General features: G+C 67.1%; 55 protein-coding genes and 1 pseudogene (1 of these 56 cut by a window edge). 30 read left to right on the top strand and 26 right to left on the bottom strand.

The features are described from left to right. From ACFWPH_RS06150 to ACFWPH_RS06130, 5 genes are all read right to left on the bottom strand, one after another. On the bottom strand, nt 1–806 hold the start of the coding sequence (locus ACFWPH_RS06150) for an alpha/beta fold hydrolase (protein ID WP_378748469.1). It extends 952 nt beyond the left edge of the window; 806 of the gene's 1,758 nt are visible here — the first part of the coding sequence; the start codon lies at nt 804–806; the stop codon falls past the left edge of the window. A 71-nt stretch (nt 807–877) separates the two neighbouring features. Then, nucleotides 878–1,432 carry a TetR/AcrR family transcriptional regulator gene (locus tag ACFWPH_RS06145; protein ID WP_378748468.1) on the bottom strand — a complete coding sequence of 185 codons (555 nt, stop codon included), beginning with the start codon at nt 1,430–1,432 and terminating at the stop codon, nt 878–880. A 63-nt stretch (nt 1,433–1,495) separates the two neighbouring features. After that, complete coding sequence (locus ACFWPH_RS06140; RefSeq protein ID WP_378748467.1) at nt 1,496–2,764, bottom strand: diguanylate cyclase domain-containing protein; 1,269 nt, start codon at nt 2,762–2,764, stop codon at nt 1,496–1,498. Between the two features lie 28 nt (nt 2,765–2,792). Beyond that, on the bottom strand, nt 2,793–3,602 hold the full coding sequence (locus ACFWPH_RS06135; protein WP_378748466.1) for an SAM-dependent methyltransferase: 810 nt from the start codon (nt 3,600–3,602) through the stop codon (nt 2,793–2,795). A gap of 236 nt (nt 3,603–3,838) precedes the next feature. Continuing rightward, complete coding sequence (locus tag ACFWPH_RS06130; protein WP_378748465.1) at nt 3,839–3,961, bottom strand: hypothetical protein; 123 nt, start codon at nt 3,959–3,961, stop codon at nt 3,839–3,841. Between the two features lie 47 nt (nt 3,962–4,008). On the opposite strand from ACFWPH_RS06130, the gene ACFWPH_RS06125 reads away from it, so the two are divergent. Next, nucleotides 4,009–4,467, top strand: a complete 459-nt coding sequence (locus ACFWPH_RS06125) for a MarR family winged helix-turn-helix transcriptional regulator (protein ID WP_378748464.1) — start codon at nt 4,009–4,011, stop codon at nt 4,465–4,467. A gap of 33 nt (nt 4,468–4,500) precedes the next feature. Here the strand turns inward: ACFWPH_RS06125 and ACFWPH_RS06120 are convergent, their stop codons facing one another. Then, nucleotides 4,501–5,568 (bottom strand): dihydrodipicolinate reductase, encoded by a 1,068-nt coding sequence (locus ACFWPH_RS06120; protein WP_378748462.1) that lies wholly within the window; start codon nt 5,566–5,568, stop codon nt 4,501–4,503. 499 nt (nt 5,569–6,067) lie between these two features. Between ACFWPH_RS06120 and ACFWPH_RS06115 the strand changes: the two genes are divergently transcribed. Continuing rightward, complete coding sequence (locus ACFWPH_RS06115; protein WP_378748461.1) at nt 6,068–6,514, top strand: NUDIX hydrolase; 447 nt, start codon at nt 6,068–6,070, stop codon at nt 6,512–6,514. Between the two features lie 301 nt (nt 6,515–6,815). Here the strand turns inward: ACFWPH_RS06115 and ACFWPH_RS06110 are convergent. Beyond that, a pseudogene (locus ACFWPH_RS06110) lies at nt 6,816–7,733 on the bottom strand (DMT family transporter); the annotation flags it as partial. On the opposite strand from ACFWPH_RS06110, the gene ACFWPH_RS06105 reads away from it, so the two are divergent. Beyond that, nucleotides 7,732–9,144 (top strand): PLP-dependent aminotransferase family protein, encoded by a 1,413-nt coding sequence (locus tag ACFWPH_RS06105; protein WP_378748460.1) that lies wholly within the window; start codon nt 7,732–7,734, stop codon nt 9,142–9,144. The pseudogene ACFWPH_RS06110 and the gene ACFWPH_RS06105 overlap by 2 nt on opposite strands. 51 nt (nt 9,145–9,195) lie before the next feature. Here the strand turns inward: ACFWPH_RS06105 and ACFWPH_RS06100 are convergent, their stop codons facing one another. The 3 genes from ACFWPH_RS06100 to ACFWPH_RS06090 form a co-directional block, all read right to left on the bottom strand. Continuing rightward, nucleotides 9,196–9,729: a hypothetical protein gene (locus ACFWPH_RS06100; RefSeq protein WP_378748458.1), complete on the bottom strand. Its 534-nt coding sequence runs from the start codon at nt 9,727–9,729 to the stop codon at nt 9,196–9,198. A gap of 169 nt (nt 9,730–9,898) precedes the next feature. After that, entirely contained in the window at nt 9,899–10,939 is a 1,041-nt protein-coding gene (locus tag ACFWPH_RS06095) for a flavin-containing monooxygenase (RefSeq protein WP_378748457.1), read from the bottom strand. Nucleotides 10,940–11,020: 81 nt separating this feature from the next. Beyond that, nucleotides 11,021–11,248, bottom strand: a complete 228-nt coding sequence (locus ACFWPH_RS06090) for a hypothetical protein (RefSeq protein ID WP_378748455.1) — start codon at nt 11,246–11,248, stop codon at nt 11,021–11,023. A 136-nt stretch (nt 11,249–11,384) separates the two neighbouring features. On the opposite strand from ACFWPH_RS06090, the gene ACFWPH_RS06085 reads away from it, so the two are divergent. After that, nucleotides 11,385–11,993 carry a TetR/AcrR family transcriptional regulator C-terminal domain-containing protein gene (locus ACFWPH_RS06085; protein ID WP_378748454.1) on the top strand — a complete coding sequence of 203 codons (609 nt, stop codon included), beginning with the start codon at nt 11,385–11,387 and terminating at the stop codon, nt 11,991–11,993. Nucleotides 11,994–12,018: 25 nt separating this feature from the next. Here ACFWPH_RS06085 and ACFWPH_RS06080 read toward each other — a convergent pair whose 3' ends face one another. Further along, a complete protein-coding gene (locus ACFWPH_RS06080) occupies nt 12,019–12,246 on the bottom strand; it encodes a plasmid stabilization protein (protein ID WP_378748453.1) in 228 nt (75 codons plus the stop codon). A 259-nt stretch (nt 12,247–12,505) separates the two neighbouring features. Between ACFWPH_RS06080 and ACFWPH_RS06075 the strand changes: the two genes are divergently transcribed. The 5 genes from ACFWPH_RS06075 (at nt 12,506) to ACFWPH_RS06055 (ending at nt 18,221) form a co-directional block, all read left to right on the top strand. After that, a complete protein-coding gene (locus ACFWPH_RS06075) occupies nt 12,506–13,678 on the top strand; it encodes an aminoglycoside phosphotransferase family protein (RefSeq protein ID WP_378748451.1) in 1,173 nt (390 codons plus the stop codon). Nucleotides 13,679–13,943: 265 nt separating this feature from the next. After that, nucleotides 13,944–15,221 (top strand): cytochrome P450, encoded by a 1,278-nt coding sequence (locus ACFWPH_RS06070; RefSeq protein ID WP_378748450.1) that lies wholly within the window; start codon nt 13,944–13,946, stop codon nt 15,219–15,221. Nucleotides 15,222–15,365: 144 nt separating this feature from the next. After that, entirely contained in the window at nt 15,366–16,589 is a 1,224-nt protein-coding gene (locus ACFWPH_RS06065) for an acyl-CoA dehydrogenase family protein (RefSeq protein ID WP_378749400.1), read from the top strand. Nucleotides 16,590–16,761: 172 nt separating this feature from the next. Next, nucleotides 16,762–17,547 (top strand): hotdog domain-containing protein, encoded by a 786-nt coding sequence (locus ACFWPH_RS06060; RefSeq protein ID WP_378748449.1) that lies wholly within the window; start codon nt 16,762–16,764, stop codon nt 17,545–17,547. Then, complete coding sequence (locus ACFWPH_RS06055) at nt 17,544–18,221, top strand: TetR/AcrR family transcriptional regulator (RefSeq protein ID WP_378748448.1); 678 nt, start codon at nt 17,544–17,546, stop codon at nt 18,219–18,221. Before ACFWPH_RS06060 ends, ACFWPH_RS06055 begins: the two co-directional genes overlap by 4 nt. Nucleotides 18,222–18,228: 7 nt before the next feature. Here ACFWPH_RS06055 and ACFWPH_RS06050 read toward each other — a convergent pair whose 3' ends face one another. The 3 genes from ACFWPH_RS06050 to ACFWPH_RS06040 form a co-directional block, all read right to left on the bottom strand. Further along, nucleotides 18,229–18,744 (bottom strand): hypothetical protein, encoded by a 516-nt coding sequence (locus tag ACFWPH_RS06050; RefSeq protein WP_378748447.1) that lies wholly within the window; start codon nt 18,742–18,744, stop codon nt 18,229–18,231. Nucleotides 18,745–18,851: 107 nt separating this feature from the next. Further along, nucleotides 18,852–19,712, bottom strand: a complete 861-nt coding sequence (locus ACFWPH_RS06045; protein WP_378748446.1) for an SDR family oxidoreductase — start codon at nt 19,710–19,712, stop codon at nt 18,852–18,854. Between the two features lie 124 nt (nt 19,713–19,836). Continuing rightward, complete coding sequence (locus tag ACFWPH_RS06040) at nt 19,837–20,253, bottom strand: hypothetical protein (RefSeq protein WP_378748444.1); 417 nt, start codon at nt 20,251–20,253, stop codon at nt 19,837–19,839. 466 nt (nt 20,254–20,719) lie between these two features. Here ACFWPH_RS06040 and ACFWPH_RS06035 point away from each other — a divergent pair, with 466 nt between their 5' ends. Together ACFWPH_RS06035 and ACFWPH_RS06030 are read left to right on the top strand one after the other, a co-directional pair. Further along, nucleotides 20,720–21,328 (top strand): hypothetical protein, encoded by a 609-nt coding sequence (locus ACFWPH_RS06035; protein WP_378748443.1) that lies wholly within the window; start codon nt 20,720–20,722, stop codon nt 21,326–21,328. Further along, entirely contained in the window at nt 21,325–22,053 is a 729-nt protein-coding gene (locus ACFWPH_RS06030; RefSeq protein WP_378748442.1) for a hypothetical protein, read from the top strand. The genes ACFWPH_RS06035 and ACFWPH_RS06030 overlap by 4 nt, the downstream gene beginning before the upstream one ends. Here the strand turns inward: ACFWPH_RS06030 and ACFWPH_RS06025 are convergent. Both ACFWPH_RS06025 and ACFWPH_RS06020 read right to left on the bottom strand, forming a co-directional pair. After that, entirely contained in the window at nt 22,050–22,460 is a 411-nt protein-coding gene (locus ACFWPH_RS06025; RefSeq protein WP_378749398.1) for an ArsR/SmtB family transcription factor, read from the bottom strand. The genes ACFWPH_RS06030 and ACFWPH_RS06025 overlap by 4 nt on opposite strands. An 80-nt stretch (nt 22,461–22,540) precedes the next feature. Continuing rightward, nucleotides 22,541–24,250 carry an MFS transporter gene (locus tag ACFWPH_RS06020; protein ID WP_378748440.1) on the bottom strand — a complete coding sequence of 570 codons (1,710 nt, stop codon included), beginning with the start codon at nt 24,248–24,250 and terminating at the stop codon, nt 22,541–22,543. Nucleotides 24,251–24,366: 116 nt separating this feature from the next. Between ACFWPH_RS06020 and ACFWPH_RS06015 the strand changes: the two genes are divergently transcribed. After that, nucleotides 24,367–24,873, top strand: coding sequence for a MarR family winged helix-turn-helix transcriptional regulator (locus ACFWPH_RS06015; RefSeq protein ID WP_378748439.1), 507 nt, complete (start codon nt 24,367–24,369; stop codon nt 24,871–24,873). A 94-nt stretch (nt 24,874–24,967) separates the two neighbouring features. Here ACFWPH_RS06015 and ACFWPH_RS06010 read toward each other — a convergent pair whose 3' ends face one another. Continuing rightward, a complete protein-coding gene (locus ACFWPH_RS06010; RefSeq protein ID WP_378748438.1) occupies nt 24,968–25,816 on the bottom strand; it encodes a sulfurtransferase in 849 nt (282 codons plus the stop codon). 82 nt (nt 25,817–25,898) lie between these two features. On the opposite strand from ACFWPH_RS06010, the gene ACFWPH_RS06005 reads away from it, so the two are divergent. Continuing rightward, nucleotides 25,899–26,618 carry an HAD family hydrolase gene (locus ACFWPH_RS06005; RefSeq protein ID WP_378748437.1) on the top strand — a complete coding sequence of 240 codons (720 nt, stop codon included), beginning with the start codon at nt 25,899–25,901 and terminating at the stop codon, nt 26,616–26,618. 52 nt (nt 26,619–26,670) lie between these two features. Here the strand turns inward: ACFWPH_RS06005 and ACFWPH_RS06000 are convergent, their stop codons facing one another. Together ACFWPH_RS06000 and ACFWPH_RS05995 are read right to left on the bottom strand one after the other, a co-directional pair. Beyond that, nucleotides 26,671–27,480 carry a TauD/TfdA dioxygenase family protein gene (locus ACFWPH_RS06000; RefSeq protein WP_378748436.1) on the bottom strand — a complete coding sequence of 270 codons (810 nt, stop codon included), beginning with the start codon at nt 27,478–27,480 and terminating at the stop codon, nt 26,671–26,673. Then, nucleotides 27,477–28,538, bottom strand: a complete 1,062-nt coding sequence (locus ACFWPH_RS05995; RefSeq protein ID WP_378748435.1) for an L-tyrosine/L-tryptophan isonitrile synthase family protein — start codon at nt 28,536–28,538, stop codon at nt 27,477–27,479. Before ACFWPH_RS05995 ends, ACFWPH_RS06000 begins: the two co-directional genes overlap by 4 nt. Before the next feature lie 970 nt (nt 28,539–29,508). Between ACFWPH_RS05995 and ACFWPH_RS05990 the strand changes: the two genes are divergently transcribed. The 7 genes from ACFWPH_RS05990 (at nt 29,509) to ACFWPH_RS05960 (ending at nt 40,205) form a co-directional block, all read left to right on the top strand. Beyond that, complete coding sequence (locus ACFWPH_RS05990) at nt 29,509–31,302, top strand: NAD(P)/FAD-dependent oxidoreductase (protein WP_378748434.1); 1,794 nt, start codon at nt 29,509–29,511, stop codon at nt 31,300–31,302. Nucleotides 31,303–31,420: 118 nt separating this feature from the next. Beyond that, nucleotides 31,421–32,809, top strand: coding sequence for a cation:proton antiporter (locus ACFWPH_RS05985; RefSeq protein WP_378748433.1), 1,389 nt, complete (start codon nt 31,421–31,423; stop codon nt 32,807–32,809). Between the two features lie 99 nt (nt 32,810–32,908). Further along, nucleotides 32,909–33,850 carry a GlxA family transcriptional regulator gene (locus ACFWPH_RS05980; protein ID WP_378748432.1) on the top strand — a complete coding sequence of 314 codons (942 nt, stop codon included), beginning with the start codon at nt 32,909–32,911 and terminating at the stop codon, nt 33,848–33,850. A 183-nt stretch (nt 33,851–34,033) separates the two neighbouring features. Next, a complete protein-coding gene (locus ACFWPH_RS05975; protein ID WP_378748431.1) occupies nt 34,034–35,692 on the top strand; it encodes an alkaline phosphatase D family protein in 1,659 nt (552 codons plus the stop codon). Nucleotides 35,693–36,109: 417 nt separating this feature from the next. Continuing rightward, entirely contained in the window at nt 36,110–37,897 is a 1,788-nt protein-coding gene (locus ACFWPH_RS05970) for a GMC family oxidoreductase N-terminal domain-containing protein (protein WP_378748430.1), read from the top strand. Between the two features lie 552 nt (nt 37,898–38,449). Further along, nucleotides 38,450–39,721, top strand: coding sequence for an MFS transporter (locus ACFWPH_RS05965; protein WP_378749397.1), 1,272 nt, complete (start codon nt 38,450–38,452; stop codon nt 39,719–39,721). A 22-nt stretch (nt 39,722–39,743) separates the two neighbouring features. Continuing rightward, complete coding sequence (locus ACFWPH_RS05960) at nt 39,744–40,205, top strand: PaaI family thioesterase (protein ID WP_378748429.1); 462 nt, start codon at nt 39,744–39,746, stop codon at nt 40,203–40,205. Between the two features lie 60 nt (nt 40,206–40,265). Here ACFWPH_RS05960 and ACFWPH_RS05955 read toward each other — a convergent pair whose 3' ends face one another. Next, the gene (locus tag ACFWPH_RS05955) at nt 40,266–40,634 is read right to left on the bottom strand and encodes a hypothetical protein (RefSeq protein WP_378748428.1); all 369 of its coding nucleotides are present in this window, start codon (nt 40,632–40,634) and stop codon (nt 40,266–40,268) included. A 233-nt stretch (nt 40,635–40,867) separates the two neighbouring features. Here ACFWPH_RS05955 and ACFWPH_RS05950 point away from each other — a divergent pair, with 233 nt between their 5' ends. After that, complete coding sequence (locus tag ACFWPH_RS05950) at nt 40,868–41,908, top strand: CobW family GTP-binding protein (RefSeq protein ID WP_378748427.1); 1,041 nt, start codon at nt 40,868–40,870, stop codon at nt 41,906–41,908. 7 nt (nt 41,909–41,915) lie between these two features. On the opposite strand, the gene ACFWPH_RS05945 is transcribed toward ACFWPH_RS05950, so the two are convergent. From ACFWPH_RS05945 to glp, 3 genes are read right to left on the bottom strand one after another with little or no spacing between them, the layout of a single operon-like run. Beyond that, nucleotides 41,916–42,371 (bottom strand): molybdenum cofactor biosynthesis protein MoaE, encoded by a 456-nt coding sequence (locus ACFWPH_RS05945; RefSeq protein WP_378748426.1) that lies wholly within the window; start codon nt 42,369–42,371, stop codon nt 41,916–41,918. Next, nucleotides 42,364–43,521 carry a bifunctional molybdenum cofactor biosynthesis protein MoaC/MoaB gene (moaCB, locus tag ACFWPH_RS05940; protein ID WP_378748425.1) on the bottom strand — a complete coding sequence of 386 codons (1,158 nt, stop codon included), beginning with the start codon at nt 43,519–43,521 and terminating at the stop codon, nt 42,364–42,366. The genes ACFWPH_RS05945 and moaCB overlap by 8 nt, the downstream gene beginning before the upstream one ends. Then, complete coding sequence (gene glp / locus ACFWPH_RS05935) at nt 43,518–44,741, bottom strand: gephyrin-like molybdotransferase Glp (RefSeq protein WP_378748424.1); 1,224 nt, start codon at nt 44,739–44,741, stop codon at nt 43,518–43,520. The genes moaCB and glp overlap by 4 nt, the downstream gene beginning before the upstream one ends. 144 nt (nt 44,742–44,885) lie before the next feature. Between glp and moaA the strand changes: the two genes are divergently transcribed. Continuing rightward, the gene (gene moaA, locus ACFWPH_RS05930) at nt 44,886–45,944 is read left to right on the top strand and encodes a GTP 3',8-cyclase MoaA (RefSeq protein ID WP_378748422.1); all 1,059 of its coding nucleotides are present in this window, start codon (nt 44,886–44,888) and stop codon (nt 45,942–45,944) included. Then, nucleotides 45,937–46,179, top strand: coding sequence for a MoaD/ThiS family protein (locus ACFWPH_RS05925; protein ID WP_280414616.1), 243 nt, complete (start codon nt 45,937–45,939; stop codon nt 46,177–46,179). The genes moaA and ACFWPH_RS05925 overlap by 8 nt, the downstream gene beginning before the upstream one ends. Here the strand turns inward: ACFWPH_RS05925 and ACFWPH_RS05920 are convergent. Beyond that, nucleotides 46,176–46,643: a VOC family protein gene (locus ACFWPH_RS05920; RefSeq protein WP_378749395.1), complete on the bottom strand. Its 468-nt coding sequence runs from the start codon at nt 46,641–46,643 to the stop codon at nt 46,176–46,178. The two genes, ACFWPH_RS05925 and ACFWPH_RS05920, sit on opposite strands and share 4 nt — an antisense overlap. 188 nt (nt 46,644–46,831) lie before the next feature. On the opposite strand from ACFWPH_RS05920, the gene ACFWPH_RS05915 reads away from it, so the two are divergent. The 3 genes from ACFWPH_RS05915 to ACFWPH_RS05905 all read left to right on the top strand — a co-directional run bounded on the left by ACFWPH_RS05915 (nt 46,832) and on the right by ACFWPH_RS05905 (nt 49,440). After that, nucleotides 46,832–47,545: a YciI family protein gene (locus ACFWPH_RS05915; protein WP_378748421.1), complete on the top strand. Its 714-nt coding sequence runs from the start codon at nt 46,832–46,834 to the stop codon at nt 47,543–47,545. After that, nucleotides 47,542–48,813: an RNA polymerase sigma factor gene (locus tag ACFWPH_RS05910; RefSeq protein ID WP_378748420.1), complete on the top strand. Its 1,272-nt coding sequence runs from the start codon at nt 47,542–47,544 to the stop codon at nt 48,811–48,813. Before ACFWPH_RS05915 ends, ACFWPH_RS05910 begins: the two co-directional genes overlap by 4 nt. A gap of 252 nt (nt 48,814–49,065) precedes the next feature. Beyond that, nucleotides 49,066–49,440, top strand: coding sequence for an iron chaperone (locus tag ACFWPH_RS05905; RefSeq protein ID WP_378748418.1), 375 nt, complete (start codon nt 49,066–49,068; stop codon nt 49,438–49,440). A gap of 12 nt (nt 49,441–49,452) precedes the next feature. Here the strand turns inward: ACFWPH_RS05905 and nadE are convergent, their stop codons facing one another. Next, nucleotides 49,453–50,277, bottom strand: a complete 825-nt coding sequence (nadE, locus tag ACFWPH_RS05900) for an ammonia-dependent NAD(+) synthetase (RefSeq protein ID WP_378748417.1) — start codon at nt 50,275–50,277, stop codon at nt 49,453–49,455. An 11-nt stretch (nt 50,278–50,288) separates the two neighbouring features. Beyond that, nucleotides 50,289–51,008: a TetR/AcrR family transcriptional regulator gene (locus ACFWPH_RS05895; protein WP_378748416.1), complete on the bottom strand. Its 720-nt coding sequence runs from the start codon at nt 51,006–51,008 to the stop codon at nt 50,289–50,291. Nucleotides 51,009–51,101: 93 nt separating this feature from the next. Here ACFWPH_RS05895 and ACFWPH_RS05890 point away from each other — a divergent pair, with 93 nt between their 5' ends. The 4 genes from ACFWPH_RS05890 to nrdE all read left to right on the top strand — a co-directional run bounded on the left by ACFWPH_RS05890 (nt 51,102) and on the right by nrdE (nt 55,155). Beyond that, nucleotides 51,102–51,671 (top strand): NAD(P)H-dependent oxidoreductase, encoded by a 570-nt coding sequence (locus ACFWPH_RS05890; RefSeq protein WP_378748415.1) that lies wholly within the window; start codon nt 51,102–51,104, stop codon nt 51,669–51,671. Between the two features lie 601 nt (nt 51,672–52,272). After that, nucleotides 52,273–52,503, top strand: coding sequence for a redoxin NrdH (locus ACFWPH_RS05885; RefSeq protein ID WP_033242116.1), 231 nt, complete (start codon nt 52,273–52,275; stop codon nt 52,501–52,503). A gap of 43 nt (nt 52,504–52,546) precedes the next feature. Then, complete coding sequence (gene nrdI, locus ACFWPH_RS05880) at nt 52,547–52,999, top strand: class Ib ribonucleoside-diphosphate reductase assembly flavoprotein NrdI (RefSeq protein ID WP_378748414.1); 453 nt, start codon at nt 52,547–52,549, stop codon at nt 52,997–52,999. Then, a complete protein-coding gene (nrdE, locus tag ACFWPH_RS05875; RefSeq protein ID WP_378748412.1) occupies nt 52,996–55,155 on the top strand; it encodes a class 1b ribonucleoside-diphosphate reductase subunit alpha in 2,160 nt (719 codons plus the stop codon). Before nrdI ends, nrdE begins: the two co-directional genes overlap by 4 nt. The last annotated feature ends 120 nt before the right edge of the window (nt 55,156–55,275 follow it).

Raw genomic sequence — 55,275 nt, 5'->3', positions numbered from 1 at the left:
GCCACCAGGCCGGTCGGAATCGTGAAACGGGGTGCACGGACGTGCAGGTACTCGGCAAGGATGCGCATCAACTCCGGTAGCGGTGGGCTCGCGGGGTCGAGGACGGTGTAGGAACGGCCGGCAGTGTCCGGGTCGCGGGGGAGAGCGAGGAGGAAATCGGCGAAATAGTCGAGATCGAGGATCGGCAGCAGGGTCCGGGTGTTGCCGGGCAACGCGGGAAGCCTGCCGTACCAGAGGTCGCGGGTGAGTTCGGCGAGGCCGATGTACTGCCCCGGGCCGACGACCGTGCTCGGGTTCGCGACGGTCAGTGCGACTCCCAGGGTCGCGGCGCGTTCGCGCAAAATCGCGTCGGCTTCGAATTTCGAGGCGCCGTAAGCCCCGATCGCGTAATCGTGTTCGGCTGAATCCGGCACGGTGACCCGGTATCCGGTGATGTGGATCAGCCGGTGCAGTTCGGGCAGGTGCGTGCACCAGTCCAGGATGTGCAGTGCGCCATCGATATTCACCGCCCGCGCTAGCCCCGGGTCGATCCCGAAGGTGAATCGGGCCGCGCAGTTGTACACGTCGCGTATCCCGGCGGTGTCCAGCCCGGCGACCTCGCCCAGGCCGGGTTCGGTGATATCGCAGTCGAGTACGGTCAGCCGCTGACGCTCGACTCTGTGCTCGTCGAGCCAGGCGGTGAGCCGGTCCGCGCTGCCGGGGCGTAACGCGGCCGCGACCGTATGCCCGCGATGCAGCAGCCGGGCGACGAGGGCGCGTCCGATGAAACCGGCCGCGCCGAAGACGACGGAATCGGGAGTGCTCATAACTAAATCCTAACTAGACTGGTCTACATATTATGTGGGCAGGTAAACGCGCGGTGTGAGTTGTCGTGGATCTAGAGCAGGGTGCGGGCGACGCGCGCGGCCCGTTCCAGTGGCTCGCGGTCGCGATGTGTCTGTGCGAGCAGTAGCGCGCCCTCGATCAGGGCCAGGAGGGAAACGGCCAGATCGTCGGCATTGTCGTAACCGGCCGTCCGGAGGCTGATCCGCAAGGCCTCCGTCCAGCGTCCGTAGACCTCGGCGCAGGCGCGCTGGACAGTATCGTTCGCGCCGGAGACCTCCAAGGCGACGGTTGCGACGGGACAGCCGCATTCCCAGCCGGATGCCTCGAGCCGATCGCCGAGCAGGGTGATCAGAGCGGTGACCGCGCCGGCCGGGTCGGTGAGATCGGCCTCTGCGAGCGCGGTATCGATGACCCCGGAGGTCTGGGTGATGGCGGCGGCGACGAGTTCGTCCTTACCGCCCGGGAAATGGAAGTACAGGGAACCGCGCGGAGTATCGCTGTCCGCCAGTATCTGGTTGAGACCGGTGCCGAAATAGCCGCGGCGTTCGATCGACGACCGTGTCGCCTCGATCATCCGCTGCCTGGTTTCGGCTCCTTTTGCGCCCACGCCTGAAAAGTAGACCGGTCTTCATAAAAAGTCAATGCTCGCACGTCGCAGCGACCGTGCCGGTCAGGGGCGGGTTCGCGGGATCTTGTTGCGGTACATGGCGGTATCCGCGGCCTGCATCGCCTCGTCGATCGCTGTCGGCGCGTCCTCGAGATACACCGTGCCGATACTCGCGCCGATACTGATCGTCCGCTCACGGATCTCCATCGGTACGGTGAGAGCGGTCTGCACGTCTGCGCTGAGCATGGCCAGTTCGGCCGTACCGGTGCACTGCTCGAGCACGGCGATGAATTCGTCACCGCCCAGACGTGCCGCCAGCCCACCGGCCGCCGTCACGGTTTGCCGCAGGCGGGCGCCGACTATCCGCAGCACCTCGTCGCCGACGGTATGCCCCCACCGGTCGTTGACCTCCTTGAACCCGTTCAGATCCAGATAGGCCATCCCGATCGGTGGTGTTGCCACGGCCAGCCGGTCGAAGAAATGGCCGCGGTTGGGCAGGCCGGTGAGTTCGTCGTGATTGGCGTCGTACCAGAGGCGGGCGGCGAGCTCCCGGCGTTCGGTGACATCGACCGCCACACCGATCAGGAAACGGACCTGACCACTGTGATCGCGCACAGCCGACATCGACAGATCGATACCCGTGGACGTCCCGTCCGGGCGCGGGTGGTCCAGTTCCAGCCGGAACCGGTCGATACTGCCCGCCAGCAGCTGGGTCATCCGCTGGTAGGCGTCGCCGATATTGGCATGACCCACCACATCGGCCACCGGACGGCCCGGCATCTCTCCCACATCGATACCGAGCATGTCGGCGAATGCCGCATTCGCTTCGAGAACCCGCCCGTGGGTGTCGACCGTCCCGATTCCCACCGAGGCGCCCGCGAACACCGCCTCGAAACGCGCTTCGGACAGTTCGCGTCGCCGCTCGGCTTCCTGGGCGGCCGCCAGCGCCGCGGCGAGCGTGACCTCCTGCTCCGATAACGCCACCGAACGCAGTGCCGCCGTGAACCCGGTCGCGAACTCGGCGGCCACGAGCAGCGCGCGGTCGTGCACCGCGTCCCCAGCAACCGGATCCGTGGCCTGGACGTACCGGGCCATATCCGCGCAGATCAGCGGGATCGTCCGGCCGGCTACCGCGGGATCGCGGTAGTTCGCCGCGACCAATGCCTCGGCCGCGTACTTCCCGGCCTCCGGCCCGGCGGTGCCGCGCAGGGCAGCGAGCAACTGTTCGACCTGTTCGGTCAGCAGTTCCTCGATACGATCCCGCGTCAGGGTCGGCGCCACCGCGCCGTCGAGCACGTCGGCCCAGCAGACCGCGAGTTCCCGCGCGGTCACCCGTATCTCCTGCGCAGTACCCCCCGGGTCAGGACTTGCACCCCACACCGGCCAAGCCCAGCGACCGGCCCGGGGCCTCATGCCGATCGCGCTCCGATTCCGGCCGCCACATCGGCAGTTCGACCACACCGGGTTCCACGAGCTCCCAGCCGTCGAACATTTCGGTGATCGCGGCACGCGAGCGGAATTGGATCCCCACCTGATTACCGTGCTGTGAGGATTTGTGCAGGGCAGCCGCATCGTCGGGACGCAGCGCGGAGGTCAGATGTGAGATGGCGACATGACTTCCGGTGGGCACCGCATGCCGGAGCGCGGCCACCTTCGCCGCGGGCAGATCGTCGTCGGCCAGCAGGTGCAGTACCGCGATGAGCAGGATCCCGACCGGTTGTTCCGGCTCGATCACTCCGGTGTCGCGGACCCGCGCCAGCAGTTCGGCGGGTTCCCGCAGATCGGCTTCGATGGCGCCGTAATTCGGTTCGCCCACCAGGATCGCCCGCGAATGGGCCACGGCCACCGGATCGATATCCACGTAGAGCACCCGCGCCCCGGGATCGCACTCCCGGACGATCTCGTGCACGTTACCGGCGGTCGGGATACCCGAACCGATATCGAGGAACTGGGTGATACCCGCATCGATCAGAAAGCGCACGGCCCGCCGCAGGAACGCGCGGTTGCTCAGCGCCAGCCGGGGCAGATCCGGCACCAGCCGGCTACCGCGTTGAGCGGCGAGCCGATCGACTTCGAAGTTGTGCGAACCGCCCAGCAGCGCGTCGTACATACGCGCCGGGCTCGGCTGCATCATGTCCACACCCTCGGGTGCCCAGGCCGGCCTGTCCATCTCGTCCCCTCTGCGCTCGAAACCCGCCCCGGCCGTATCGTCCTCGGTCCGCGTCCGGGAAACCCCTGCGCTGCGCTACGGACCGCCCACGGTGCGGCGGACCGGTGCCCACTCGGCCGAGTTCTTGTTACGGCCGTAAGGCACTGTGCGCATAATAGCCGGTACGGCGCAGGTCCCGTCGGCGGGAACGCGCCCGGCGGCCCGGCTCCGAGCCGGATCGAGAAGGAAACGTTCTGTCAGGCAACTGGTTCGGGAGTCGGGGCCTTCGGTGTTTCCGCTGTGATAGCCCCGGAATCGGTGTTCGCGCGGGTGAGGAACACGAAGGCGAGCACCGCCGCCCCGATGGAACTGATCAGCATAGTTATGAAAAAATATATATGTCAAGAGATGCGATATCGTGGGTGCCATGAACTCCGATCGTCGCGCCCAGGACGGCCGCGACCTGCCCGCGGTCCTGCGTGATCTGGCCTGGACGGTGCACCGGCTGGTGCCGGAAGTCGCGGGTGTGCCGCCGCTGCCCACCACCGAACTCGCGGTGCTCGAGCAGATCCTGGCCGCACCCGGTATCACCGTCACCGAACTGTCGAAACGACTCGGTATGCGGCAGAGCAATGTGAGCGCCGCGGTGCGTAGCCTGGTCGGCCGCGGGCTGGTCACGCGGTCGGTGGACCCGGGCGACCGCCGGGTGATCCGGCTGGCGCCGACCGAGAACGCCTTCGATGCCCGGCAGACGATCCATACCGCGTGGTCGGGCACTGTCCAGCAGGCCATGACGCGGCTCGACGACGATCAGGTCGACGCGCTGTACTCCGCCGCCGACGCGCTCGAAGTCCTCGACCGGGTGCTGCGCGCGGAACGGGATTGAAGACCGGCGGCGGCACCCGGGCCCGTGGGTGGGCTACGTAACCCCGGAAACGACCCCGCGGGGTTGGATCAGCGGCAGGTCGTTGTAGGTGACGATGCCCGGCGGTGCCGCCACGACGGCCGGGATCGCGTTGATCACCGGCATCGCGGTCATGATGTGCCCGAGTGTCATGAAATCCGCGATCGTCTCGGCCTGGAAATCCGGTGGCGGCAGGAAACTCACAATGTTCTTCACCGTCGGCCGCCCGTCCACCTGCAGCACCCAGCCGTCCTGGTCGATCTTCCAATCCGGTTCCAGGGTCTGGCCTTTGCGCCAGCGCACGGTGAGCTCCACCAGCGTCCGGCCGGCGACGATACCTTTCCAGCTCGCGAACACGCCGGCCACGCAGCCGGCCGGGATGGTCCACGAGCCGAGATCGAGATCGGCAGTGGTCCGGGCATATTCGGCGTCGCAGCGTACGTCGTCGAGTTCGACCCCCAGGGCGTCGGCGATGAGCCGTACCGCCTCACCGAACACCCCGGTGCCCTCGGCGGTCATCGCCTGGAGATCGGGATGGTCGATCGGCTGACCGAATCCCACCGGGCGTTCGGTCGCCGGGGAATCGTAGAAGGTGGTGTCCGCCGCCTCGGAAACGGTCACTTTGTCGACCCGGTCGCAGATACCGGCCGAGACGATGGCCAGCAGATTGACGAAACCAGGGCTGATCCCGGAGCCGAACATGGTCGCGCCGCCGCGCCGGCAGGCCTCGGCGATACGGTCGCGGCCCTGCCCTTGGCGGTGCCCGGTGATGAACGACGCGGACGACACGACGTCCACCCCGGCCTCCAGGATCCGGACCAGTTCGTCGACGTCGATCCACATCGGGTTGTAGACCACGCAATCCGGCTTCGACGCCAGTAGGGCGCCGATATCGTCGGTGGCCGCGATTCCGACGGGATCGATCCCGCACAGTTCGCCGATATCGCGGCCTACCTTGTCCGGTGACCACGCATAACAGCCGACGAGTTCCAGGGTCGGGTTCGCGACGACGGCGCGCACCGAGCTCTTCCCGACATTGCCGGTCGTCCACTGGACGACCCGATACCGACGATCCTTGGGCATCCGCTCAGCTTAGGGTCGATTTGCGATGCATGGAACGAATACTCTGAAATTTGAGAATCGGGTTTCCGTCTGGATGTCTCGCCGCCCTTGGATGCCGGTGCAGCCACGGCCGGGTGCGAGTCCAGTTCGGTGGTATCCATCACAGCGGCCGAGATTCGTGGACCGAAAGCGGTGTGTGTCACATTTTGTGCCGAATGGATCGCCGAATCGCGCGCGGTCGTCGGTATGCGGCGGGGGCTTCGGGGCGCAACCGTTGGGTGCGGGTCGCCGCGTCTCGAAGGGCTTGTCCGGCAAGTGTTTTCGGTCCGGTGAACGACCGGGGCCGGACGTAGGTGAATTCTTTGTTGAACGTCCTGCTTACGCGCTTCGGGGGAAGCCCGGACCCGTCAAGGTCCCGTCAACCTGTGTTATCCGGAGGTCACAACACGGTAATATCGAATTGCTCGCCGAGGCGTGTATCAGGCGAGCCCCGCCGGATCGAAGGTTGGTGAGACCACCCATGTCGGTATCGATGTTCGACGAAACCCTGCCACGCGGTGAACGAGACGGGGTCGGGCTGCGGGTCGGCGCAATCATCGATCGCGGTGGTGAGGTGCTGTTGCTGGAACTGCCCAGCACCGGGCCGATTCGTCCCACCCGCAAACTGCCCGGGGCCACTGTGGAGCCCGGTGAATCGGTGACCGGCGCCCTGATCCGCGGTGTACAGGAGGAGACCGGGCTCGCGGTCACCGATATCCGCCACCATGTCGGCGACTTCGACTATCTTTCGCCCGCCGGTAAGCCGGTGCGGCGCTTGCATTTCGCAGTCGAGGTCGAATCGCCGGGCCCCGTGGTGCTGGGCGCGCACGCGAGCTATGTCTGGGCGCCCCTGAACAGTGGCGACCTGTCGGTCACCTCCTCGGTCCAGAAGATCCTCGACACCTATCGGGAACTCGTCTATCCCTGACAGCGTGTCCGATAACTCGTGTGGGTTATCGGACGCCCCCGTTCCCGGGCGTCCTCGGTTCATACCCCGGCCGGGGAATGAACCTCGGTTTCCGCGTCTTCCGGGCCGGTTGCACCGGCACCCACAGGTGCCGGTCGGCGTCTTTCCGCCGGCGGACATCGGTGACCCGGCCCCCTGCTCGGAGGTTCGAGGATCCTGAAACGTCTGTTCTCGTCTCGGTTGCCCAGGCGGCGGCGGCGTTGCGCGGGGCGTTCGCCCGGTGCTCGCTGCGTGGCGTACTCGAGCCTGGGGCCGGAGGTCTGCGCAGGCGCGTTCGTACCGCGCTTGCGGCGCAACCGATAATCGCAACAGCGCCGAGGGCGGTGGCCCAGGTCAATTTCTCGTTCAGTACCAACGCCGCCCAGCACAGCGTGAATATGGGCTGGGCGAGTTGAACCTGACTGACCTGCGTCATCGGTCCGATCGCCAGGCCGCGGTACCAGGGCAGGAAGCCCAGGTACATGCTCACCACGCCGAGGTAGGCGAAGGCGCCCCACTGCGCCGCTGAGCCCGCCGGAGGCTGCTGGGCCACGGAGATCCCCGTCAGTACCACCATCACCGGAGCGGACAGCACCAGTGCCCACGAAATGGTCTGCCAGGCACCCAGTTCCCGGGCCAGCAGCCCGCCTTCGGCATAACCGCAGGCCGCCGCGACGACCGCGCCCAGCAGCAGCAGATCCGACCATTGCGGACCGCCGAAACCGCCGCCGCGGAACCCGGCGAATACCAGCGCCGCCACTGCACCGGCGGCCGCGGTGAGCCAGAAGGCTCGTGGTGGCCGCTCATGGCCGCGGAGAACGGCCAGTACCGCGGTCGCCGCGGGCAATAGTGCGATCACGACGGCGCTGTGGCCTGCCGACGCTTCGGTGAGCGCGAAGGACGTCAGTAGCGGGAATCCGGCGACGACACCACCGGCGACGACACCCAGCCGGATCCACTGCCGGCCCCGGGGCCACCGTTGTCCGGTGAGCGCCAGCGCGCCTCCCGCGAGCAGTCCCGCCACGACCGCGCGTCCGGCGGCAACGAAAAGTGCGGTGAAGCCGTCGTCGGCAACGGCGATCTTGGTGAGCGGCACGGTGAACGAGAAGGCCAGGATGCCCAGCAGGCCCCAGGTCGGGCCCGCATATCGGGACGGTAGCGGTTCTGCCGCCCGGGTAGTAGCGCTACTATGTTCTCTCATGTCTGACGATAGCAGTTCGCGTATCGCGGCGGAGCTTCGCGAGTGGATAGCCGAGGCCCCGCCCGGTGCGCAGTTGCCGTCCACCCGGGCGTTGGTGGCCCGGTATGCCGCAAGTCCGGTCACGGTGCAGAAGGCGCTGCGCATCCTCACCACACAGGGATTCGTCGAAAGCCGCCCCGGAGTGGGGACTTTCGTACGTACGGTGCGCGATACCCGCCCGCACGACTACGGGTGGCAGACCGCGGCACTGGGCACACCGCGTAATCGCTCCGCGCGCTGGTTCACCGCGCTGCAGACGGTCGCCAATGACCGGATAGCCCTGCATTCCGGCTATCCGGACCGGGAACTGCTGCCCGAACGGCTGGTTCGCGGCGCCTTCGCGCGCGCCGCCCGGGGCGACGCCACGGTCAACCGGCCACCCAGTAGCGGACTCCCGGATCTGCAGGCATGGTTCGCGACCGAACTGGCGGCGGTGACCCCCGCAGGTATGATGGCGCCGGCCCCGAGTGATGTCGTGATCTTCCCAGGGAGTCAGAGCGGGCTCGGCACGGTCTTCCAGGCGCTGGTCGGACCCGGCCGGCCGTTGCTGGTGGAATCGCCCACCTATTGGGGTGCGATTCTGGCGGCCAACCGGGCGGGGGTGCAGGTGGTCCCCGTCCCGAGCAGTTCCGACGGTCCGCGCCCCGAGGATCTGGCCCGGGCATTCGAGCGGACCGGCGCTCGCGCCTTCTACGCCCAGCCGCATTTCGCCAATCCGACCGGCGCGCAATGGCAACCGGAACGGGCGGCCGGGGTGCTCGATGTGGTGCGTGCACACGGAGCGTTCCTGATCGAGGACGACTGGGCGCACGATTTCGGTATCGATACCGTCCCGACCCCACTGGCCACCCGCGACGAGGCCGGCCACGTGGTGTATCTGCGGTCGCTGACGAAAAGTGTTTCGCCGTCGGTCCGGATCGCCGCTGTCGTCGCCCGGGGTCCGGCGCGGGAACGGATCCTGGCGGACGCCCAGGCGGAGTCGATGTATGTGAGTGGTCTGCTACAGGCCGTGGCCCTCGATGTGGTGACCCAGCCGGGCTGGCGAACCCATACACGTGGGCTGGGCCGCCGGCTGGCCACCCGGCGTGATCTGTTGATCGCCGCGCTGCGCGAGCACCTGCCGCAAGCCCGCCTGGATGTGGTGCCACGCGGCGGGCTGCACCTGTGGGTGCGTTTACCCGATCCCACCGATGTGGCCCGGCTCGTTCGCGATTGTGAGGACGACGGGGTGGTCATCGCGCCCGGGGACGAGTGGTTTCCCGCCGAACCGACGGGTGCCTATCTGCGGCTCAACTACTCCGGCCCGAACCCGGGCGCGTTCCCCGAGGGCGTGCGGGTCGTCGCCCGGGCGCTGGCCGGGCAGGGACGATAGGCCGCGCAGATACCGGTCGCGAGGAGTCCGCGACCGGTACCCGTGCGGGGATCAGTCGGGGAGAACCGAGATGGTGCCCCGGCAGACCGCGGTCTGGGTGTTGAGCCACCACCAGCCGCCGCCGGTCCGGGCGGTCACCGTGAAGGCGACGGTGCCGACGCCGGTCCAGGTGCGGTTCACCGGAATACCCGGTTTACCCTTCAGCATTTCCTCATCGCTGACGCTGGTACCCGACGCGCCGGTGGTCTCGTTGTGCCAGTCGACCTGCACCTGGGTGCCGTACGGCGTGGTGGTGGGAATCGGGAACAGGCTCGCGGGCGGGTTCGGCAGGTCGTTGTCGCCGCTGAGCAGCAGCGCCGGTTCCAGTTCCCCGCCCGGTGGGCGGCTGGCCCCCGAACTCGCCCGGATATGCCAGGTGAACGGTGGTGCCCACGCCAGCGGATTCGCGCTGCCGCAGGTCATAACGGTCGACGACGGTGGCTGGGCCGCGGCGGTGCCGGCGCCGGCCGTGAGGAGGGCGGCGGCCGCGGCGACGGCGGTTGCCGGGGCGAGTGCTGCGGTGACGAGCTGACGTGCGCGAGGCATCTGGGCTCCCTGATCCAGTAGGGGACTGTCGGTGTTCCGCGTGGAAAGAGAATATCTACCTGGGTGTCGCCGCCGTGCCCGTTTCCGTTTCGCCCGGAGCGGCGTAGCCCGGACCGGGCCGGGGCGTTGAGGCCCGGTGTGTGAACGGCCGCTCCGCCGTCGACCCGGCTCAGCTGTATCGGGCGAGATGCCGGGCCAGGTAGCGGCTGTCGCGTCCTACGCCGTGCAGGGTGCCGGAGAGGATAGTGCGCTGATACTCCAAGCCCAGGAAGGCCAGACCCGGGTGAGCAGTCGAGATACCGTTCCGATGTGACGGGAAACCCGCGGCATCGACGGGGCACAGTGCGCTCAGATGTGCCAGTGCCGGTCGGTACCCGGTGGCCAGGACGACGGTATCCACCTCCTCGCTGCGGCCGTCGGGCCAGTGCAATACCCGTTCATCGGCCCGGACGAACATCGGCCGGGATTCGGGGTTGCCCTGCTCGAGTGTTTCGCGGTAGCCCTCGGTGTCCACGATGGGGATCGTGCCGCTGTGGAAGAACCGCCCGATCGGCAGCCGGGACGCCAGGGATATCGCCCGCCAGAATCGTGAATCGGCCGGGATCGGTTCGTTCGTCGCATAGCGCAGGGGCGTGCGGTGCGCCAGGACCACTCGCGTTTCGGCGGCGAGTTCGACGGCTATCTGGACGGCGGAGTTACCGGATCCGACCACCACGATCCGCTGCCCGGTGAACGGTTGCGGGCGACGGTACTCGGCGGCGTGTAACACCTCGCCGGTGTAGCCGGACAATGCGGGGATCTCCGGACGGTAGGGATTGGCGTAACCACCGGTGGCCGAGACCACCACCGGAGCGGTGAATTCGGCACCGGTGGTGGTGCGCACCCGGAACGTTGCGCCGGCCCTGTCCACAGCGGTGACCCCGTGCCCGGTGTGTATCCCGCCCGGTATCGCGGCCGCGCACTGCCGCAGATATGCGGCGACCTCATCGCGCGTCGGGTACCGGTGCGGATCACCCGGAAAAGGGTTGCCGGGGAGCGCGTTCATATGTGCGGGGGTGAACAATCGCAGACTGTCGTAGTAGCTCGGCCAGGATCCGGCGGTATCCGACCCGGCTTCCAGCACCACCGGGCGGAACCCGTACTCCGAAAAGGCCAGTGCGGCGGCTATCCCGGCTTGGCCTGCGCCGATAACAATAGCTGGGGTATCCATGATGACCGTGATCCTGACATTTCGGGCACGCGAGGGCCAGGTATTTTCGGCGGCGCGGGGTTCCTGCTCGCCCGCGGTTGTTCAGCTCCGGACGTGATCCTCGACGAAGACCTTGCGGCAGGAGGGGGCGCAGAACGCGTAGTCGACCCACTCGTGGGTGTAGGTGATCTGGGCGGTCGCCCATTCGACCTGCCTCTCAACGTCCAGCGGCAGGCCGGCGGTGTATGTGCGGAGTTCCGCGGCGCTCGGGTGGAAGACCGCCCTCTCCCGGATCCCGGCCGCCCGGATCTCGGGCAATCGGGTGACCACCGACCGGAGGTGCAGATTGCAGACCGGACAGCCGGCGAATCGGCGAAATTGCAGGTGGGTGAGGTGGTCGGGGTCGGGCAGGGGATCGCTGCGCCGCTGATGCCCGTCAGGGTGCGGGCGGATACGCTGTCAACCCGTGCCCAGGCCGCGTTCCCTCACCGATGAGCAACTGGTCGCCGCCGCGCTGTCGGTGATCGACCGGGACGGTCTGCCCGGCTTGACCATGCGCGCGGTCGCCCGGGAACTGGCCATCGCCACCATGGGGCTGTACCGGTATGTCGCCGACCGGCAGGCGTTGGAAGTCCTCGTCGTCGACCACATCTTCCGCACGGTCGACCGCACGTTGCCCGCGGTGAACTGGGCGGACCGGATGCGGATCCTGATGGAACGCCTACGGGTCGCGGTGGCCGCGCATCCGGCCGTGGTGCCGCTGGTGCTGCGTCACCGCCAGGCCGCCCCCGGCTCACTGCTACTGATCGAAACCATGCTGGCTCTGCTCACCGAAGGCGGCCATACCGGAACCGACCGGGTCGTCGCGCAGCGCACGCTGATCGGTTATCTGCTCGGATTCCTGCAGAACGAGCACTACGCGGCACTGTCGGGGGCGGGAACCGTCACCATGTCCGAGCTGCCTCCCGAGCGGTACCCGCACCTCTCCGGTGCTGCGGCCGACGCCCGCACGCTCCCGCCCGCCGAAGAGTTCCGGCGCGGTCTCGATATCGTGCTGCGCGGGCTCGGGGGCTGATCGAGCCGCGCCCTCGCGCACCCGTTCAGCGAGAATCGTCCGGATCGGTCGAGCGGTCTTCCTCGTCGTCCCCGGGGGCGATATCGGGGCAGTTCCCGGCGAGGATGGCGCCCAATCGGGCTCTGGGCGGCAGCACCGCTTCCTCGAGGATCGCCAGGATTTCGTCCTCCGGGCTGCGGCCGTGGTCGACCGCACGTATCCGCAGGGCGCGGTATACCGCGTCCGGTACATGCCGAACAGATAGCGTCACCATGGAGCCGTCTTTCGTCGACAGTCGTCGGTGCCCCGATTATATTTCCTGTCCCGTCCTGGACCGGGTTGCCCGGCGTCTCGTTCTGATATCGCCACGTGCGCTGGGGATCGGGAACCGACCCGGGTAATCGCCCGAAAGTCATTCCCGCGCTGGGAATATGCCGCAGGATCGACACTTGTCGATGCGATACGAATTCTGGGCCGGATGGTCCGGTGCGGTGCGCGGCTGTCCACGCGCGCATCCGGAAAGTGAGGCGGAAATGAATCACAAGCTCTGGTTGCTCGGGCGGCTCGCCGCGGTGGGCGGGCATATTCTCGGCGAGAAGATCACCGGGCACCGTGCCCGCACCATCGACGATGTACCCGCCTCCGGGGCGGTGCTGACCACCGAATGGCTCACCGCGGTGCTGTGCCGCGACACCCCCGGTGCGGAGGTCCTCTCGTTCGAGATCGACGGTGGCAGCAGCGGCACCTCGACCCGGACCGCGATCCGGGTGGAATACAACGAGGCCGGGCGGGCCGCCGGATTGCCGCGGGCCTTGTTCGCGAAAACCACCACCTCGCTCAGCCAGCGCATCCTGCTGGGCGGCGGCAAGATGATCGACGGGGAGACCCGGTTCTTCCGGGATTTCCGTCCGGAACTCGATATCCAGGCGCCGCTCGGCTACTGGGGCGCCTCCGATCCGGCGTCCTGGCGTTCGATCGCGCTGATGGAGAATATCGCCGTTACGCGGGGTGCGGTGTTCAGTGAGCCCACCGAACCGATCGGCCGCGCGGAGATGGAAGATCTGGTGCGCAACCTGGCCCGGTTGCACGGGACGTTCTGGGAGAGCCCGGCGATCGAACCGCTGAAGACGACGAACGAGGCGCTGGCCGCGTACCTGGCTGCGATCGATATGCGGACCCGCTGCACGGTGGGGCTGGAGCGGGCGGCGGAGGTCGTACCCGAAGAGTTGCACGGTCAGGCGGACCGGCTGTGGGCCGGTGTGGAACGGGCAGTGGACCTGGCGACGCGGGAACTTCCGCACACCCTGCTGCACGGGGACCCGCATATCGGTCAGACCTACCGCACCGCCGACGGCCGGATGGGATACGTCGATTGGCAGGTCGTGATGCGCGGCGGCTGGGGTCACGATTTCGCGTACACGGTGAACTCGGGATGCGAGCCTGCCGACCGCCGGGCCTGGGCTGAGGATCTGCTGCGGGCCTATCTGGACGAACTCGCCGCCGCCGGTGGCCGCGCGCCGTCCTTCGACGAGGCCTGGCTGATCTACCGGCAGCAATCGATGTTCGCGTACGCCGCGTGGGCGTTCACGATCGGCCGGGCCGCCTACCAACCCGAAATGCAACCGCAGGAGACCTGTTTGTCGCTTATGCGCCGGATTACCACTGCGGTGCACGACAATCGATCGCTGGACGCATTGGGAGTCTGAGCGGTGGACCGGGGCCGGGGCCGGCGGCTCGGCCCCGGTCAGCCGTATTTTCGCCCGCCGGGCCGGGGCGGCAGATGTGCGGACCAGTCCAATGAATTTCTCGAAAAGGCCGTGTGGGCAACCGTTTTCGAAAACGAACAGAGAGTCCGGCGGTGTCGTAACATCGCGTCGTTCCGGCTCGAGTCAGTAGGCAGGAGGAGGCTCGAACCGGTGCCCGGCCGGTGGAAAACCATCGGTCCCGCTACCAGACGTATGGAGTTCCTTCTTGACCAGCTCGGAATATCGAAGGCTCGCCCCGGCCCCGGCCGGTCCCGGTTCGCACGACGACCCCCGGTACGCGCTGTATCTCCCGGAATTCGCCGCCGACCCACATCGCGCCTACCAGGACATGCGCCGGCGCTACGGTTCGCTCGCACCTGTGGAACTGGCCCCGGGGGTGCCGGCCACATTGGTGATCGGCTACTCGACCGCGCTGCGTGTACTCAACGATCCGGAACGTTTCCCCGCCGATCCACGGACCTGGCAGAAGGGGGTTCCGGCGGGGTGCCCGGTGCTGCCGATGATGGAGTGGCGGCCGATGGCCAGCCGCTGCGCCGGTCAGGAATTCCTGCGCTACCGGCAGGCGATCACGGCCGGTATCGACGAAGTGGATATGTTCGCCATCCACGCGGTGGTGGAGAACATCGCGGGACCGTTGATCAACTCGTTCTGTGCGGACGGCCGGGCCGAACTGATCCAGCAGTATGTTTTCCCCTTGTCGTTCCAGGTGATCAACTATCTGCTCGGCAGCCCGCCGGAGGTCGGTCAGCAGGTCGCCGCCGGTATCGCCGCCATGCTCGAGGGTATCGACGCCGAGGCCGGTAGCCGGATGCTGGGCGAGGCCCTGGCGAAGCTGGTGGCGACGAAGCGGGAGAACCCCGCGGCCGATATCACCTCGGTGCTGCTGCGGCATCCCGCCGAGCTATCCGACGAGGAGGTGTCGCACCATGTTTCGCAGGTGTACGGCACCGGGATCGAATTCGAACTCAATCTGATCGTCAACACCTTGCTGCTGATCCTCACCGACGACCGGTTCGGTGGCAGTGTGCTCGGCGGCAACCTCACCTCGCGCGATGCCCTGGACGAGGTGCTGTTCAACGATCCGCCGCTGGCGAACCTGCTGGTGACCTATCCGCGTATGCCGATCCTGCTCGACGATGTCTGGTTGCCCGCGCATCAGCCGGTGGTGATCAGCATGGCCGCCTGTAACAACGATCCCAAGATCCGGGCCTCGGAGCTCACCGGTAACCGTGCCCATCTGGCGTGGGGTCTCGGTCCGCACGCCTGCCCCGCGCAGTCGCTGGCCTACATCATCGCCGAAGGGGCGATCGATCAGTTGCTGGACGCGTTACCGGAGATGCGCGCCGACTTCCCCGACGACGAACCCGCGTGGCGTCCGGGCCCGTTCCATCGGTCGCTGGTGGAACTCCCGGTCACCTTCCCGCCGGGTGCGCCCCTGCTGGGGTTCGAGCCTGCCGCCGCCCGTCCCGCGACGTACACCTGACGGAATGCGGTAACGCTGACGCGGCCGGCCGAGGCGAGTCACTACTTGAATCCAGATTCAAGTTGGTTTAGCGTGCGGAGAGCAGCGAAGGTCCCTCTGCGGCGTATCGAGCCGCGCCCCGAAGATCGGAGTTCTCCCGTGGAACTGTTCACCTCGACCGACCGCGCCCGCGAGTACCGGCAGAAACTGCTCGGCTTCATGGACGAATGCGTGTACCCGGCCGAACCGGTCTACGCCGAGCAGATGGCCGCGGCCGGCGATCCGCATCATCATCCGCAGATCCTCGAGGATCTGAAGGCCGAGGCCAAGACGCGCGGGCTGTGGAATCTTTTCCACCCGCACGAGGAATGGGGCCCGGGACTGACCAACCTGGAGTACGCGCCGCTGGCCGAGATCATGGGCCGCAGCCCGGCGCTGGCCCCGGAGGCCTGCAACTGTTCGGCGCCCGATACCGGGAATATGGAGGTGTTCACCCTCTTCGGTACCCAGGAACACAAGGAACGCTGGCTCGAACCGCTGCTCGACGGCACCATCCGCTCGGCCTTCGCGATGACCGAGCCCGGTGTGGCCAGCTCCGATGCGACGAATGTCGAAATGCGGATGGAACGCGACGGCGACCACTACATCCTCAACGGCCGCAAATGGTTCGCCTCCAATGCCATGCACCGCAACTGCAAGGTGCTGATCGTCATGGGCAAAACCGATCCGGAGGCGCCCAAGCACCGGCAGCAGTCGATGATGGTGGTGCCGATCGATGCGCCGGGGGTCCGGGTGGTCCGTAACCTGCCGGTGTTCGGGTACGTCGACCGCGAGGGGCACGCCGAAATCGAATTCACCGATGTCCGGGTGCCGCTGACCGATGTACTCAAAGGCGAGGGAGAGGGTTTCGCGATCAGCCAGGCACGGCTCGGTCCGGGCCGGATCCACCATGCGATGCGTGCCATCGGGATGGCCGAGCGCGCGCTGGAACTCATGTGCGCGCGGGCCGAATCGCGGATCACGTTCGGGCGCAAGGTCAGTGAACGCGCGAATATCCGCGACTGGATCGCCGAGGCCCGGATCGATATCGAACAGGCACGGCTGCTCACCCTGAAAACGGCCTGGATGATGGATACGGTCGGCAACAAGGAGGCGCGCACGGAGATCGCGGCCATCAAGATCGCCGCGCCGGTGATGGCGCTGCGCATCGTGGACCGCGCGATCCAGGTCTACGGGGCGGCCGGGGTCACCGAGGATTTCCCGTTGGCGAGCATGTACGCCCACCTGCGGACCCTGCGTATCGCCGACGGACCCGACGAGGTGCACAAACTGACCATCGCCCGCGCCGAACTCGGCAAAGCCCGCGCCGCCGCCGAAGCCGCCGGCTGAACGAGGGTGCGCATCCGGAGCGGAGATCCGGCCGGCGGCGAGGACGTCGAGTACCTGGCCGGCCCGGCGACGTAGCGCCCGTGTGGCGGATCGGCTCGGGACACGTTGGATAGGTCCGGTCGGCGCCCCGCGATCATGGGTGCTGCCGGGGACGAGCACGAGGAGGCAACGGATGACCGTGGAGACCGGTACGGATCCGCAGCGGCGGCGGCATATTCTGCTGGAACTCGGGTTCGCGACGACGATGGTGGGGGAAGAACTGCACGGGTCGGCGACGATCACCCCGCAGATGCATGTGCCGGGTACCGACCGGCTGCGTACCTCGGTGCTCGCCACCTGGACCGATACGGTGACCGGCCTGCTCGCGGCGCTCACCCTCGGGCCGCGGGTTCCGGTGACCCTCGAACTCGATGTGCACCTCTACCGGCCGGCGCCGAGCTCCGGTGAGGTGCGGGCGGTCGGCCGCAAGATCAAGGCGGGGCGTTCGGTCTTCGTCGCGGAGGTGGAGTGGACCGTCGACGGTGAGCCCTTCGCGTTCGGCGGCGGGTCGTTCATGGTGTCGCCGAACGAGGAACTGCGGCTACCGGAGCAGATGAGTATCGATATGCCGGTCACCGGCCGGTTGCTCGCGGTACCGCTGGCCGAGCGGGCGGGCTGCGAGCGGCGGGCGCCGGGGACCGCCGTGCTGCCGCGTACCGACGACGGCCTGAACGCCTCCCGCACGGTGAACGGTGGCCTGATCGCGCTCGCCGCCGAGGAAGCGATGCTCTCGCTCGCTCCCGGCGCGACCCTGAGCACGCTGGGGCTGCGCTATCTGCAGGCCGCGCGAGTGGGCCCGGTGGTCGCCGACGCAACGCTGCACGCCGATGTCGCACGGGCGACGTTGCGCGACGCCGGTAACGAGGACCGGATCACCACCCTGGCGACGGGCCGCCTGTTCCCGGCGAGCAGCCGGTGACAGCTCGGGAGGGCGGCACGGCGGATACCGTGACCGCCCCCGCTGCCCCGGCGAGACCGGCCGGCGGCCGCCCGGCGCCGAAGAGCCGGCGCGGTATCCGGACCCGGGCCGCACTGGTGGCCGCGGCGCGGCAGGTTTTCGAAAGCGACGGGTTCGTCGATGCCCGGATCAGCGATATCACCCGCACCGCGGGTGTGGCATCGGGTTCCTTCTACACCCATTTCGACAGCAAGGAAGAGATCTTCTCCGAAGTCGTCGCGCAGGTCCGCGACGAGATGCTGCATCCGCATGTCCGCGCGCGGGGCGGAAGTACCGATCCGCGGGACTGGATTGCCGCCGCCAACCGGGAGTATCTGCGCGCCTACCGGCGTAATGCCCGGCTGATGGCGGCGCTGGAACAGGTATCGCGGGTCGATCAGCAGTTCGCGGCCCTGCGCGCCGAACGGGCGTCGGCGTTCATCGATCGCAATGCGGCACTGATCCGCGATCTGCAGCAGCGCGGTCTGGTGCCGCCGCGGCTGGACGCGCGGGTGACGGCGCTGGCGTTGTCGAGCATGGTGAGCCGGATGGCCTCGCTCGTGTTCGTCGAGGGCGAGAAGATCGATGCCGAAACCTTGCTCGACACCCTCAACTGGATCTGGTTCAACGCATTGCAACTGCCCGAACCGCCGTGACCGCGGCCTACAGTACGGGCGCGGATACGGAACGCGCCCGGGCCCGCCGGCGGCGGACAACGACCACCCCGTAGATGATCGCGGCCGCGAACAGCGCCACCCAGCTCACCACAAGGCTCGGAAACGCCGCCGCCTCCGCCTGCCACAGGTATTCGGGCGTACTGCTGTTGTAGCCGTCCACGCCCAGGAAATGACCGGCGGGCGACTGCCAGTCGTCGGCGTCACCACCGTCGGACATGAACAGGCAGAAGAAGCTCAGCGTCACCAGGTAGAGCCACAGCAACCCGTACAGCAGGCCGCGGGTGCGGGGCCCCGCCGTCTCGACGGCACTGCCCGGGGTGAACAAGCCCAGAGCGATCCAGATGACGACGGCGACACTGCCCAGCCACAGGGGTGCGCCGTAGATGAACACGAACGCGAAGATCCAGCCCGCCGAGATATTCAGTCGGACGGCGACCATGAGCAGGGGGATGGACAGCAGCGCCACCCCGGTCGTCACCCGCCATACCCACGTCCATGTCATCGATGTTCCCCCTTGGCTCATTCGGCTGATTCGGTTCCTCTTGCCGAGTCTGCCGTGGGCGGGCCGGGGCGGGCATGAGTATTACTACCGGCCTGCGCCGGGTGTCATCACGCGCGCCGCGTCGCGGCGAACCCCAGGAATTTCCGGAGGTAGCCCACCACACCGCGTAGCGGTACGGCCCGCGGCCAGTCGTTCGGGCGGAAGTAGGCGTCGGTACCGCCGTCCACGAACAGGATGCTGCCGCACAGGAACTCGGCCGACGGGGACAGCATCATGTACACCCAGTCGGCGATGTGCTCGGGTTTGCCGAAACTCCCCGTGGGGACCGGGAACGCCTCGACCGCCTCGGCCTCGCCCGGGGTGGCGAGCTGGCGCTCCAGCAGCGGGGTCAGGATGGCGCCCGGTGCGATGACATTGAGCCGGATACCGGCGCCCGCCCATTCCGGCCGGACGGCATGCCGGCGGACCCAGCGGCTCACCGCGATCTTGGACGCGGCATAGACGAACGGTGCGGCCTGGGCGCCGAAGATCCGCACGCTACGGACCGCGCGCTCGGTATCGCCGGCCAGGAATGCCCGGACCGTCCGGTTCTGTACCAGGGGGACCGTGGTGGACGAGTTGCTGCCGAAGGCCACCACGCGCGCGGCGCCGGTCGCGGCGAGGGCCGGCCGCCAGCCCTCGAGCAGATCGACCACGCCGAGGTAGTTGACCGCCGCGATCACCGGGAGTCGCGACCGATCCCGTACCGGCCCCAGCCCCGCCGCCAGGACCGCGCCGTCGAGCCGCCCGTCCGCCGCCTCGAGCACCTCGTCGATCGCCCGGCGGCGGCCCGCGGCAGTGGAGAGGTCGGCGACGATATCGGTTTCCTGGATATCCACGCCGATCACCCGGTGACCCTCGGCTTCCAGCTTCTCGGCGACGGCCCGGCCCATACCCGAGGCAGCTCCGGTGACCGCATAGACACCCATCCGCGATCCTTCCCTACGACCCGGCGCGTACCCGCCCGGCGATTTCGTCGGAGTCTGTCAAAATTGCCGAGCCTGTCAAGCGCTCTGGAAGTAGGAGCGTGGGCCGGATGATTCGCCGGCAAGATCAGAACGGCAGGTGAACCCACTCGGGCAACGTGAAGCAGATGATGCCGAAGTCGTATCCGACCTGCACATTGACCTCCGTGGCGGCGCCGCCCGCGGAGACGGTGTGCCGCCCGATCACCGTGGGGTTCCAGTCCGCGGTGAACACCCCCGGTTCCTCTTCCGCGACCGGTCCGAAGCTGCCGCCGCCCGGCCGCCCGTTCACCGAATCCGCGAAAACCACCTGATCACCGGGGGCGCCGGTGGCGGTCACGGTGTAGGTGCAGCCGACGCCGTATTGGATGAAACCCAGCCCGAACCCGCCTGATACGCCGACATCGGTGATGTCGGCCGAGGCTGTGGCAGGGTGGCCGAGGACAGCGGCGGCGGCGAGCGCGCAAGCGGTGGCCCCGAGGCGCAGACTTCCCGATGAGTTCATGGCCGGCTCCGGTGGTATCGGCAGGTATCGGACATCCTGTAAGTAGTGGAGCACCTGCGGATCACGGGACACAGCCCCGGATGATCACGAAGTGTGTACGGGGGTCACGAATGGGGTAATGCTCACCGAGTGGTTCGCAGATTCCGGCGGACGTGTAACAGCCGGGGGCCTTCGAGTGAATAACGGTGCGTAAACGTTATCGACGACGCGTGATTGCCAGGTGAATGCTGGTGGCCCGTTCAGTCGCTCGTCGCGGATATTGCCGAGCGGTATAACCGTGGCGTCGGGCGAGTTCTGCGGAATTCCGCCACCGAATGCCCGTTATTGTGCAGCAATTTAAAGGATGGAAATTCCTTTGAATTCTGGGTATGCACCTCGAGTCCGAATATCGGTATGGTCCTGTGCGCGAACTGAAATCGCAGCCGCCCGGTACCGGGACGGTCTACGTGAGAAGGAATTGAACGTAATGAAGTTCGGCACTTTCGCCGCAACCGCACTTCTGTCCGTCGCCGCCGTCGGTATTTCGGCCGCGACCGTGCACGCCGAACCGGCGGCTCCGGCCCCGAAGCTCGAAAGCGAGGGCGTCGACCAGGGAATCGCCTACGAGACCAGCGTCGACCAGAAAACGCAGACCATCACCACCGAGGTCGAGAACGGCCGGTTCGAACTCACCCCGGACGGCGCCACGGCCGTACTGAAAGCCGTCAGCGGCGCCGTCGTGGCCGAGGTGCCGCTGACCTACGAGATCTCCGGTAGCGAGATGGCCGTTGCGCACGAGATCAGTGGCGACGGCACCTCTCTCGAACTCACCCCGACCGCGACCGCCGAGGACATCGGCGAGATGCGGCCCGTGAGCTCGATGGCCCGGCTCACCACCGAACTGGAGAAGAACGTCGCCGGGGTCGCGGTCGGCGCGGTGCTGGGCGGTCTGCTCGGTGCGCTTCTGGGATTCGGCTTCCTGAGCATCATCACCGGGCCGATCGGCTTGCTCATCGGCGGTGTGGCCGGCGGTTACGTCATGGGTGGGCAGTCGTTCGGTGACGCCGTGGCGGCCGTCCTGCGCGGCGAACCGTGACCGATCCGGCACCGAACGAGAACGACGGGCAGCCGCCGCTTTCGAAGCAGGACAAACGCGCACGGGTAGGAGCCACCGCGGCAGCGATCGCCATCGCGGCCGTGGTGACCTCGATCGTGCTGGGAATCGGGATCGCCGCCCTGCTGGCCACGGCCGGCGGCGGCACCGAGGAGGCGACCGAGGATCTCGCCGCCCCCACCGCGGCCGCCACCACCACGATCGCCGGGACGACCACGACACCCGCATCACCCGTGGTGCCCGTCGTGCCGCCCTCGGCCTCCGCGCCGCCGACCACCACCCCGCCCGCCCTCGGCACCGCGGGACAGGTCAACAAAGAGGCGAAACAGGCGCCGCCGAAGGTCGAGGTGGCCGCCGGGGAATGCCTCAGCGGATTCGGCGAGAAGGAAGTCACCGAAGCTCCCTGCGGCAGCACGGAATCCCGGTACAAGGTCTCCGCGGTGGGCCCGGCCGGAACAGCCTGCCCCGCCGACGGCGACGCCACCCATACGATCGCCGACACCACCCTGTGCCTCGATATCGACTGGGTGGTGGGCAGCTGTGCGGATGTATCGGGCGATCATCCCCAGCGCGCCGACTGCGCCCCCGGCGGAGTGCAGGTGGTCAGCATCCTGCCGGATACCAACAGCGTGAACGCCTGCCCGTCTGCGGATCGCGGTTTCGTCTACGACGAGCGGCGTTTCGTGGTCTGCTTCGCCGACCTCTAGCCGGGCCGGAAACCGTGCGCCGGTTGTCCCCCCGGTGCACGGTTCCCGATCGACCGGGGAGATCGGGTCGGTGCCTCGTCGAAGCCCGGCGGGCCCATATGGTCGGCGGCCAATGCGCGAGCGAGCCCGATCAGTTCGCGGACCCGCGGATCGCCGACGGTGTACCGGAGGATCCGGCCGCGCCGGCGCACCCGGACATAACCGCACGCGGTCAGCGAGGACAGGTGAACCGAAACTCTGGGTTGGGAGATTCCCGTGTGCGCCATACACTCCGCGGCGGTGCGCTCCGCCGCGAGAATGAATTCCAGCAGCCGCAATCGCGTGGGGTCCGACAATGCCTGGAAGAACCGGGCCGTCGGATATACCGTGACCGCCGCTGGGGTGTGGCCGGGGATGTGGTCCTGCATGGTGGTGCCTTTGTGTGGTCGAGTCCGTAGGTGGTCCGCATCCTTTCCGTCGATGCGGACCACCACGTCGGGCAGGAGGGTCATGCGGTGGTGACAGCCTCCGGGGGCTGGGCGTCGGTGCGTCGTCGTGCTCCTCGAGGTAGCAGGAACAGCAGCCCGAACACCGTTGCCAGCACGGCAATTCCGGCGCCGAGGCTTGCGGCGAAGGCCCGGGAGAAGCTCTCCGCGCGCGCAGTGTCACCGGCGTGGGTCAAGGCTTCGGCCACGGGCGGGGCGGGCGCGGCCGAACGGCAACTCTCGGGGACGGCGGTCGGATCGTGCTCGGCCGCGCGATCCCGGGAACAGGTCCGGAAGGCCGATTCGATCTCGTTCTGAGCGGGCCCGGGGAGCCCGGCCGCGGTCAGATCCGCGCGCAGTCCGGGTACCGCGGCATCTGCGCCGTGTGCGTGATCATCGGCCAGGACCGTGAAAAACAGGACCCCGGCCAGGGCGACACCGAGCGCCATACCGAGCTGCTGGCCGGTATTGAGCAAGCCGGAGGCCGAGCCTGCGTCCTCGGCCGGCGTTTCGGCGAGGACGACCTCCATGGTGGAGGCGAACATCATCCCGAACCCGATGCCGGCGAGAACGAGAATTGCCGACATCGCGGCGGTATCGACGTCGTCACCGAACTGCCACGCGAGCCAGGCGTAGAGGCTGAACCCGAGGGCATTGATCGCGGTTCCGGCCAGGAGAACGCCGCGCCCGAATCGGGGCACCAGCACCTCCATGGACGATCCGGCACCGATCCCGGCGCCGACCGCAAATGTGGCGGCGACCAGCCCGGCGTGCAGCGCGGTCCATCCGAGACCCACTTGCATGTACAGGGTCCACACCATGAAGAACCCGCCCATGGCGAGGTTGAACAGCAGCCAGACCGCCAATCCGGAACTGAACGAACGCAGGCGGAACAGGCCGAGGACCACCAGCGGCGAGCCGGTAGTTCGGATCCGACGCTGTTCGAACATCAAGAAACCTGCGAATACCGCGATCGAGGCGACCATGGATGCGAAGGTCCAGACGGGCCAACCCAATCGCCTGCCTTCGGTGAGCGGGTACACGAGCAGCAATACCGCGGCGATCGCCAGGACCATACCGATCGGATCCAGCCGTTGCGCGGTGTCCGAGCGGGATTCGGGGATGAGGACGGCACCCGCGATCATGGCCGCGATGCCGACCGGAATATTGATCAGGAAGATCGGCCGCCAGGACAGCTCGAACAGGTCCAGTTCGATCAGCGCACCACCGATCACCATTCCCGATACCGCCGCCAGTCCGCTGACACCACCGAAGATTCCGATGGCGCGCTGACGCGCCCCTGGCGGAAAGGTGGCCTGGACGATCGACAGGACCTGGGGAACCATCAATCCCGCCATAGCCCCCTGCAGGAGGCGCGATCCGATGAGCATTTCGGGGCTGGTCGACAAACCGCACAGGGCCGACGCAACGGTGAAGCCGGCGATGCCGATCAGGAATACGCGGCGCCGGCCGTAGGTGTCACCGAGCCGGCCACCCGTGATCAGCAGCGCGGCGAAGCCCAGCACATAGCCGGAGATGGTCCATTCGATCTGGGTGTAGGTGGCGCCGAGGTCGCGCTGGAGGGTCGGGATCGTGACGTTCACGATCGTCATATCGAGCAGGTCCATGAACGCGGCGACAAGCACCACGATGAAGGCGGGCCAGGGACCGCGGTCGCGCGCCGCCGGCGCGGTGGGCGCGACGACGGCGGTACCGAGGGGTCGGGTCTGCATGGTCGGGTCGGCCTTTCGGCTGGGGATGTGCGGTCTGATGCACGAAGAGGGATATGCACCTCAGGTGATTATCTACCTATGTGAGTCGCTAGATCAAGGGGTATAGTTTCTGCGATATGTCCACCAGTGAGGGCCGACCCCGCCTCCGCCTGCACGAGCACCCGACCTTTCTGCTGGCCCAGCTCGGGGTCCACACCACCGAACGGTTCGGGTCGCTCCTGGCGCCGTTGAACATCCAGCCTCGGCATGTCGCGGTGCTCAGTACGCTGCTCGATCGGAGCGGGATCTCGCAGCAGCAGTTGTGTGAATCGCTGCATATCCACCGCAATGTGATGGTCGGTATGGTCGACGAACTGGAGCGGCGCGGACTCGTAGAACGACGCCGGCATCCGGTGCAGCGGCGCGCGCACGCGTTGCACGTGTTGCCTGCCGGCGCGGAGCTGCTGCGTAAGGCCGAGGAAATTCTCGATGCCTACGAGGCTGAGCTGTTCGAATCGGACGGGTCGGATGTGCGGTCCGCGGTACTGGAGACGCTGCAGCGGATTGCGACGCGTGCCGGGGTTCGAGACGCGAGCCAGCCCGAGTGCGGTGGCTGCGGTGCCGGGGAACAGGTACCGCACTGAGGGGCCGGGCCTGCGGGGCTGTGGACGAGTCGAGGAACGCTTGTGGGTTGTCCCCGGCCGAGGGGGTGCCGGACACGGCCGGGAACAGCTGCGGCTATACCTCGATAGGTGCACCTACGGAACTGCCGTATTCGGCCCAGGATCCGTCGTAGTTCCGGACGCCGGGGTAGCCCAGTACTTCCCGCAAGACGAACCAGGAATACGCCGACCTGGCGCCCACCCAGCAGTAGGTGATGGTGTCCGCAGTCTCGGGTACGCCCGCCGCGGCGAACAACCGGCGGAGTTCGGCGGCGTTCTTGAAGGTTTGGTCGGGATTGGCCGCGATGCGCCAGGGAATATTGACCGCGCCGGGGATATGGCCGGCGCGCTGACCACCCATCGGGTTGGGTGCCTGGTCCGGCGAGAACGTCTTGCCGTGGTACTCCTCCGGTTCCCTTGCGTCCACAAAGACCGAACTGCCCAGCGAGGCCAGGACATCGGATCGCACCGCGCGCAGCGATCGATCGAGGCCGGGCGAGCGGTAGTCGGTGATTGCCCTGGTGGGGGTATCCGTTTCCAGCGGCAGGCCCAGCTGCTCCCATTTCGGTCGGCCACCGTCGAGGACTTTTACTGTGGCGTGCTGATACAACCGCATATGCCAGTAGACGGAGGTCGACCAGATATTGTTGTCGCCGCTGTACAGGACGACGCAATCGTCCTCGGCGATTCCCTTGGCGGACATGAGCTGTTCGAAGGCCGGCTGATCGATCACGTCGATACCTCCGGGGTTGCGCATATCGTGCGCCCAGTCGAGCCAGACAGCGTTGGGCAGGTGGCCGCTCCGATAACGGGCGCGGGTGGATTCGTATCCGTCGGGCATTCCGACCTCGACGACGACGAGCCGGGGATCGTCGCGATGCTCGTCGAGCCATTCGCAGGAAACGAGCGGTGATTTCTCGGTCATTGTTCCTCTTTCCGGGGCTGTCCGATATCGCCGATATATGTCAAACTTACTGTGCACCAACCTAATTGGACCGAAAGGCGCCATGGAACTTCCAGCGCAGCGTGAACCGGGCGCCCGAGCGCAAGGGGGTGATCCGGCGGTGCCTGCGGCATTCGTAGATGTCGACGAAACGCTGGTCCGCGACATCACGTTTCTCTCGCTCTTCGCCTTCGCCGCGCAGCGCCGCGCGGGCGGACCCGAGATCGGCGCTGATATGCGTGCCTCGCGGGACCCGATAGTCCAGCGGTTCTGGGCAATGCGCTCCGCCGGGGCCGGCCGGGCCGCGTCGCACCGCTGGTTCTATCGGGCCTGGGCGGGATGCGATGTCGCCGAGACGTACGCGATCGGGCGCGAGTGGTTCGCGTCCCGGATTGCCGGGCCGGACTATGCCAACGGCGCAGTATGTCTGCACCTGGCCGAGCTGACCGCACGAGGCACCCGGATCGTGCTCGTCTCCGGGTCGTTCGACGCCGCGTTGCGGCCCATCGCGGCGTGGATAGGTGCCGAGGCGGTGTTGTGCACCCACCTCGAAACTGCCGATGGTCGGTATACGGGCAACGTTGCCGCCACGATGGTCGGCGAGGACAAGGCGGCCGCGGTGCGCAGGTATGCGGCGGAAACCGGTATCGACCTCCGGCGATGCACTGCCCTCGGCGACCATCACTCCGATATCGCCATGTTCGAACTCGTCGGCCGTCCCGTGGTGGTCGGCACGGCCGATCCCCGGCTGCGCTCCTATTCGGCCCAGCGGCTTCCCGGATGAGCCCGCCCGGCCGGCCGGGGAACGGTAGTGGTGTCTTCGATCCACCGGTCACTCAGATGATTTGGATCCGCTGGAGATGGCGTTCGGTCGATCCGGTGAAACCGTTGCGCCCGTGCAGTAGACCGTGGTTCTCGACGACCACGATATCGCCGGTCTGCCAGCTGTGGGAGTAGCAGTACCGCGGATCATGGAGCCGAGTGCGTAGATCGTCCATCACCAGCACAGCTTCCTCAGGGGATATGCCGTCCAAGGTCAGGAACAACGGATTGCGGTACCGGGCCGGATCGAGCGGTTCGGCATAGCGGATCGTGGTTTCACCCGTAGTGGGGTGACTGCTGAGCAGGGGCGCTGTGAGCAGGCCGCCGTAGTGCGCCAGTTTGTCGGTGCGGTAGGAAACGGTCGTGCGGTGCCACAGCGCACGCAGCTCCTCGGGCGCCTCCCGGTACACGGCTGTGGTATCACAGCAGACCGTTTCTCCCCCGGCGCCCGCTGGACTGCCCTGCACGCACTGGAACAGGAAGAACCGCGGCACCTTGTTCGCGAAGGCGCCGTCCCAGTGGAACGGGACGTCGCCGGCGTCGAACAGGTAGTTCTGTGGGTCGTCGCGTACGTCCAGATCGAGCACGGCGCCGAAGTTCCACTGCAGAATCTCGCCCGCCATTCGACAGTAAGCTTCCAGTTCGGCCGGGTCGAGTAGCCGATATCCGCGGAGAACGACCACCTTGGCGGCCGATACCGCCTCCAGCAGCGTATCGATCACGACATCGGCCAGGCTCACTTGCTTTCCGGCCGCGGTGACCAGTTGCCCGAACGGGCGCAGTTCCGTTGTCTGCGACAAGGAATCGTGCATCCTGCTCGTCATCGGCAACTCTCCTCGGTCCTGGTTCCCGGAAGCCCGGCCGGGGCGATGTATTCAGGCCCGGGGACCACGAAATGACTGGGGCGGCTGTGCCGCCAGATCAACCGTGCTCCGACGGATTCGGCCTGCGCGCGCTTGATCAGGACGTACCCCGTCCCGTTGTCCAGGGCCACACCGTGCCAGGGGGTCAACCAGTTGTCGGGCGAACGCAACAGATGGATGCCGATCTTATCGCTGTGGTGTGCTTGCGGATGGATCGACAGGCGAACGGCCTCGGGAAAAGCACCGGCAACCAGCCTACTCCAGGCCTGGCTGCGTTGAACCACCTCGTATGCGGTGCGTTTCGACCTGATACGGCGCTGATTAGCGCTGAGTCCGGGCATCAGAGCATTGTTGTCCTCGACCATGAACCGGTGGATTCCGTTGAACATCCGCCGGCCCGATTCGTCGGCGCGTACCCACTCGCGGATGGTATCGATATCGTCGGCGTAGGTATCGAGCAGTATCCGGCGGCGCTCGTCCCAGCTCAGGTCGGGCATCGCGTCGCGCAGGCCGTAGATGCCGATCGACCCGCCCCCGGACGACCGGATGATGCGCTGCAGCGCCGCACCGTAATCGTCCACGTGCTCGTCGGGAATTTCCAGCGCATCGCTGAAGACATGTCCGTCGGAGCAGATCGTGATCACCGCACCCGGCGGATGGACAGACGACACCTGATCGCACAGGGACTGCAGCGATTCGAGGGCCAGGACCTCGGCCATATCGGGTAGGCGCCCGAGTACCTTGCCGCGGTTGCGCGACTTCGCCGGAAAGGCCGGAATCACCAGGTGCACTGGCTGTTCCGCCTCCAGTTGCCGAACGATCTTCTTCAGGTGCGGTGCGAAACACTGTGAGCAGGGCTGCGTCACGCAGGGATCGGCGGGTACCGCGCTTCGCCGGCGCTGGAAAATCATCCGCAGAATGCGCTCGGCGATCTCGATGGGGGAGTGATGTAGCGATGATCCGGGCGGGGACACAGGTAGGCAGACCTCGTCCGAGGCTCTCGTAGTGGGAGGGTTCATCGACATTCCTTTCGGCTGTGCCGGCCTGATGGACGGCACAGCTCGGTCGTGCACAGCAGGCGGGGTCGCGCGGGATCGGCGCGCCCTGCCGCTTGTTTCGCTGACACCCGGCGGCTTCGGCGAATATCAGCAATTGAACGTCCGGAGAAAATCAACGGAATAAAGGAACCGAGTGAACCGGCCAATACAACCGGGTCCTCTCGGGTGAATCCCCCGTTATCTCCTCCTGCCGTAATGGTAGGCCGTCCCTACCAGGTCAAGGAATAGGTGTGACGTACATCATAATGTATTGCTTTGTTATTCGCTCAGGCGAATTCATCCGATATGTCGGATCGCCTCGACTTGTGGACTAGTGACCACTTGGTGCCGATCGGACGCGTGCGTCGGTCGTTGTCGACCGAACCGCCGGTATCGTCTCGATTATGTGGATGACCTGCGAAAACTGTGTCTTCGGTGCTTATGAATAGTGCCGGCGGTGACCCGGGCGCTGGGACGCGGCAGCGTGTGGGCGAGCGATTCGCTGTCGGCGGCATCGTGGAAATGGAACCGCGCGACCGATCGCGCAAGTCATCTGAATCGGCACGGGTATCGGGATACGAACGGAAATTGTTTCTCAGCGAAATCAGCCGAATGAGCCGCGGATTTTTCGACCGATCGGATTCCGCCCGGCAGAAAAATGAGAATACTCGGGGAGTCGGATTATCCGTGCGGCCGGCGCGGTGTATCGCGGGGCCGTTCGTCCGGCCCTTGTGCCACGTTCGGCGGGTCCATGGCGCAAAGTCGCGCCTGTCTGTCGCTTATCACGCTGGCCGCCGCCTCCCTTCGGTCGTAGCGTGAGACCGGACCTCGGACCGGCGAGGAGGGGCATACAGCACGGGCCGGTTTCCGGGGTGGCGGAGGCGAATCAGGATCGCACTCCGATCGCTTCGTCATCGATTCACACGAACTCCCTTGTCTGAGAGAGGTTTCCATGGCCACTGCTATTACGGAACTGTCCGCCGAATACGATGTCGTGATCATGGGCGGGGGGCCGGCCGGGTCGACACTGGCGGCGATGCTGTGCCGCGATACGGAGCTGCGGGTCGCCGTTTTCGACAGAGAAATCTTCCCGCGGGAACATATCGGCGAATCCGGTGCCCATCCGCTGATTCCGGTACTGGAGGCGAGTGGCGCGCTGCCGAAGGTGCTCGCCAGTGGATGCAGCATCCAGAAGTTCGGCGGGATCTATCAGTGGGACACCGACCGCCCCTTCGTGGGGTTCTTCGAACATGCCGAATACCTGGTCGACGGTGTGCACCGTTGGTCGATCCACGTCAACCGGGCGGAGTTCGACGAGGTGCTGCTCGACCACGCGGAATCCTGTGGCGCGCAGGTATTCCAAGGTGTCGGTGTCACGGGTTTCGATTCCGGCGCCGCGGGGGTCACCGTCGATCTGGCCGATGGGCGCGAGGTGCGTGCCCAGTACTTCGTGGACGCCTCCGGCCGAGCCAATCAGGTTGCCGCCCGGGGCTCGGGCCGCGATAGACAGTGGTTGTCGGAATACCGGAATATCGCCGTATGGTCGCACTTCCGGAACTGCCGGCCGGCCCAGCAGATCGAACAAGACTGGAATATCTTTCGCGCGGACGACCTCTCGCCGATCTATGCCGTCGCGTTCGAGCACGGATGGGTCTGGTACATTCCGACGCCCAGGATTGTCGACGATGCCCGAGAGACGGTGTGGTCGATCGGTATCGTGACCAATCCCGAATCACTGGCACGCCTGGAACTGCGGGACCCCGCGATTTTCCGTAAAACCATCGAATCGATCCCCGGTCTCGGCGAACTGATCGCGGATGCCGAACCGGTGCGAGACGAAATGCTCACCGCCACCAACTATTCGCGCATCAGCGAGTGTTTCGGCTCGTACGCCGACCGCTGGATGGCCGTCGGTGATGCGTCGTACTTCGTCGATCCGCTGTTCTCGTCGGGGATGTCCTTCGCGGTGACGCAGGCATGGGCGGCCGCGCTGGTCCTTCGTAAGACCCTCGACGCCGAGGTCGACGAGCAGACCACACAGGATCTGTGGCGTGACTACGACGTGGAATGGCGTGGGATGGCCGAGACCTGGGCACTCAGTATCGATCAGTGGTACCACGAGATTTCGCGGTCGCACCCGGACAGTCCGTACTGGCGGGCGCAGGGCCGGCGGGTCGAAACCGACAATGCGACCGAGGGCACCTTCCAGGCGCTGCTGAACACGGCACTGGAACCCGATCTCCTCAACATCATGACCAAAGGCAGCCGGGATCCGCGGGACCTGGCAAACGAAGGCCCCTACCTGCGTGCCTTCACCGCGGCGGACGCCGTGGAACTCACCCCGGACAGCGTGCTGGCACTGGCACCGGAGGCCCGGATCAGGTCTGGGCTCGCGGCCGATATTCCCGGCTTCAAAGCCATGTCGGTGCCGTTCGAGGTGCCGCCGCAGGTGCGGCACGGGATTACCGAGTACTGGCGGGATCCGGTCGCGAACACGAGCGGGGCGCCTGCGCCGTTGACCGAAGCGGTGGCCTGCCACCGTATCTACTCCGTCGACGATCCCGGCGTTCAGGTGCGGTGCCTCGACCGCGACGGTGGTGCCGAGCTGTGGCGACTGCTGAGCAACGGGCCGGTCGACTGGCCCACCCTGGGACCCGTGCTCACCGCACTGCAGGGCCGGGCGCTGAAACGGTTGATCCGTGCCGGACTGGTTGTTGTCGCACCGGCGACCGAGGCCGCCGATTAGCTCGGAGGTGAAGGCGGCCGGGCCAATAGCCCGGCCACCGAACCGGTTGCCATATCGACGCAGGAGCGCTTCCCCCGCATATCTCGCGTTACGGAGAGGCGAGAAACCGAGGAGAACTGTGCGGCGAACACTACTGACCTACGCTGCTGTGGTTGCCGTACCCGCGATCATTGCCATCACCTGGGTCGTCCTCGGCACCGCACGATCACCCGAGCATGAGGCGGCACCGGCTCCCGAAGGCGGATCGATGCTGGGGCAACTGCTCGTCGCTATCGCGGTCGCGGTCGGAGCGGCCGCACTGGGCGGTGTGCTGGCCGAGAAGGTCGGCCAGCCACGGGTATTCGGAGAACTGATCGTGGGCCTACTGCTGGGCCCGACGGCGCTCGGGGCGCTCTCGCCGCAGGCTCAGGCGTGGCTGTTCCCCGACGCTATCGTGGCTCACCTCGATTCGATGGCCCAGCTGGGCATCGTACTGTTCATGTTCTTGGTGGGTATGGAGGTGTCCCGGGGCGACTTGCGAAACACCTCCGTCAAGAGCATGGTCATCGGCCATTCGTCCATTGCTGTGCCATTTCTCGGGGGCGTCGCGGTCGCGTGGTGGCTGTACGCGCAGTATCCACCGCAGCGGCCGGGCGCGTTGCCGTTCGTCTTGTTCATCGGATTGGCCTTCGCCATCACAGCCTTCCCGGTACTGGCCCGGATCCTCGCGGAACAGAAACTTCTGTCGACCCGCGCCGGCTCGCTCGGGCTCGGCGCCGCTGGAGTCTGCGATCTCACCGCGTGGTGTCTGCTTGCCGTCGTGGTCACGATTGTGCAGCACGGTTCGTGGATCCCAGCCCTGACGGCGACCATACTGGCCGCAGCTTTCACCGTGGCCATGTTGACCGTAGTGCGGCCTTTGCTGGCGCGGATCATTACGCGCGCCGATCAGGTGGGTGCACCTGCGCCTGCGCGCTACGCGGGAATGGTTTGCCTTCTGCTCGTGTCTGCGCTGATCACCGAGTCGCTCGGGGTCCACCCGATCTTCGGTGCGTTCCTCGCAGGGGCTGTCATGCCGCGGGATTCCGCACTCGTCACCGATCTCGGTATCAAGCTCGAGGGCGTCACCCTCTGGGTGCTCCTTCCGCTGTTCTTCGTGACCGTGGGATTGCGCACCGACCTGGGCGCGGTCGCCGGAGGCACCGCCGTCGCGGCGTGCGGGCTGATCATATTGATCGCTATGGCGGGTAAGCTCATCGGTAGCGGCGTCGGCGCCTTCCTGGTAGGCGAGACCCCGAGGGATGCGACGGCCATCGCGGTAATGATGAGTTGTCGTGGGTTGACCGAGTTGGTGGTGCTCGACCTCGGCAGAGAACTCGGGATCCTGGATTCCACTCTGTTCGCAATCTTCGTCGTCATGGCCGTTGTCACCACAGGCATCACCGGGCCACTGTTGCGCTGTGTCACCGGGTTTCGCCGGGATCAGACCGATCCACTTCCGGTTGCCGCCGCCGGCATTGCTCGCTGAAACAGGCGTCACCGTGCCGGCTTCTGCCGCCGGGGTCGTGTGGTCGAATGCACCCATTTCGTGGTATCCCTTGCCGAGAACCGAGGTTAGGCTCGCAGTATGAGGTCGGTGGCCGTTCTCGCGGTCGACGAGGTGGTCCCGTTCGATCTGTCGGTTCCCCTGGAGATCTTCGGCCGCAGTTCCTACGACGACGGAACGCCGTGCTACGACATCCGGGTATGTGCCGAACGGCCGGCGATCTCGTCGAGATTCTTCGCCCTGGCCTCGCTCGGGAATCTGGATTTCCTTGCCGAACAGGCAGACACGATCATCGTCCCCGGATCGCTGAGTTATCTCGCCGAACCGTCGGACAGGCTCGCTGCGACGCTGCGGCACGCCTACGACCGTGGCGCGCGGGTGGCCTCGATCTGTCTGGGCGCCTTCACCCTGGCGGCGGTGGGTCTGCTCGATGGTCGGCGGGCCACGACCCACTGGATGGTGGCCGCCGACCTGGCGCGCATCTATCCGCGGGTGCGGGTGGATCCGGCCGTGTTGTTCGTGGAGGAGGGACGGGTGCTGACCTCGGCGGGTGCCGCCGCCGGACTGGATCTGTGCCTGCATATGGTTCGCCGCGACCTCGGTTCGGCGATTGCGGCGGACATGGCCCGGTTATCGGTGATGCCGCTGACGCGCCAGGGCGGTCAGGCCCAGTTCATTGCCGAACGCCCACGGTTGCAGGCGGGGCGCGATTCGATCAATCCGACGCTGGAGTGGGCGGAATCGGAGCTGGACGAAAAGATCACAGTCGCCGACCTCGCAGACCATGCCGGGGTGAGCCGGCGGACATTGATCCGCCGGTTCCACGAGCAGGTACGGATGACTCCGCGGGAGTGGTTGCAGACCGTCCGGGTTCGCCGGGCCCAGGAGTTGCTCGAGCGGACCGACTCCACCGTCGAGAGCATCGCCGAACACACCGGGTTCGCCTCGGTCGCGGCCCTGCGACAGGCGTTCCGCAAGACCGTCGGCGTGACTCCGCAGGAATATCGCCGAGCCTTCGGCTGACCGATGCCGCTCGTGTGGCGACCCGGGGCCGCTCGTCCGGGCTTGCGTAAGCCGGTCGGCCACGAACCCGCCCGGGCTGCCCGACGCTTGCCGGAAGCCGGCTGTCCGGGTGGGTGGGCGGCGCCGACTCGCAGACCACCGGGTCGCGGCGAAGAACGCCCGGGGGCACGCAATAATTACTTCATGCCCCTATCCCGTCGCAGGTTGCTGCATGCGGGGTCGGCCGGTGCCGTTGCAGTGCTGGCCGGGGCGGGCCTGGTGAGTAGTGCGCCGTTTCGGGCGCCGCGGCTGCTCGGCGACCCGTTCACGCTGGGCGTTGCTTCCGGCGAACCACTGCCCGACGGTGTGGTGCTGTGGACGCGTCTGGCGCCCGACCCATTCGCGCCCGACGGGCTGGGCGGGACCGGGCTCGCGCCGGTCACCGTCGAATACGAGGTCGCCGAGGACGAGCAGTTCCGCCGGATCGCTGCCCGGGGCAGCGCGGTCGCCACCCGGGAACTCGGCCACAGTGTGCATCCGGAGGTGCGGGGGCTGGCGCCGGATCGCTGGTATTTCTACCGTTTCCGTGCGGGATCGGCGATCTCACCGGTCGGCCGCACCCGCACCGCGCCCGCGGCCGGAGCGCGGATCGATCGGCTGCGTTTCGCGTTCGCGTCCTGCCAGCACTGGAGTTCCGGCTACTACACCGCCTACGAGCACCTGGGCGCCGAGGACCTGGATCTGGTCGTGCATCTCGGCGACTACATCTACGAAATGGAATGGGCGCGCGGCCGGGCCGGGGTCGCGATCCCGGAGACGCTGCGCGACGAGGCCACCGACCTCACCGGGTACCGCCTTCGCTACGCGCAGTACAAGGCCGAACCGGAGCTGCGCGCGGCGCACGCCGCGTTCCCCTGGGTCTGCACCTTCGACGATCACGAGATCGACAACAACTGGGCAGGTTTCGAACCCGGCGCCGGTATCGATATCCATCTGCTGCCCGCCCTGTTCCGGCGGCGCCGCGCGGCCGCATTCCAGGCGATGTACGAACATCTGCCACTGCGCATCGAACAGCTACCGCAGGGACCGTACGCCCGGATGCACCGCCGCTACACCTTCGGTGATCTGGCCGATCTGACCATGCTCGACACCCGTCAATACCGTTCACCGCTGGTCTGCGGCGACGGTGCGAATCTCGTCACCGGCTGCGCCGATCGCTTCGACCCCGACCGTACGATCCTGGGCGCCGAACAGCGCGAATGGCTGATCGACGGTCTCACCCACTCGCCGGCGCGCTGGCAGATCCTGGGCAATCAGGTCGCGATGGCGCAATCCGATTACGACCCCGGCCCCGCCGTGGCGGTGGGCACCGACGCCTGGGACGGCTATGTCGCCGACCGCAACACGGTGCTCGCCGCGGCCGCTGCCCGCGGGCGGGGTGATCTGGTGGTGCTCACCGGCGATCGGCACGAGAACTATGTGGTCGATATCCGCGGCGATTACCGGGATCCGGGGTCGCCGGTGGTGGCCACGGAATTCACCGGGACCTCGATCACCACCGGTCGTGACGGCGCAGATCTGACCCCGCGCGGTCGAACCCTGCTGGCCGCCAATCCCGATATGAAGTTCTTCAACGGTCAGCGCGGCTACGTCCGGGTGGAGGTCGATCACGAGCTGTGGCGCAGTGATTTCCGGGTGGTGCCGTTCGTCGGGGAGCCCGGCGCACCCGTCGTCACCCGAGCGAGCTTCGTGGTCGAACACGGTCGCCCCGGCGCCGAAGCCGCCGGTGAGCCCGGCCCTGCGCCCGCACCGCCGGAAATAGAGATAGCCGGACACGAACCGGAAATCGACGCGGGTAGGTGACGCTCGGGCAGCATGCTCAGTAGTCGCCGGCGGCCCGGGTTGCCCGGGTCTCCCACGGCCACCAGCCCGGTCGGCGCCAGGCTGGTGAACGGTGCGGTCACACCCCGTGCGCCCGCATCACGTAGCCGTCCGTCGCCGAGTTCCGCAACACCGGCAGCGCGCCGGCACGCGTATTCCGGCGGTTCTGGGCAATGCGCTGTGCCGGGCAGGGCGGGCCGTGTCGCATCGCTGGTTCTCTCGAGCCTGGGCGGGATGCGATGCGGCAGATCGAGCGCCTTCGGCCACCGGCACGGTGTCGACCGGGGAGGGGCCGCGCCCATCATCCGGCACACTCATCGACGGAGTATGGCCGAAAAAGCCGATTTCCTGACCGCGGGTATGTTCCCGCCGGGTGACCCAGGCCATAGTCTCGGAAGAATGTCCAGTTCCGCAACGAGCCCCGGCACCGGCGCCGGGCCCGGCCAGACCTTCGACTACGACGTACTCGTCATCGGCTCCGGATTCGGCGGCAGTGTGAGTGCCCTGCGGTTGACCGAGAAGGGCTACCGGGTCGGTGTCCTCGAGGCCGGGCGCCGTTTCGCCGACGACGAATTCGCGAAAACGTCCTGGCGTGCCAGACAGTACCTGTGGGCGCCCTACCTGGGGTGTTTCGGTATCCAGCGGCTGGCGCTGTTGAAGGACACCCTGATCATGGCCGGGTCGGGGGTCGGCGGTGGTTCCCTCGTCTACGCGAACACGCTGTACGAGCCGCCGGAGAAATTCTTCCGCGACGGGCCGTGGGCGCATATCACCGACTGGAAGGACGAGCTCGGTCCTTACTACGACCAGGCCAAACGCATGCTGGGCGTGACCACCAACCCGGCCACCACCCCGAGCGACCGCGTGCTGCGTGAGGTTGCCGAGGAGATGGGGGTCGCCGATACGTATCAGCGGACCCCGGTCGGTGTGTTCTTCGGCGGCCCCGGCGCCCGGCCCGGCGAGGAGGTCGAGGATCCGTTCTTCGGCGGTGCGGGCCCCGCGCGGCGCTCCTGCACCCACTGCGGTGAATGTATGACCGGCTGCCGCCACAACGCCAAGAACACTCTGGTGAAGAACTACCTGTACCTGGCCGAGCAGGCAGGTGCGGCGGTGCATCCGTTGCGCACCGTCACCGATGTGAAACCGCTGCCGGGCGGCGGATACGCGGTCCAGACCGCGGCCACGGGCCGCTGGATGCGCAAGAAGCGCACCACCTATACCGCCGAACAGGTGATCTTCTCGGCGGCGTCGCTGGGCACCCAGCGGCTCCTGCACAAATTGCGTGATGCCGGGTCGCTGCCCGATATCTCCGGCCGGCTCGGATTCCTCTCGCGCACCAACTCCGAGGAACTGCTCGCCATCCGCAGCCGGGTGACGGACAACGATTTCACCAAGGGGGTGGCGATCACCTCGTCGATCCACCCGGACGCCGATACCCATGTCGAACCCGTGCGCTACGGCAAGGGCAGCAATGTGATCGCGCTGCTGGGCAGCATCATGGTGAGCGAGGAGCCGGGCGTGTCCAAGCGGCGCCTCTGGTTGCGGGAGATGTGGCGGCACCGCCGCGATATGCCGCATCTGCAGAATCCGCGGCACTGGTCGGAGCAGTCGATCGGCCTGCTGGTGATGCAGTCGGTGGACAATTCGATCACCACCTACACCAAACGCGGCCTGTTCAAGCGCAAGATGACCACGCGACAGGGCGAAGGCGCCCCCAACCCGACCTGGATTCCCGCCGGGCACGAGGTGGGGCGGCGGGTCGCCGGCAAAATCGACGGAACCCCCGGCGGGCCGGTGAGTAGTGTTTTCAACATCCCGATGACCGGCCATTTCATCGGCGGCTGCGTGATCGGCGACACCCCCGAATCCGGCGTGGTCGACCCCTACCAGCGGCTCTACGGATACCCCGGTCTGCACGTGATCGACGGTTCGACCATCTCGGCGAACCTCGGCGTGAATCCCTCACTCACCATCACCGCGCAGTCCGAGCGGGCTGTCGCGCTGTGGCCGAACAAAGGGGAGGCCGATCCGCGGCCGCCGTTGGGGTGGCCGTATCGGCGGATCGCGCCGGTGGAGCCGGTCGCGCCCGTGGTTCCCGCCTCGGCGCCGGCGGCGCTGCGCCTGCCGTTGGTGGAGGTGAAGCACCGCGAGCGCCCGGAGGTGGCTGCGGGAGAACAGGCCCACTGATCGACGCAGGGGCGGCGCGCAGACCCGCGGTGCGCGGGAGTCGGTGCACGCCGTCGCTGCCGGTCTCGGGAGCCGGCGCGCACCCTCGCCGTCCCGTCCCGAGGGGCCGGCCGCGCGCCGTTCGGCAGCTGTCCGATCCGCAGCGGCAGATGTCCGTACATCGCCTGGAAGCCGGCCGCGCGGCGCCCGCGGCCGGCTCCGCGCGCCTGTTTTCCGGTGCGTCGGCGGCTCATGGAGGGCAGGCGTGACCGCCTTCACATAAGCTGGGAAATAGCTGATCAAAGCCATCGGTCCGGTGGGTCCGGCGTCGGCCCGCGTTTACCCAGGACAAATCCCGGGTAACGGTTTGAGGTCGATACTCGCCGGAATCGTGTCGCCGGCGAGAGCGACGTGATGGGTCGGGCGGGTTGACTTGGCCGCGCCCGCCGGAGAGGACTGACCGTGACGGAGCAGCAGCCGGACACACCGCAACTGGGGAAGCGCCCGGACGGGGCACACCTGGAGAAACCGCAGGAAACGCCCCATCTCAAGAGGTCGGTGGCGGCCTCGGCCATGGGTAACGCCACCGAATGGTTCGACTACGGCGTCTACGCCGCAACCGCCACCTACCTCACCGACGCGTTCTTCCCCGGTGACCTCGGCACCCTGGGCACCATGCTCGGGTTCGCCGTCTCGTTCGTCCTGCGTCCGCTCGGCGGCATGGTGTGGGGCCCGCTCGGCGACCGGGTGGGTCGCAAGGTGGTCCTGGCCACCACCATCCTGCTGATGGCCGCCGCCACCGGTCTGATCGGTGTCCTGCCCACACACGGGCAGGTCGGGGTGCTCGCGCCGATCCTGTTGATCTTGCTGCGAGTGGTGCAGGGCTTCTCGACCGGCGGTGAGTACGGTGGCGCCGCCACGTATCTGGCCGAATGTGCCACTGATAAGAAGCGCGGCTTCTTCGGTAGTTTCCTGGAGTTCGGCACGCTCGGCGGGTTCGTCGGGGGCTCGGCGGTCGTGCTGTTGTGCCAGTTGATCCTCGGTTCCGATGCGATGCACGACTGGGGCTGGCGGATTCCGTTCCTGATCGCGATCCCGTTGGGCGCCATCGGTTGGTATCTGCGAACCAGGCTCGACGAATCGCCGGTCTTCACCGAGGTGAACGAGAAGGAGCATCCCGAAAGCGGGCTGCGGATCCTGCTCACCACGTACTGGCGCGAAGTAATGATCCTGTTCGGTCTCGTGGTGGCGCTGAATGTGGCGAACTACACGCTGCTCACCTATCAGCCGACCTACCTGCAGAACACCATTGGTATGGGAGAGTCGACCACCACCGCCATGGTGCTGATCGGCCAGGTGGTCATGATGGTGTGCGTACCGTTCTTCGGGCAGTTGTCCGATAGGGTCGGCCGCCGGCCCATGTGGTTGTTCTCGCTGGTGGGTCTCGCGGTGTTCGCCGTGCCGATGTATTGGCTGATGGGCCAGGGCACCGGCTGGGCGATCGTCGGCTTCGTGGTGCTGGGTCTGCTGTACGTACCGCAGCTGTCGACCATCAGCGCGACCTTCCCCGCCATCTTCCCGACCCACGTCCGCTATGCGGGCTTCGCCCTCGGATACAACGTGTCCACGGCCATCTTCGGTGGAACCGCACCACTGGTGAACGAGGCGGTGATCGAGGGCACCGGCTGGAGCTTGTTCCCCGCCGTCTACATGGTGGGTGCCGCGCTCGTCGGTCTGGTCGCCTGGGCGTTCCTACGGGAGACCGCGGGTACGTCGCTACGTGGAACCGAGGTACCGGACGCTGATCCACACCACTCGGACACGGAGAAACAGTCCGTCGCGTGACCCCGGAAGGGCTCGTCCTGCTATGAGCGATACCCGCAACCCGCCCGTCGCCGAGATCGTGAACTCGGCGCTGGAGCACACCATCCCGGTCGCCCACCGGATGGGTGTGCACGCCGAGGAGGTCCGGCCCGGCTATGCCGCGGCCACCGTGCCCGCCGAGGGCAACGGTAACCATTTCGGTGTCATGTACGCGGGGGTGCTGTTCACCGTGGGCGAGATCCTGGGCGGTGCCATCGCCGTGGCCAGTTTCGATACCGCGAAGTTCTACCCGCTGGTGAAGGATCTGCGGATCGGTTTCCGCCGGCCCGCCACCACGGCCGTGCGGGCGGAGGCGACGCTGACCGACGCCGAGATCGAGCGGGTCAGCGCGGAGGCCGAGGCGAACGGTAAGGCCGATTTCACGCTGCGCGCGGTGCTCACCGATGTCGACGGCGTGGTCGTCGCCGAAACCGAGGGGTTGTATCAGCTGCGCGCACACGCCTGATCGACCCACCCGGCGAGCCCGGTTCCCATGGCAGGGGACCGGGCTGCGTCGTTTCGGGGTTCAGAAACCGGCGGAACCCGTAGGAGCGGGCGGCACCATCCGCCACGGTCCGCAATTACGGGTGAGGAAACCGGCGTCGGACGGTTTCACGGTGACCCGGACCGGGCCCAGCTTCGTGTAGTTGTTCTCGATGATGTACTGCATATTCGTGTTGTCGCCCTCGATCTGCCACAGGCGTCGCCAATCGCAACCGTGGGCGGGATCCACGGGTCCGGGTGATTCCCAGACGCCGGGTCGTATATCCACGCCGACCCGGTAGACGCCGTCGTTCGGGATGACATCGGCGGGTTGGGCGGCCGCGCTACCGCTGCCCAGCATGATTGCCGCCGACAGCAGTGCCACGGCGGCCGGCAACGTACCTGCACGCATCCGGTACTCCTAGGTAATTCTGTTCCGATATGTATTCGAGATTCCCCGATCTCCCCGGCACGTTTACCAGAATCCCCATACCGATTTCTGGGATTGCGGAATTTTTTCCCATATTCCACGAAAGAAAGTCCGGTGAACGGGAATTCCGGACAACAGGCAATTTGAAACATAATCAATTCTCCTCGCCGATGGCGGGCTGCCGATGGCGGGAGCCGACTCAGTAAGGTGGTCGGGTGGCTGAGCGCATACCCGTGGTGATCGTGGCCGGATTCCTGGGCGCCGGGAAGACCACCCTGCTCAACGGTCTGCTGCACAACAACCGCGGCACCCGGATCGGTGTGGTGGTCAACGATTTCGGCGCCGTCAATATCGACGCGATGCTGGTGGCCGGGCAGGTCGACGCGATGGTATCGGTGGGCAGCGGCTGCGTCTGCTGCGCCGTGGACGTCACCGAACTCGACGAACTCTTCACCCGGTTGACCGATCCCCGGGCCGGGATCGATGTGATCGTGGTGGAGGCCAGTGGACTGGCCGAACCGCGCAATCTGGTGCGGATGGTGGTGGGCAGCGAGATCCCCCGCATCCGTTACGGCGGTCTGCTCGAAGTGGTCGATGCCGCCGAATTCGCGACCACCCGCGGCCGGCATCCGGAACTGGTGAGCCACCTGCGGCTGGCGGATCTGGTGGTCCTCAACAAGGTCGATCGGCTCGGCGCCGGCGAGGTAGCGCGACTGCGGTCGGAGATCGCGGCGATCACCGAAGGGGTCCCGGTGTACGCCACCACCCGCGGCCGTATCGACCCCGGCCTGTTGTTCGACCCCCGTAACCGTGACACTCCGCGGATAGGCGAACAGCTGAGCCTGGACGAACTCCTGCACGACCACGACGCGGACCCCGACGGCGACGAGCACCGTCATCTGCACGACGACTACACCAGCACGGTGTTCACCGCCGCCACCGGACTGCATCCCCGCCGGCTCATCGAATTCCTGGAGAATCCGCCACCGGGGTTGTTCCGCGCCAAGGGTTTCGTAACATTCGCGGTACCGGATACCGGGCGATACGTCGTGCACCTGGTGGGCCGGGCCATCACCCTGGAACCGGCCCGCCGCTCCCGCGCCGGGAACACCGAACTGGTGCTGATCGGCACCGGCCTGGACACCGGCGCGGTACACGAACGGCTACGCGCAACCGTGCACACCGGCCCGGACCCGCTCGACGAACAGACCATGCTCGGCCTCTGGCGCTACATTCCCGTGGAAAGCACCGTCTGAGCCGCGGTCAACCGCAGGCGTTCACCCATTCCGACATACCGTCGGCGAACATCTGCCGTTTCCAGATCGGCACGTCGTGTTTGATCCGGTCCACCAGCGCCGAACACGCCGCGAACGCCTCGGCGCGATGCGGCGCAGCCACCGCCGTGACGATCGCCAGATCGCCCACCGCCAGATCGCCGACCCGATGCACGGCCGCCACCGGAAGGCCCGTGGATTCCGCTATCGCGGCGCAGCATTCGCGCAGGAACCGGGTCGCCTGCGGATGCGCCGAATACTCCAGCGCCGAAACCGCCTGCCCGCCGTCGTGATCGCGGACCAATCCGGTGAATACGACAACCGCGCCGAAACTCGGACCCCGGACCGCGGCGTCCACGACGGCGGGATCCAACGGCCCGTCGCTGATTTCGGCAAGCCGGACCTCGCCGGTCCCGCCCGGAAGCTGTGCAGATTCTTCAGGCATGAGCGCTCTCGTTTCCCCTCTCGGCCCGCGGTGCCCCCTGGCCGCCCTCGTGTGCCCCGCCGCCCGCCACCTGCGCGAGCAGATGCCCCAGCAGCGGTTCGAGCACCGCGATACCGTCTTTCACACCACCCGGTGAGCCGGGCAGATTCACCACCACCGACCGTCCGGCCAGCCCCGCGACACCCCGGCTCAACGCCGCGAGCGGGAATTTCGCGGTACCCCGCTGCCGGATGGCCTCGGCCACCCCGGGCAGTTCCCGATCCAGCACGGCCGCCGTCGCTTCCGGTGTTCCGTCCGAAGGCGCCGCGCCGGTTCCGCCGGTGGTCACCACCAGGTCCGGCGCGGTCCGCAGCGCCTCGGTCAACCCCTCGGCGATATCGGCATCGGCGTAGACCAGCGGGTCACGCGTGGAATACCCGAGCGCCCGCAGCCACGACACCAGATGCGGCCCCGTGGTATCGGTCCGCGTGCCCGCCGCCGCCCCGGTGGACGCCACCACCACCACGGCCGTGCCGCTCGGCTCTCCGCCGGGCGCACCTTCGTGAGTGCCCGCGGTGGCAAGCGCTCCGTCGTCCTGTGTGTGGGGGCTGCCATCTGGGGTGTGCGCGTGAGTGGCGCTGTCGGGGGCTGGTGTCGGTGCGGAGCCAGGGCCGGTGCGGGGCCCGGGATCCGCGGGGGTCTCCGGCCGGGTCCAGTGCCCCCGTTTGCCGCCTTCCTTTGTGAGCAGCCGGACGCCGTTCAGGATCGCCGCCGGATCCACCGCCTTCACCATGTCGTGCAAGGTGAGCCCGGCGACCGCGACCGCTGTCAGGGCTTCCATCTCCACCCCGGTCGGGCCGGTGGTCTTGGCCGATGCCTCGATCGTGATCGCGGAGTCGGTGAAGCCGAATTCGACCTTCACCGAGGACAGTGCGAGCTGGTGGCACAGCGGAATCAGTTCGGAGGTTTTCTTCGCCGCAGCGATACCGGCCAGCCGGGCGGTGGCCAGCACATCGGCCTTCGGCATATCGTCGGCACGTACCAGCGCGACCACTTCAGGGGTGGTGTGCAGTTCCCCGCCGGCCACGGCGATCCGGGTGGTGTCGGCCTTGGCGCTCACATCTACCATCCGGGCCCGGCCCGCGGAATCCACATGCGACAATTCGCTCATAACGTCCACACTCGCACAGTCGCTCCGGCCGGAAGTTCGGTAACCGCCGCCGGGATATCGATCAGCACATCGGCCGCCGCCATACTCGCCACCAGATGCGATCCGGGCCCGGAAACCACGTCCACCGCACGCGGCTGTGAACCCTTCCACACCAGTTTGCCGCGCAGAAACTGCCGCCGCCCCTCCGGCGAGCGCCGGACCGCGCCGAGCAGCGGAAGTTCGTATTCCGGTGCCGGCCCCAGCCCCGCCAGGCGGCGCAGGATCGGGCGGGCGAGGACCTCGAACGACACCACGGCGCTCACCGGGTTTCCCGGAAAACTGAGCACGGGGACGCCGTCCACCACGGTCAGGCCCTGTGGTCCGCCCGGCTGCATGGCCACCGCACCGAAATCGCCGCCCAGCGGGATCAGCACCTCCCGCACCACTTCGAAATCGCCCTTGGAGACACCGCCGGTGGTGATCACCAGATCGGCCGTCGAGGCGGCGGTGCGGAGCAGCTGCCGGAAGTGGCCGGGGTCGTCACCACTGTGCTGGATCGCGACGACCTCGACACCGTTGGCGGTGAGCGCCGCGGCCAGCGCGATACCGTTCGAGTTGTAGATCTGACCGGGTCGCAGCGGGTTGCCCGGCGCGACCAGTTCGTCGCCGGTACTGATGACGACCGCCCGCACCGGCGCGAAAACCGGCAGCCGTGCCAGTCCGGCCGCGGCGCATGCCGCGATATGCCGGGGCGCGAGGGTCGTGCCGGCGGTGACCAGTTCGGCGCCCGCGCGCACATCGCTGCCCGGTTCCCGGACGAAGTCGCCTGCCGACCGCCCGCGTTCGATCCGGACGGTATCGGCGCCGGCGGTCGTATCCTCCACCGGAACCACGCAGTCTGCGCCCGGCGGCAGCGGTGCTCCGGTCATCACTTTGCGCGCCGTACCGGGGGCGAGTGGCTGCAGGCCGGGGTCGCCGGCGGCCACCACACCGGTGAGCGGCAGATCGACGGGTGGTCCGGCCACATCCTGGGCCCGGACCGCGTAACCGTCCATCGCCGAATTCCGGAATACCGGCAGATCGATCGGCGCATGCATGTCTGCGGCCAGTTGCCGGCCGAGCGCTTCGGCCACCGGCACCGTATCGACCGGCCGGGCGGCGAGTGGGCGCAACAGTTGTTCGATGGTGTCGCGGTAGTCGTCCGCCGACCGGACCGGGGGACTGGCGGGCCGAGAGATCATGCGCTCAGACTAATGGCGGCGGCCGGACCCGCGTCGCCGTATCGCCCGCCGTCCGCCACGCCCGCGCGGACCATGGGCCGGGCATTATGGAGCGATTCGGCGGAGGAAAGGTGCGTGTGGCGGCCCGGCGTCCATAATGGTGGGGTGACGCTGGTCGATATGGGGATACCCACAGTGCGGTCCGGGCGCCCCTCGCTGGATGGGCGTCCGGAAACGCCGCTGCTGGTGGACCGGTTCGGCCGCACCGCGCGCGACCTGCGGGTTTCCATTACCGAGAAATGTTCGCTGCGCTGTACCTACTGCATGCCCGAAGAGGGGCTGCCCGCGATACCGCAGGAAGAACTGCTCACCGCGGGCGAAATCGTCAGGCTGGTCACCCTCGCGGTGCGTGAGCTGGGGATTCGCGAGGTCCGCTTCACCGGCGGGGAACCGCTGATGCGGCGCGATCTGGAGGAGATCGTGGCCGGCTGCCATACCGCCGCCCCGGAGATCCCCCTGGCGATGACCTCGAACGGGATCGGATTGCGCCATCGCGCGGCCGAGCTGGCCGAAGCCGGCCTGAGCCGGGTCAATATCTCCCTGGACACCGTCGACCGCGCCGGTTTCGCCCGGCTCACCCGTCGCGACCGGCTGGAATCGGCACTGTCCGGGATCCGGGCCGCGGGCGCGGCCGGATTGGCGCCGGTGAAGGTGAACGCGGTGCTCATGCGGGAAACCCTCGACGGCGCCCCCGACCTGCTGCGCTGGTGTCTCGACGAGGGCTGTGAACTGCGGTTCATCGAGGAGATGCCGCTGGACGCCGACCACGAATGGGCGCGGGCCAATATGGTCACCGCCGCCGAACTGCTCGATGTGCTCGGCACCCGTTACCGGCTCACCGCCGCCGGCCGCGAAGACCCGTCCGCCCCCGCCGAAACCTGGCTGGTCGACGGCGGGCCCGCCACCGTCGGCATCATCGCCTCGGTCACCCGCAAATTCTGCGATACCTGCGACCGCACCCGCCTCACCGCCGACGGTATGCTCCGATCCTGCCTGTTCAGTGATCAGGAGTTCGATCTGCGCGGCGTGCTCCGCGCGGGTGCGAGCGACGAGGATCTGGCGCAGCTGTGGCGCGGCGCCATGTGGCAGAAATGGGCGGGTCACGGTATCGATGCCGCGGACTTCGTCCCACCGGAACGCACGATGGGAGCAATAGGTGGTTGAGGTCCGCTATTTCGCCGCCATCGCCGACGCGGTCGGCAAGGATGCCGAAACCCTGGACCTTCCGCCCGGCGCCACCGTCGCCGACCTGCGTACCCGCCTGGCCGCCACCTACGGCCCGGACCTCGACAAGATGCTCGCTGTCTGCGCCTACCTGGTGGGCGACGAACTGACCCGCGACACCACGGTCGCCCTCACCCCTCGCGTCGACGTCCTCCCACCCTTCGCCGGCGGTTAGTGTCCGGGCGTTCGGAGCGGCTGCCGATCAGTGGCGCCGGAGCTGATGTTGATGTTGATGTTGACCATCCAGGTGATCCCGAACCGGTCGACGACCGAGCCCGCCTCGTCACCCCAGACCTGCCTCTCCAGCGGCAGAGTGACGGTGCCGCCTTCCGAGAGCCGCTGAAAAGAGGTGCGCAGTTCGCCGCCGTCCTCGCCGCTCAGGAAGAGCGCGACATTGTTGCCCGGGCGATAGGGCGGGTGGCCTGGCCTGTTGTCAGGGAAGTCCCACGCCATCAGCGTGTAGCCGGCGGGAGTGTCGAGGCGGGAGTGCATGATCTTGTCGGCGTCGGGTGCGTCCGGCGAACCGAAGTCCGCGACGGTTCCCAGCTCGAGCTCGCCACCGAAGACCTGCTGGTAGAACTCCATGGCCTGTCGCGCGTTGCCGTCGAATGTGATGCACGAGTTGATCTGAGATCCCATGGGGAATCCTCTCTGTCGCCGCGACCGCTCGGGCTGTCCGCCGGTCGTCTGACCATGGTCTCGGGCAAACACGACATCTCCTGTCGTGTTTTGCCGAGATTCTCCGGTTGTGTCGAAGATCGGCATCCCCGCTCGTCGTTTTGGTGAGAGGGGTATCGGGCTCCTCACCGACGCGGAAGGATGACGATATGTATTACCTGGCATTGCTGACCGGGGACGAGGGCGAAGCCGTGGCGCAACCGGGCACGGCGGAGTTCGATGCGGAAGTCGCACAGTACGCGGCGTTCGACGCCCGGGTCGCCGAAGTGATCGCGGGCGGGGCCGCGCTGTATCCGTCGGCGGACGCCGTGACGATCCGGCAGGGTGGCACGGACACGTTGGTCACCGATGGGCCGTTCGCCGAGCACGCCGAGGTGGTCGGTGGGTTCTATGTGTTCGATGTGCCCGACCTGGACGCGGCGACGGAGCTTGTCCGGCAGCTACCGGCGGTGGCGACGGGGGCGGTCGAGCTCCGTCCGCTGGTCCAGTGGCTGCCACATGGCGAGCCGGGACCGGACTGGTGGATGGCGCTGCTGTGGGAGCAGGCGGATTCGACACTCACGCCGGGTACGCCGGAGTGGGATGCCGCGGTCGCCGAGCACCAGCGGTTCGGTGAGCGGGTCGGGGCGGTGCTGCGCGGCGGCGGCGCGCTGCAACCGCCGTCCACCGCGACCACCGTGCGCGGCACCGACGGTCCACCGCTGCTCACCGATGGACCTTTCACCGAAACAGCGGAGGTGGTGGCCGGTCTGTACCTGTTCACAGCGCCGGATCGCCGCGCCGCTGCGGAGATCGCCGCGAAGATTCCGATCGGGCCCGGCGGCGGCACCGAGGTCCGGCAGGTGGTGAACCTCGGAGCATGAGCGCGGCGCGGCCGGCGGTCGATCTCGATGGCGTGTACCGGGCCGAGTTCGGCCGCGCGGTGGCCACCCTTGCCCGGTTCACCGGTGATATCGCTCTGGCCGAGGACGCGGTCCAGGAGGCGTTCGCGATCGCGTTGCGTACCTGGGACCGCGACGGTGCCCCGGCGAATCCGGGCGCCTGGATCACCACGACCGCCCGCCGGCGCGCCCTGGACCGGCTGCGCCGGGAGTCCGCGCGCCACGGCAAGGAACACGAGGCCGTACTGACCGCACCGGGCCCCGCGGATATCGAGGTGAGCGAATTGCCCGACGACCAGCTGCGGATGATCTTCACCTGCTGTCATCCCGCACTCGCGCCCGAATCGCGGGTGGCGTTGACGCTGCGGCTGGTGTGCGGTCTGCGGACCGCCGAGATCGCCCGGGCCTTCCTGCAATCGGAGGCGACGGTGGCGCAGCGGATCAGTCGCGCGAAGGCCAAGATCCGGCACGCCGGGATACCGTTGCGGGTGCCGCCCGCACATCTGCTGCCGGAACGGGCGCCGACGGTGCTCGCGGTGGTGTATCTGCTGTTCACCGAGGGCTACTTCGCGACGGCCGGCCCCACGCCGGTGCGTGACGAACTGTGTGACGAGGCGCTGCGGGTCGGGCGGCTGCTGTGCGGGCTGTTACCGGTCGAGGAGCGGGCCGTGCGAGCCGAGGCGCACGGACTGCTCGCCCTCATGCTGCTGACCGACAGCCGCCGCTCGCAACGCCGGGGCGACGACGGCGAATTGATCCCGTTGGAGGAGCAGGACCGCGGCCGGTGGGATCGCCAGGCGATCCGGGCCGGGCTGAACTGTCTGCTGGTGGCGGCCGAGGGCGGCGGGCCGTACCTGGCCCAGGCCCGGATCGCGGCGGCGCACGCCGTCGCCCCGACCTGGGCGGCCACCGACTGGACTGCGATTGTGGCGGCCTACGACGAACTACTCGGCTACACGCCGTCACCCGCGGTCCGGGTGAACCGAGCTGTCGCGGTGGGCTTCCGCGACGGCCCGGAGGCGGGTCTGCGAGCGCTGGAGGAGGTCGCGGACGGCAGCCGAGTGGGCGAGGGGCAGCCGATAGCGGCCGCACGCGCCGACCTGTACCGCCGAGCCGGACGCTTCACCGAGGCCGCACAGAACTACCGGATCGCGCTGGTGGCCGCCGGAAACGATGCCGCGCGCGGATATCTGCGCCGCCGGCTGGCCGAGGTCGAGCGCACTTGCCGGGCCGAGGGGCCCGGTGCATAGATGCCGGTGCGCGTGAAACAGCGGCTGCCAGTCGGCGCGCAGGAATCTTTTGCCCGCAATGCTGAGCGAGGAGGTGTCGTCGGGCGTGGTGGTCGCTGATAGCGCACTCCGCCGCTCTGCCCGCCGAGCGGGTCGAGGACACGCTCTATGGTCCGGGCTCGGTGGGCGCCGAGCCTCCGGACGCGCGAACGGCGGCGGCCCCGGCGCTACCTCGGCCTTCTCACGCAACCGGTCCTTGCGCGGCGTTAGGGTATGCCCGTGGTGCAGAGCACGGCAGCAGATGTCGACACCTACCTGGCCGGACTCCCTGACGACAGGCGGGTCCACGCGACCGTCCTGCGGGACCTGTGCCGGACCGAACTCACCGGCTATTCCGAGGTCATGGCCTACGGAATGCCCAACTACCGGTACGGCGGCAAGAGCGAGGTCGCGTTTGCCGTGCAGCGCAACTATCTGTCGTTCTACCTCATGCGCGAGGACGTCCGGGAAGCCTTCGCGCCACGACTGGCCGGTCAGGATATGGGCAAGGGCTGTCTGCGTTTCCGCGGTCCGGCCGGCCCGGACATCGAGCTGGTCCGCGACCTGCTGCGCGCCGTCGCCGCCGATCCCGGCGGCCGGGTGTGCTGAGCGAGTGTCGGGTCAGCGCCACCAGTCGTCGAGTGGGGTGACCGGAACCGTCCGCTTGTGCCGGGTGTTGCGGAAGATCGATTCGATCCGGTCGGACACCTCGGCCGTCACGTCTTTACCTTCGAGGTAATCGTCGATTTCGCTGTAGCGCAGGCCGAGTGCTTCCTCGTCGGGCAGGGCCGGGCGGTCGTCCTCGAGGTCGGCGGTCGGCACCTTCGACCACAGTCGCGACGGTGCGCCGAGTTCTTGGAGCAGGGCGGCGCCCTGGCGTTTGGTCAGGCCGGTGAGCGGGGTGAGGTCCACACCACCGTCACCGTATTTCGTGAAGAAACCGGTGACCGCTTCGGCGGCGTGATCGGTGCCGATCACCAGGAGGTTCTCCTGGCCGGCGAGGGCGTATTGGATCACCATCCGTTCTCGCGCTTTGATATTTCCCCGCACGAAATCGCGTAATTTACCGACCTTCAGTGCCGAAGCCACCTCGGCCGCCACCGCGTTCGCGCCGGGACGGACGTTGACCACCACGGATTCGTCGGGCGCGACGAAGGTCATGGCGACTCGGGCATCGGACTCGTCGGCTTGCACGCCGTAGGGCAGGCGGACCGCGACGAAACGCGCTTCGGCGCCGTCGGCGCGCAGTTCCTCGGCGGCCAGCTGGCACAGGCGCCCGGCGAGTGCGCTGTCCTGACCACCGCTGATACCCAATACGAAACCCTTTGCGGGCGTGGCGCGCAGATAGTCCTTCAGGAAATCGACGCGGCGCCGCACCTCGTCCTTGGGTTCGATACTCGGCTGTACACCCAGCTCGGCGATGATCTGATCACGCACGTTTCCCATGCCGGATCACTCTACTGCGCCGCCGGTCCGGCGACCCGGCGAACCATGGCTTCCCAGTTGCTCGCGATCTGTTCGCGGGTGTAGCCGAGGGTGCGCAGCTGATGCAGGACGAGCCCGGCGGCCAGCACGCCCAGGAGCGCGTCGGCCAGCAGGCCGTTGTCGCCGGGTGTGTCCGCTTCGCGGAGCAGCATCGCCACGTGGGTTTTCAGCACCCGGTAGGGCTGGCTCGAATAGTGCCGCTCCGGGGATCCCAGTTCGGCCGCCCGATGCAGTTCGCCCTCCACTTCGATATCGAGCAGCCGGGCCCGCCCGAAGGCGATGAGCCGGTCCATCGGCGGGGCTCCGGGGCCCAGCGGTGGCGGGCCGAAGATGAACGCTTCCTGGGCCAGGGTTTCGGAATGGTCCAGGAGTGCGTACATGAGGCCGGTGCGGCTGCCGAAGCGGCGGAATACGGTGCCTTTGCCGACGCCGGCGCGTTTGGCCAGGGCATCCATGGTGAGCGCGTCCACGCCGTGTTCGCGCACGAGTTCGCGGGCGGCGTCGAGCAGTCGCCGCCGGTTGCGGGCGGCGTCGGCGCGTTCGGCGGGTTCGGTGGTGCCGGGCAGCTGTGGGCCGACCCGGTGGGCCGGCCGGATCGGCGCGGTATGGAGTTCGTCCGCCGGGTACGGCCGGGGCGTGTCGCCGGGGCGCGGTTCGTCCGCCGGGCCCGGGCAGGGTGTGTCGTAGTTCACGGCGGGGGAGGGGCCTCCGGGGAATGTAGCGGACCATGGTCCGGTTGATCTGGGCAGTGCGATCATCACACAACTAGTACCGCAGGAGTGAATATGAGCCAGACCCGTATCGTCGTCCTCTTCGGCAGCCTTCGTAGCGCGTCCTTCAGCAAGCAGGTCGCCGAGGCCTCGGCCGGCACCGCGCCGGAGGGCGTCGACGTCTCTGTGTACGAGGGTATCGGCGATATCCCGTTCTACAACGAGGATATCGACGTACCGGGTTCGGTTCCGGCTGCCGCCGAGGCCCTGCGCGACGCGGTGGGTGCGAGCGACGGCCTGCTGCTGATCACTCCGGAATACAACGGGACGCTGCCCGCGGTACTGAAGAACGCGATCGATTGGCTGTCGCGGCCCTACGGTGCGGGAGCGATCAAAGAGAAGCCGGTCGCGATCCTGAGCGGTTCCATCAGCCCGAACGCCGCCAAGTGGGCGCATGCCGACGCGGTCAAGACGGTGGGTGTCGCCGGCGGCAAGATCGTCGACGAGGCACATCTGCACTTCGCAACCTGGGGCGAACGTTTCGGTGCGAACCCTCCGCGTGAGGATGCCGAGACGCTGCGCGAACTGGGTGAGGCGCTGCGCGCGCTGGTCAATGCGGCGAGTGGGAAACTCGTCGACGCCTGATCGCACGAGCGAATCGGGCCCGGCCCACGCTCACAGGTCGCGGAGCCGGCGCATCCGGCTCCGCAGCAGGCCGCCCCGTCCACGACGGGGCGGCCTGCTGCTGTGTGGAGTCCGGGGTGTCGCGCCTCGACTGTTCCGGCCGGGTCGTGAGAGTCTGCTGGGGTTCCCGGCGACTGGTGTGACAGGCGGTGCAGTTGCGTTTGCTGAAAAGGAACTGGACCCCGGCAATTGTGATCTGGACCACGGTGAATTCGGCGTGTCGCAACGCTGTCCTGCGGCTTACAGCTGTGAAATCACATCGTTGTGACTCGCAACATCTCGTGTTGTTTCGGAATGTCGGCCACTAGGTGTAGTGTCATCGGTACCCGAAGGCGGCGGTGTGAAGAACCCGCCGGCGGCGGGCGGAACCGGCTCGGACGTGCTGTTTCAGGGCTGGTCCTCGGAGTTTGCGCAGGATCATCCGATCGTGCCGGCACCGCGCCCCACAGACGGAACACAACCGCTGTGGATCAGTCACGCGGAGGGCTCGACCCGGAGGCGGCGGTCCGTCACCAACGAGACCGCGAGACACCGCACATTGGCACAGGAGAGAGGGACTCGAATGATCACCGTGTACACCAAGCCCGCTTGCGTCCAGTGCAATGCCACCTACAAGGCTCTCGACAAGGCCGGGGTGGATTACGAGGTCATCGATATCTCCGAGAACGCCGATGCCCGCGACTATGTGATGGCTCTCGGCTACCTGCAGGCCCCCGTCGTCGTCTCCGGTGACGAGCACTGGTCCGGCTTCCGGCCCGACCGCATCAAGGCGCTGGCCACCGTTGCCGCGTAGCTGAACCGCGCGCCCGATTCGGTCGGGGAACAGGGGAGGTGAAATGTCCGAATCGCATACCTTGGTGTACTTCTCCAGCGCTTCGGAGAACACTCACCGATTCGTCGAGAAGCTGGATCTCCCGGCGCTCCGGATCCCCCTGCACACCACGGCCGAAACGTTGCACGTCGACGAACCCTACGTGCTGATCGTCCCCACCTACGGGGGCGGTCGGCACGTCCTGGGTTCGACCCGCTCCGATAAGGAATTCGTACCGCGCCAGGTCGCCAAGTTCCTCAACGATCGGCACAACCGCGCCCTGTTGCGCGGGGTGATCGCCGCCGGGAACACGAACTTCGGCGACACCTTCTGCTTCGCAGGTGATGTGATCTCCCGCAAATGCGGGGTGCCCTACCTGTACCGCTTCGAACTCATGGGAACCGCTGAGGACGTGGCCCGCGTCCGAGAGGGATTGGGATTGTTTTGGCAGCAACAACGACAGCACCAGCAGGTATGACGGCCCGGCTGGAGCAGCCCCCGCAGCGCGAAAGCGTTCCCGGTGAGGTCTTGGACTACCACGCCCTCAACGCGATGCTGAACCTGTACGGGCCGAACGGCGAGATCCAGTTCGACAAGGATCGCGAGGCCGCCAACCAGTACTTCCTGCAGCACGTCAACCAGAACACCGTCTTCTTCCACAACCTCGACGAGAAGCTCGACTACCTCGTCGAGGAGAACTACTACGAGCCCGAGGTACTCGAGCAGTACAGCCGGGCGTTCGTGAAGAAGCTGTTCCAGCAGGCCTACGACAAGAAGTTCCGGTTCCCGACCTTCCTCGGCGCGTTCAAGTATTACACCTCTTACACCCTCAAAACCTTCGACGGGAAGCGTTACCTCGAACGTTTCGAGGACCGGGTGTGCATGGTCGCGCTCACGCTGGCCGCCGGTGACGAGGTGCTGGCGCGGCAGCTGGTCGAGGAGATCATCGACGGCCGCTTCCAGCCGGCCACCCCGACCTTCCTCAATTCGGGTAAGAAGCAGCGCGGTGAACCGGTGTCCTGCTTCCTGCTGCGGATCGAAGACAATATGGAGTCCATCGGGCGTTCCATCAACTCGGCGTTGCAGCTGTCCAAGCGTGGCGGCGGAGTGGCGTTGCTGCTCACCAATATTCGTGAGCACGGGGCGCCGATCAAGAAGATCGAGAACCAGTCCTCGGGTGTTATCCCGATCATGAAGCTGCTCGAGGATTCGTTCTCCTACGCCAACCAGCTCGGCGCGCGGCAGGGCGCGGGTGCGGTGTACCTGCACGCCCACCACCCCGATATCTACCGTTTCCTCGACACCAAACGGGAGAACGCGGACGAGAAGATCCGTATCAAGACCCTCTCGCTGGGCGTGGTGATCCCCGATATCACCTTCGAACTGGCGAAGAAGAACGAGGACATGTACCTGTTCTCGCCCTATGACGTGGAGCGGATCTACGGTAAGCCGTTCGCCGATATCGACGTCACCGAGAAGTACTACGAGATGGTCGACGACAAGCGGATCCGCAAATCGAAGATCAAGGCGCGCGAGTTCTTCCAGACCATCGCCGAGCTGCAGTTCGAATCCGGCTACCCCTACATCATGTTCGAGGATACGGTGAACCGGGCCAACCCGATCGCCGGCAAGATCACCCATTCGAACCTGTGCTCGGAGATCCTGCAGGTCTCCACCCCCTCGGTGTACAACGACGATCTCACCTACGCCGAGGTGGGCAAGGACATCTCCTGCAACCTGGGGTCGCTGAACATCGCGAAAACCATGGACTCACCGGATTTCGCGCAGACCATCGAGACCGCGATCCGGGCGCTCACCGCGGTCTCCGATCAGACGCATATCTACTCGGTGCCCTCCATCGAACAGGGCAACAACTCCTCGCACGCCATCGGCCTGGGGCAGATGAACCTGCACGGTTTCCTGGCGCGGGAACATATCCACTACGGGTCCGAGGAGGGCCTGGATTTCACCAACATCTACTTCTACACCGTGGTCTACCACGCCTTGCGTGCCTCGAATCTGCTTGCGCAGGAACGGGGTACGTACTTCGGCGGGTTCCCGGAGTCGAAGTACGCCAGTGGTGAATACTTCGACAAGTACACCGGTCAGGTGTGGGAGCCGAAAACCGATCGGATTGCGCAACTGTTCGCCGACGCCGAGATTCACATCCCCACCCAGGATGATTGGCGGCAGCTGAAGTCCGCGGTCATGGAACACGGGATCTACAACCAGAACCTGCAGGCCGTCCCGCCGACCGGTTCGATCTCCTACATCAACCACTCCACCAGCTCCATCCATCCGGTGGCGTCGAAGATCGAGATCCGCAAGGAAGGCAAGATCGGCCGCGTCTACTATCCGGCCCCGTACATGACCAACGACAACCTGGACTACTACCAGGACGCATACGAAATCGGCTACGAGAAGATCATCGACACCTACGCCGCCGCCACCCAGCACGTGGACCAAGGCCTGTCGCTGACACTGTTCTTCAAGGACACCGCCACCACCCGCGACCTGAACCGCGCCCAGATCTACGCCTGGCGCAAGGGGATCAAAACCCTCTACTACATCCGCCTCCGGCAGATGGCGCTGGAAGGCACCGAGGTCGAGGGCTGCGTGAGCTGCATGCTCTGAGCGGACACCGGAACATATAGTGGCGGGGGGGAAACGAGGAAGAGGGGGGGGGGTAAAGCATGCTTTGTTGCGCCCCCCCCAACAAACCCCGCCACACACCCCAAAAAAAAACAGCGCAGG

Source organism: Nocardia sp. NPDC058499 (assembly GCF_042719915.1).
GTDB lineage: Bacteria > Actinomycetota > Actinomycetes > Mycobacteriales > Mycobacteriaceae > Nocardia.
The sequence above is the reverse complement of the archived record's forward strand: the minus strand, read 5'-3'. Positions and strand labels throughout refer to the sequence as shown.

Excerpts from the sequence above, each read along its gene's own strand:
- ACFWPH_RS06135 (WP_378748466.1), bottom strand. The coding sequence starts at position 3,602 with ATGGACAGGCCGGCCTGGGCACCCGAGGGTGTGGACATGATGCAGCCG.
- ACFWPH_RS06130 (WP_378748465.1), bottom strand. The coding sequence starts at position 3,961 with ATGCTGATCAGTTCCATCGGGGCGGCGGTGCTCGCCTTCGTGTTCCTC.
- ACFWPH_RS06125 (WP_378748464.1), top strand. The coding sequence starts at position 4,009 with ATGAACTCCGATCGTCGCGCCCAGGACGGCCGCGACCTGCCCGCGGTC.
- ACFWPH_RS06120 (WP_378748462.1), bottom strand. The coding sequence starts at position 5,568 with ATGCCCAAGGATCGTCGGTATCGGGTCGTCCAGTGGACGACCGGCAAT.
- ACFWPH_RS06115 (WP_378748461.1), top strand. The coding sequence starts at position 6,068 with ATGTCGGTATCGATGTTCGACGAAACCCTGCCACGCGGTGAACGAGAC.
- ACFWPH_RS06105 (WP_378748460.1), top strand. The coding sequence starts at position 7,732 with ATGTCTGACGATAGCAGTTCGCGTATCGCGGCGGAGCTTCGCGAGTGG.
- ACFWPH_RS06100 (WP_378748458.1), bottom strand. The coding sequence starts at position 9,729 with ATGCCTCGCGCACGTCAGCTCGTCACCGCAGCACTCGCCCCGGCAACC.
- ACFWPH_RS06095 (WP_378748457.1), bottom strand. The coding sequence starts at position 10,939 with ATGGATACCCCAGCTATTGTTATCGGCGCAGGCCAAGCCGGGATAGCC.
- ACFWPH_RS06080 (WP_378748453.1), bottom strand. The coding sequence starts at position 12,246 with ATGGTGACGCTATCTGTTCGGCATGTACCGGACGCGGTATACCGCGCC.
- ACFWPH_RS06075 (WP_378748451.1), top strand. The coding sequence starts at position 12,506 with ATGAATCACAAGCTCTGGTTGCTCGGGCGGCTCGCCGCGGTGGGCGGG.
- ACFWPH_RS06060 (WP_378748449.1), top strand. The coding sequence starts at position 16,762 with ATGACCGTGGAGACCGGTACGGATCCGCAGCGGCGGCGGCATATTCTG.
- ACFWPH_RS06050 (WP_378748447.1), bottom strand. The coding sequence starts at position 18,744 with ATGACATGGACGTGGGTATGGCGGGTGACGACCGGGGTGGCGCTGCTG.
- ACFWPH_RS06045 (WP_378748446.1), bottom strand. The coding sequence starts at position 19,712 with ATGGGTGTCTATGCGGTCACCGGAGCTGCCTCGGGTATGGGCCGGGCC.
- ACFWPH_RS06040 (WP_378748444.1), bottom strand. The coding sequence starts at position 20,253 with ATGAACTCATCGGGAAGTCTGCGCCTCGGGGCCACCGCTTGCGCGCTC.
- ACFWPH_RS06035 (WP_378748443.1), top strand. The coding sequence starts at position 20,720 with ATGAAGTTCGGCACTTTCGCCGCAACCGCACTTCTGTCCGTCGCCGCC.
- ACFWPH_RS06025 (WP_378749398.1), bottom strand. The coding sequence starts at position 22,460 with ATGCAGGACCACATCCCCGGCCACACCCCAGCGGCGGTCACGGTATAT.
- ACFWPH_RS06020 (WP_378748440.1), bottom strand. The coding sequence starts at position 24,250 with ATGCAGACCCGACCCCTCGGTACCGCCGTCGTCGCGCCCACCGCGCCG.
- ACFWPH_RS06015 (WP_378748439.1), top strand. The coding sequence starts at position 24,367 with ATGTCCACCAGTGAGGGCCGACCCCGCCTCCGCCTGCACGAGCACCCG.
- ACFWPH_RS06010 (WP_378748438.1), bottom strand. The coding sequence starts at position 25,816 with ATGACCGAGAAATCACCGCTCGTTTCCTGCGAATGGCTCGACGAGCAT.
- ACFWPH_RS06005 (WP_378748437.1), top strand. The coding sequence starts at position 25,899 with ATGGAACTTCCAGCGCAGCGTGAACCGGGCGCCCGAGCGCAAGGGGGT.
- ACFWPH_RS06000 (WP_378748436.1), bottom strand. The coding sequence starts at position 27,480 with ATGACGAGCAGGATGCACGATTCCTTGTCGCAGACAACGGAACTGCGC.
- ACFWPH_RS05995 (WP_378748435.1), bottom strand. The coding sequence starts at position 28,538 with ATGAACCCTCCCACTACGAGAGCCTCGGACGAGGTCTGCCTACCTGTG.
- ACFWPH_RS05990 (WP_378748434.1), top strand. The coding sequence starts at position 29,509 with ATGGCCACTGCTATTACGGAACTGTCCGCCGAATACGATGTCGTGATC.
- ACFWPH_RS05980 (WP_378748432.1), top strand. The coding sequence starts at position 32,909 with ATGAGGTCGGTGGCCGTTCTCGCGGTCGACGAGGTGGTCCCGTTCGAT.
- ACFWPH_RS05975 (WP_378748431.1), top strand. The coding sequence starts at position 34,034 with ATGCCCCTATCCCGTCGCAGGTTGCTGCATGCGGGGTCGGCCGGTGCC.
- ACFWPH_RS05970 (WP_378748430.1), top strand. The coding sequence starts at position 36,110 with ATGTCCAGTTCCGCAACGAGCCCCGGCACCGGCGCCGGGCCCGGCCAG.
- ACFWPH_RS05965 (WP_378749397.1), top strand. The coding sequence starts at position 38,450 with ATGGGTAACGCCACCGAATGGTTCGACTACGGCGTCTACGCCGCAACC.
- ACFWPH_RS05960 (WP_378748429.1), top strand. The coding sequence starts at position 39,744 with ATGAGCGATACCCGCAACCCGCCCGTCGCCGAGATCGTGAACTCGGCG.
- ACFWPH_RS05955 (WP_378748428.1), bottom strand. The coding sequence starts at position 40,634 with ATGCGTGCAGGTACGTTGCCGGCCGCCGTGGCACTGCTGTCGGCGGCA.
- ACFWPH_RS05945 (WP_378748426.1), bottom strand. The coding sequence starts at position 42,371 with ATGCCTGAAGAATCTGCACAGCTTCCGGGCGGGACCGGCGAGGTCCGG.
- moaCB (WP_378748425.1), bottom strand. The coding sequence starts at position 43,521 with ATGAGCGAATTGTCGCATGTGGATTCCGCGGGCCGGGCCCGGATGGTA.
- glp (WP_378748424.1), bottom strand. The coding sequence starts at position 44,741 with ATGATCTCTCGGCCCGCCAGTCCCCCGGTCCGGTCGGCGGACGACTAC.
- ACFWPH_RS05920 (WP_378749395.1), bottom strand. The coding sequence starts at position 46,643 with ATGGGATCTCAGATCAACTCGTGCATCACATTCGACGGCAACGCGCGA.
- ACFWPH_RS05915 (WP_378748421.1), top strand. The coding sequence starts at position 46,832 with ATGTATTACCTGGCATTGCTGACCGGGGACGAGGGCGAAGCCGTGGCG.
- ACFWPH_RS05910 (WP_378748420.1), top strand. The coding sequence starts at position 47,542 with ATGAGCGCGGCGCGGCCGGCGGTCGATCTCGATGGCGTGTACCGGGCC.
- ACFWPH_RS05905 (WP_378748418.1), top strand. The coding sequence starts at position 49,066 with ATGCCCGTGGTGCAGAGCACGGCAGCAGATGTCGACACCTACCTGGCC.
- nadE (WP_378748417.1), bottom strand. The coding sequence starts at position 50,277 with ATGGGAAACGTGCGTGATCAGATCATCGCCGAGCTGGGTGTACAGCCG.
- ACFWPH_RS05890 (WP_378748415.1), top strand. The coding sequence starts at position 51,102 with ATGAGCCAGACCCGTATCGTCGTCCTCTTCGGCAGCCTTCGTAGCGCG.
- ACFWPH_RS05885 (WP_033242116.1), top strand. The coding sequence starts at position 52,273 with ATGATCACCGTGTACACCAAGCCCGCTTGCGTCCAGTGCAATGCCACC.
- nrdI (WP_378748414.1), top strand. The coding sequence starts at position 52,547 with ATGTCCGAATCGCATACCTTGGTGTACTTCTCCAGCGCTTCGGAGAAC.
- nrdE (WP_378748412.1), top strand. The coding sequence starts at position 52,996 with ATGACGGCCCGGCTGGAGCAGCCCCCGCAGCGCGAAAGCGTTCCCGGT.